The following is a 57,671-nucleotide window of genomic DNA, read 5'->3' on the forward strand; positions in this document are numbered from 1 at the left end:
CAGCTACATCTGCATAATCTTTGATTTCAACAAGAAGTTCTTTAGGACTCATTAATACCTTTCTAAATTATATTTTTCATCGCTTCTTACAAATTTACCATTGATAAAATAATGAAAAAATCCACCACCAACACCTTTGTGCCTTACACTTGTAAAGCTAAATCCTCTTCCTTCATCTCCAAATAAACCAAAGCTTCTTTCATTATACATAAATCTGGTAGAAAAAACAACAGGATATTTTTTACCCTTACATACATAATAAGTTGTCATACCTAAATAAGGCCTTAATTTTTTATAAGTTTCTTCACCCATATATGCCCTAAATTGATCTTCATAATAAGCAAATTCGGGTTTATCTTTGAAGTTAAATTCATAATCAGGATCATTTACATCATAATTAGAATCATTGCGATAATATTTGCAACCATTAGAAAGGACTTGGGGAAGTAATTTGTCGATAGCTTCAGAATCGATAGTGTAAATTAACTCCCCTGTTTTTAATTGCCCTGTTTTAGTTCTAAATTTATCATTATCTTCCAATTCTCTTCTCTTCCTTTCATTTTCCAATATCTCTTCTCTTATTTTTTTATCAAAGATATAAATTCCACCATAATTTCTTGCAAGATTTTCTAGCTCACTAGCTCCTTTTGCTTTAAAAGAACAAGCACTTAAAAAGATTAAAGTAAAAAAGACAAAAACAATTGCTATAGCAACTTTCATCAATCATCCTTCTTTATAAATAAATCATTCTATAATAATTAAAATAATTCTAAAATAAAATTTAAATTTTTATTTTTATCTATTCCTTTACTTTTAATTTAGAATAAATAGGAATTTGCAAATTTACTCCTAATTAATATAGATCAATTATTTTATTATAAACTAATTTATTTAATTTCTTTAATTCATTTAATTCTTGTTTTTAAGATATTTTTGTTTTAATTCTTCATCTAATTTATCAAGTTTATCAGGACTTTTATCTTTAGTAAGTCCTAAAAAGGCGTGGGGAATGTTCATAATCATAGGGTGGATATAAATTGTTACATAATACTTCATAAAATTTCCTTTCTTTTGTCATTAAAAGCAAAATAACAAAGCTAAAAGATTATCATGCAAAACCGCGTTTTGTTCATAATAAAAAATAAGAAAATCATTACAAGCAAATATAAAGTGTTTATGTGACATTCTTAAAAATACCTAAGACACTTGATTGTTATTTTTGGATTGCCTCACAATGACATGATAAGAACAACAAAATATTACTACAAGACTTACACTAATAAGTTGTGGCAGTCTAATGGGTTTGCTTAAAACTATTGGCGTTTCTTTTTGGCTTACCATGATTTACTTATGCAAATCTCACATTGACATAGAGAAAACAGATTGCCACAACGGATAAATCTGCTTTGTAATGGCTTAGATTACTTCATCGCATCTTTTCTCACAATCAAAAGGGATAGACACCAGCAAACCTCACAAACTCTTCATACTAAAGAGTTTCTCAAAGTTGCACTTGATTAGCTTACAAAATTTCTCATTTCTTCGCATCACCAAGCACAAAAGCACAAACCACTTCCCCTCCACATTTTTGCACCATCTCTCTTGCCTCTTTTAGTGTAGTTCCTGTAGTAATAATGTCATCAACTAAGACTATCCTTTTATTTGCAAATCTAGAATTGGGTTTAAAATTTCTAGGATTTTTTAATCTAAACTCTAAATCTTTTCCTGCATAGGTTACTTTATTTCTAGCTTTTAGAGATCCATATAAGGGTTTAATCCCTATCTTTTTAAGCTCCTTTAAAAAAATAGAATTTTGTGCATAGCCTCTTTTTACATCCTCATCTATCCCAACCCCATAACATTCTAAAGAGAATTCTAAATTTTTCACAAGATATAAAACAGCTTTCTTGCTTAAAATTGTATAAATCTTACTGCCTATTGTTTGGTATTTACTTGCAAAAAGCATAGCATTTGAAGAATATTCATAAAAGCTATACACCCTAAAACCTTCCTCTAATTCTCGCATTCTAGGATAGAGTGCAATATCTTCTTTGCAATTTTGACAAACACTTCTAAAAGAAATTTTTCCACATATTAAACACCGCATTTTAAATAAGATACAATCTCTTGAGTAATACTTGTTTCTTCCTTATCTGCTACAATAATTTTATAATCTACTCCTAAAATCTCCAAAACTTCCTTCATACGCTCTTGTAAAGCCAACAAATATTCTATGCCTCTTCTTTCAATTTTATCATGGACTTTAGTATCTAAACGCCTCTTTAGCTCCTCTTTACTAAGTTCCAAAAGCACAACTTTATTAGGCAATATCCCATTTAATGCAAATAAATTTAAATCTTTTAAAAGCTTATAATCAAAATCTTTAGCATAAGCCATACCCGAAATCAAGCTTCTATCACTAATCACTAATAAATTTTTAGAATTCAACAAAACCTCATCAGCTAATTGTGCTCTATCTGCTAAAAAAAGTAAAACCTCTGCTCTTTTACCTATTTTTATATCTCTATTTAATAAAATCTCTCTTAGCTCACTTCCAAGCTCACTACCTCCTGGTTCATTGACAAAAATAGCTTCTTTAAAAATCTTCTTTAATGCCTTAATTTGCGTGCTTTTACCACAAGTATCAATTCCTTCAATCACTGCATACATCTTCTCTCCTTAATAAACTGATACACTAAAGGCGATACAAGATGAGAAATATCTCCCCCATGCAACAAAATAGATCGCACCACAGTGGAACTAATAAAAGCATTTTGCAAAGATGGCATAAGATAAATTGTTTCTAGCTCTTTATTGAGCGAAGCATTAGCATAGCCCATTTGCAATTCATATTCAAAATCACTCACCGCTCTAAGCCCACGGATTAACACTCTAGCTTCTTGATCTTTAGCAAAATCTGCAACAAGATTATCAAAGCTATGCACGCATACACTTTTTTTAATCTCCTTTTCATCACAAATTGCAAGATTTACCATCTTTACCCTATCTTCTACACTAAAAAGTGGCTTTTTAAGCTCAGATTTTGCTACTGCTATAATCAACCCATCAAACAAAAACGAGGCTCGTTTAATCACATCTAAATGTCCATTAGTAATAGGATCAAAAGTTCCTGGATAAATTGCTATTTTTGGTTTCAAGCTAAACTCCAAGAGATGCACTCTCCTGCCCTAAGCGGAACAATCCCACTATATTCTTCCTCTACTTTCATAGGTTTTTTAATAAGTTTTACTAATTTTTGAGGTAAATTTAAATTATAAATCCTATGTGCGTTTTTGCAAACAAATGTTTCTAAATTTTCTAATGCTTGATGTTTCTCAAAAAGCTCTGCTAAAGCAGGCAATAAAATAGGAGCACTAAAAATTCCTGCCGCTCCTTTCCCGCTTTCTTTTGTTGCTTTTAAATGAGGCGCACAATCGCTTCCAAAAGAGAATTTAGGATGTGCTTTTAATGCTATTTCTAAAAGTGCTTCTTGATCTTTTTTGGTTTTTAAAATAGGCTTACAAAATAAATGCGGATTTAAAGCTCCACCTATCACATCATCTAAACTTAAAGTGATATGGTGTAAAGTAAGGGTGGCAAATAAATTAGGATATTTTTCCACAAAAGCAATAGAGCGTCTATCGCTTAAATGTTCAAAAAAAATCTTTAATTTTGGAAAAGTCTTGGCTAATTCTTCAAAAATGGTATGAAACTCCACCTCTCTATCTAACACAAAACCCTTACTTTCTCCATGTATGCTTAAAAAAAGTCCTAGTTCTTGTGCTATTTCTAAAATCTCTAAAACCTTACTATTTAAAATCTCACTCACTCCACTCTCGCTTCCTGTAGTAGAGCCTTTTGGATAAAGCTTCAAGAACATTACTCCGCTTTCTTTGGCCGCTTTTAGTTCATCTTTACTTAAGCTTTCACTTAAAAAAAGACTCATCAAAGGAGTAAAATTTGCATTTTTGTTTTTCTCTAAAATCCTTTTTTTGTAATCTAGTGCCATTTGTAATGAGGTAATAGGAGGATTTAAATTTGGCATTACAAGTGCAGTGCTAAAGCATTGCGTTGTGTAGTTTAAAACATTTTCTAAAACTTCTCCATCGCGCAAATGCAAGTGCATATCACAAGGTGTATCTAGTATAATCTCCATTCTAAACTCCTTTAAATTTTAGCGTATCTTAATTACAATCTTCTTCAATCTCTCTTAAAATCTTATGCAATTTCTCTAATAATTTTGCCGTAACAATAAGTTGTTCGCTAGATTGAATTGCAATATCTTCTCCTAAATTAATTGCCTCTTGGATACTTTTTTGCTTTTCTTTAGATAAATTTGCAACTTTTAAGCGTTCCTTAATCTCTTCACTTAATCTAAAAATCTCATCAGACAAACGCACACTCAATTCTCTAGCATAATCAGAGGTTTCTTTGGTTAAGCTTAATCTATTAATAAAATCAGAAAGATTTAAAGAAGCGATGGAAAGCTCACTTTCTCCCTCTAGTTTTATCTTTTGTGCAAGATCTTGAGTAATATTGCCTCTAGCTAAAAGCTGTGTTTTATCTACAAACTGCTTAAGATGTGCCCTAATATCTAAAATAATCTTTAACGCATAAGAAGCTAAAACCAACATAATCAAAAATGCAACAAACTGAAATTTTTCAAGATAAGAACGCTTGATTACAGAAATATTAGAATAATAATTTGTCGCCCCATCAATCTTTTCTAAAAGCTCTAAATTGGTTTTTGTAATACCTTTTAATACAATACTCAATTCCCTTTGCACCTTTGAAACTTTCTGCAAATGCAAAGATAAGAGCTCCCATACTCTCTTGCTTTCTATAAAATCTTTTTCAAGTTCTTTAGTTTTCTTGCTTTTTTGCCAAGATTGCATAAAATTTTCCATCTCTGCATATTCTTGCAAAAAAGCCTCATAATATTTCTCATCCCACTTTATCATAAAATGGGCTAAAGAAGAACACATATTTTCTACCAATATTCTTAAAGTATCTATTTTAACCTTTTGAAATAATTCAATTTTGTTTTTATCCAAAAACTCCTTACTTTCATAAACTTGCTGGTTAAGCTTTGTAAAATCTTCTACTTGCTGTTTATAAACCTCCCAAATCTTTCTGATCTCTTCTAGTTTTTGATTCATTTTCTCTCTGCTAGAAGATTTGATTGCGTTTTTATAATCACCATTTTCTAAAAAATCTAAATTTGTTTCAAACTCTGCCATTGCATTTTTTAAGTTTTTATAGTTTTCATTGTCTTGAAAATAATTTATAAAAACTTCTTTAGCAATCATTTGACTAAGCATTCTTTGTTTTCCCACGATATTAATCACAATCCCATCTTTAATACTTCTTTGATTAATTAGCAAAATAGAAGCCATCATCACACCCACACAAAAGGCTATCAAAATGCCAACAACCACCAAACGCGTAATAATTTTTTTCATATCTCTTCTTTCTTGTAAATTTGTTTTAAGCTTTGTAAATCTTGTATCTGCACCCTACCTTCTTTACCTTGCAAAATCATTCCATCTCTGCTTAATTTTTTTAAAATCCTTGAAAGAGTTTCTGGCTGGATATTCAAAAAAGCTGCAATATCCTGTTTTTTACTATGATTAAAATCCTCTAAATCATGCACTAAAAAATAAGCAATTTTTGCTGTGCTATCAAAAACCAATTCCCTTTTTATCACATCTTCAAAAAATTGTAACTTCTCTTGAAGCTGGATAAAGAAAAACTGCATAAGCTTTGGGGAAACCTCAAACATAGAAAACAATAAATCTTTAGCAAAAAATGCTACTTTAGAATCTTTTTTGCATTCCAAATTTGCAAAAATGAATTGCTCCTTTTCTCTTGGTGCATTTAAAAGCCCCTCTCTTAATTGGCATAAAAAAATCTCTCCACCAAATCTATTAACTTTATAAAGCTTCACTTCCCCAACAAGTAACAAAAGAATTTCACTAGAAAAATCTCCCTCATAAGCAATAATTTCTTTTTGATTAAACTGCTTTATTTTTACAATTTCTTGCAATTTATCTATTTCTTGTTGTGGCAAATTTTTAAAAATATCAAAATCTTTTAATTGTTCCAAAAAATAACCCCATCAATTCCATCTGTAGCAATTTCCTCTATTTCTTTTTCATCATGAATGATAGAAATAATTTTCATATCCAATAAATAGTTTTCGGCAATTTTTTGCATTTGTTTTGCAAAAACAAGCTTTTTACACAGCAAATATTTTGCCCCCAAACTTGAAGCCATCAAAGCTTTAGTAACTCCATCACCTAAAAAAGCATAATCAATACCTTGAAGTTTTGCAAATTTTGCAAGCTCTAAACTTCCAATCACCAAAAAATCACTAGGAAGTGTATTTTCTAATTCTTCCTTAGTATTTATTAACTTAATTTCTAAAGTTTCTAACAAAGAATGGTTTAAAATAATCATTTTTTAGCCTCAATGCGTAATCTTAGCACACTCACGCGAGCAATAATATTTACCATCTTGAATAATTGCTTCCTTACTAGAAACATAAACACCACATTTTACACATTCAACCATCACTTCTTCAGGTTTTTTGGGGGTATTTTTATAGTTTTCCCTTGTTTTAGGTTTTCTAATAAACAAATAATACACTGCTACAATCAATAAAATAACAACTAACCATTGCATAAACTTTCTCCTTGTATAAAAAGATAATTTCTATAATGATGATTATAAATTTTATATTTTTTTAATCCCTCTAGCTCCTCTTTTACTTTAGAGCCCTTAAAGAACAAAAAGGAAGTTGTTGCCTCTTTCACCCCTTTGCAAAGAGAAATCAAATCTAAAGTTCCCAAAAGTGCTCGTGAAGTGATTAAACTTGGCTTACAAGCAAGATTTAAGTCTTGAACTTTAGAGCGAACAACCTCCACATTATTTAATTCTAATTCTATTTTCAAATGGTGTAAAAATGCTGCTTTTTTAGCATTAGGCTCACACAAAATAAAAGGCACTTCAAGTGCTATAGCTAAAGGAATAGCAGGAAATCCATTTCCACTACCCACATCTAAAATTAATCTTTGTTCTTTCCACTTTAACTCTTCAAATTCTAAAGGCTTTAGAGAATCCTCAATGTTTTCTTGAATACTTTTTTTATTCTTTGCACCGCTTAAACTATGGATTTTATTCCATTTTTCTAAAATCTCTATATATTTTTCTAACTTTTTCATAAAATTAGCATTCCATCACCATAAGAATAAAAGCGATATTCTTTTAAAATCGCTTCTTGATAAATGCGTTGCATCTCCTCTAAACCCACAAAAGAGGCTACTAACATCAAAAGTGTGCTTTTTGGGAGATGAAAATTTGTAAGAAGTGCATGAGTTTTTAAAGGAGGGTTCTTAGGATGCAAAAACAAATCGCACTCTCCACTTTCCTGCTTGGTTCTTGCATAAAACTCTATAGTTCTTGTAGCAGTTGTGCCAATAGCTGTAATATGCTCTGCTTTTTCCAACATTTCTTGAGTGTTTTTGTTAATCTCATAGCTTTCTTTATGCATTTTATGTTCTAAAATATTTTCTACACTCACAGGCAAAAAAGTTCCAGCACCTACATGCAAAGTTACAAAGGTTGTTTGAAAATTTTCCTTTAAATACTTATACGATTCTTCACTAAAATGCAATGAAGCAGTAGGAGCAGCAATCGCACCGATATTTTTAGCAAAAACACTTTGATAATCTTCCCTATCTTCTTTAGTATCCTCCCTTTTTAAATAAGGAGGCAAAGGAATATGCCCAAATTCTTCTAAAAATTTTAAAAACTCTTCTAGGTTTAAAGCTTTATTATTTTTAAAAAATCCCACTTCTTTAAAGCCCATTTCAAGATCTTTTAAAATCTTACAAGTAATTCCATAAAAATCTACTCTATTGCCCTCTTTTAATCTTCCTCTAAACTGGAAAAGATAAAGATTTTCACCCAAAATCTTATGAAAAAGTCCTTCAATTTTAGCACCCTCTTGTAAATTTTCATGAATCTTACTGCCATAAATTCTAGCAGGTATCACTTTAGTATCATTAAATACAATCAAAGTGTTTTTAGGTAAAAATTTTGCAAATTCCAAAAAGGTGCTATGTATAATGCTTCTATCTTGCCTATTATAAACCAAAAGCTTAGAATCCTCTTTGTTTTTTAGAGGTTTTGAAGCAATTAAATGGCTTGGCAAATGATAATCATATGCACTTAAAGTTAGCTCATTCATCAAGCTTTTCTTCCTTGTAAGGATTAACCATCTTAGCAACCAAAATAGACAAACCATACAATAAAGTAAGAGGTAATGCCATTAAAAATTGCGAGAGAATATCAGGAGGAGTTAAAATGGCTGCTAGAATAAAAATAAATACAATCGCATATTTAAAATAATCTTTTAAAGTCTTATCACTCACTAATCCAAGCTTTGCTAAAAAGAATGTAATGACAGGAAGCTCAAAAGAAATTCCAAATCCCACCATAAGTTTAGAAAAAAAGCTCACATAAGCTCCAATAGTAGGCAAAGCTGTAAAAGATTGACTTCCAAATCCAATCAAATAAGAAAAACCTACAGGAAAGGCTACATAATATGCAAAAGCACAACCACACAAAAAGAAAAATGTCCCAAAAATCACAAAGGGCAAAACAAATTTTTTTTCATTTTCATAAAGTCCAGGTGCAACAAAAGACCAAATTTGCCAAAAAATTATAGGCAATGCAAAAATAAAACCACTAAAAAATGATACTTTCATTGCGGTAAAAAATGGTTCTCCAATTTGTGTAAAAATAATACTCTCTTTCCCTTTAGGCAAAGCACTTTCTAAAGGAGCACTCATCCAGCCTAAAATTTCTTCCCAAAAATAAAAAGAACACAAAAAACTAATAATTAGAGCAATAGTTATAATTATCAAACATTTTCTTAACTCAATAATATGGGGCTTTAAATCTTCAAACATTTTTATCCTTTATTGTAGTAACCTCATTATTTTGCACAACTTCTTTTTGCTCTTTTGTATCTATTTTCTCTTGCTCTAGCGTGTAGTTTTTAAAGCTTAATTGCTCTTTTTTATTTTCTTTAGGCAGCATTTCATCTTTTTCTTGTTTTACCTTAGGTTCTTCTTCATCTAAAGAAATCATTTCTTTAAAGTCCAAATCTTTTGTGAGATTATCTACGCCTTGAGTAAGACTATTTTTATATGCTAATGCTTCTTCTTTTATCTTGCTTAAATTTACTTCCCTATCCAAACTTTCCTTAGCATCATCAATAGTTCTTTTTAAAGTTTTTAAAAATTTTGCAATATCCACTAATGCCTTAGGTAGTTTTTCAGGACCTAAAAAAATAATTGCCACAACTGCAACTACTAAGATTTCAAAAAAACCCATTCCGAACATCTATTACCTTTGAAATTTATTTTAATTTTTAGGATTTTATCCCATTTTGGAATAAAGTGTGCTTAGAGTTTATAAAATAATCAACAAAGGAATGTTATGAGAGCTTTAAAATTCATAAAAATAGGGTTAATTTTAACTAGCACAGCTTTATTCTTTAGCGGTTGTATTTCCAATAAAACAGACGCTTTTTTATTGGGTGCAGGTATTGGAGCAGGAGCAACTTATTATTTTATGAATGATGGAAAAATTTTTGGTTACAGTAAAAGCGGAATACAATCGCAAATACAAGGAAAAAGACCTAAAGATGTTTCAATTCCGGCTGATTTAGAATGGTATTATTTTGAAGAAGATTTAAGAAGAGAACAAAATGCAAGCTTTTAATTCTCTTTCTTGAAAATTTAAGATAAAAATTTTGTTAAACTCTCATTGCTTAAGACAGGATTAAACTCCATAACCTCATAAGATGCTGCTTGATTTTGATAAAAAGGATCTTGTTTTGTGAAGTTTAATGCTTCTTCTTTATTTTTGAACTTACCTAGAATAATCCCACCTACACGCGGTTCTCTAGGACCACTCACAAGCAATCTACCCTCTTTGTAATTCTCGCTTAAAAATGCTCTATGTGCAGGTAAAATCTCATCAATCACCTCTAAAGGTTTGGTATAATTTACAAGAATCAAAAATAAATTTGCCATTCCTAACTCCTTAATAATTTTTCTCCATAATATCTTTTTAGCACTAAAAATAAACTAAAAAGTAAAATCCAACCCACAACATAACCTACTACAAAAGAATTTAACAATCCTGCAACTCCATAGCTAATAAATGCTACAAAAGCAATCATACTCGCATAAGGCAATTGTGTGATAAAATGGCTTTGCACCGAACAACCTGCACCCGTTGCAGAAAGAATTGTTGTATCTGAAATGGGTGATACATGATCTCCATACACAGCACCTCCCAAAACCGCTGCAATTGCAAGCATAACATCTGCCTCATTTGCACTAGCAATACTTACGCCAATAGGAAGCATAATCGCAAAAGTCCCCCAACTTGTCCCCATACATAAAGCAATAAAACCCGCACTTAAAAACAAAGCTAATGGAACAATTAAATTAGGAGACAAATTAGCTTCTACTATAAAATCTGCACTAATTTTTGAAAGATATGTTCCTGTTTGCAAGTCATCTTTAATCACTGGTCCTATCGCCCAAGCTAACACTAAAATTAAAATTGCAGGAAGCATTGATAAAAATCCATCTTTACAAATTAAATAAAAATCTCTTCCATTAATATGTTTAAAAGAGATTAAAAGGGCAATTAAAAGAGCAAAAAATCCACCCCAAAAGAGTGAAAATCCTGTTTGTGCTTCTCCAAGCATTGCAATAAAATCAAAAGTCTGCACTTCCCTATAACCGCTATAAAAAATAAAAAATGCTACCAAAAATATCAAAGACACAATAGGAGCAATAAGTAACCACATATTTCCACTTGTATGCACTTTAATCTCTTCAAAAGTTTCAGCACCTATATTTTGATTATTTTTCATAACTGGCAAATTAATCTGCCAATAAATTACAAAAAATACTCCAATTAAAGCAAACCAAGCATAATAATTTCTTATAATACTTTCCACTAAAACACTAAAAGCAGACTGCCCCTCAACCAAGCCACTCATCAATCCTAAAACATAAGCTCCCCAGCTAGAAATAGGCATTAAAATACATACAGGCGCAGAAGTTGAATCAATAATATAGGCCAATCTTTCTCTAGTAGAATGGTTTGCATCATTAAGCGGTCTTGCAATTTGTCCCACACTTAAGGCATTAAAATAATCATCAATAAATATTACAATTCCTGCAATAAATGCTAAAAACTCTGAACCTTTTGGACTGTTTATTCTCTTTCTAGCCCATTGCACAAATGCATTAATTCCTCCAGAACATTGCATAAGTTGTGTTAAAATCCCTAGCAACACCAAAAAGCCAAAGATATAAAAAGTGTTTATTTTAATTCCACTTGCCTCATCATAAAACACTCCTGATATTGCCATATAGACATATTCCATCTTAGAATACAAATCATCCTCTAGCATAATCCCAGCTAAAACAATCCCTAAAAATAGGGATAACACTACGCGTTTAGTTATTAAAACCATTGCAATTACCACAATGGGAACTAGCAAACTTAAAGCAGAATCGCTATACATCTTTACCTTTCTTTTTTAATATTCATAAAATAGCGAGGATTTTAACAAAATTACACAAAATTTTGCTTTAATGCTTCTATATTTTGCGTGATATTTCCTTCCCAAATCCCTTTAATACAAGCTACCATTTGTGCATTTTTAATTAAAGAAACATTAGTTGCTTTAATTCCGCCAATAGCACATTTTGGTAAAGCATTAAATTGTGAAAAAATCTCTAAATCCAGTCTTTTGGCATTTGGTTTAGTCAAGCTCGGAAAACAAGCTCCAAATGCTACATAATCTGCTTGCACTTCATAGGCTCTATTTGCTAACTCCAAGCTACCATAACAAGAAATTCCAAGTATTCCTTTAAAATCTTGTCTAATTTTTTTTAGCTCCTCTTTACTATATAACTCTTTTGTTTCTTTTTTGCCAATATGTAGGCCACTTACTCCTAAATTGATTGCCAAATCCACTCTATCATTTAAAACAAATTGCACATTCTTTTCTTTACAAAAGTCATCTAGTTCTAAAACTAAACTTTTAATCTCTATATCTTTGCTTGTCTTATCGCGTAATTGGAAAATGTTAATTCCTGCTTTTATTGCTTCTTTTAAAGGAATAAATATCTTAGAGTTTGGCATTAGCGATGGATCACTAATCGCATAAATCCCTTTTAACATTTAAGCTTCTTCTTTGTATTGAGAAATATCGGGCTGGAGTTTATAAATCTTATTTTTTAAACGCACCAAAAGTCCTGTATCAATTAACTGCCTAAAAGTCTTTACAACTGTGGGCTTACTAACACCAACTTCTACCACAATATCTTCATAAGAACCATAGAAAATATTTTCTTTATCTGTATGTTCTATTAAATATTTAATAATTTCAATTTTCTTTCCACCTACAAAAACCGAAATTGCATTTAAAAGCACATTTTTAGAGTGCAATTCCACTGCTTGAAATTTTGGCAAAACTGCTTTTAAAAGCGTATTTAAAAGTTCATTAACATCAATAGGTTTTAGCACATAACCATCTACTTTTAACTCTATACAATCCAATAAATACTGCGTTTCTGTATGTGCTGTCGCTATAATAACAGCCACATTTAAAAGGGAATTTTTTCTAATTTCTCTAACAAGCTCAATCCCATTTATTTTTGGCATTAAAATATCACTAATCACTACATCAATATTATATTCTTTTAAAATTTCTAGGGCTTCCTTGCCATTACTAGCTGTGTATAATTCTCCCACATAATCTTCTAGCACCATTTTGGCAAATTTTAAAATATCTTCCTCATCTTCTACATACAAAACTCTCAACTTTTTAAGCATTTTCTCGTCATTTTTACTTAACATTAATACTCCTAAATAGCTAAATTTCTCCATCTTTAGGAATTGTGATGGTAAATTGCGCCCCACAAACTCCTGCTTCACTTTGACATTCTTTTAAGCAAGCACCTTCTTCACAAAATTTACAATCTACACCTTTCCATTGCATATTTTGCACTTCTATGCTACCTTGCATTTGCTTTTCAATAATTTGTTTAGACATATAAAGCCCTATCCCAGTGCCAATTGATTTGTGTTTTGTTGTAAAGTAGGGTTCAAAAATTTTGTGAATATCACTTAATTTTATACCACCTGCATTATCTAAACATTCAATTTTAACGAGATTTTCTTTAAATTCATAAGCTACAATGTAAATTTCTGCTGGTTTTATTTCTCTACTCTTTAAAGCATCTTGAGAATTTTTTACAAGATTTAAAATTACTTGAGATAAAGAACTTTTAAGCCCATAAATCTGTATATCTTTTGGGCAATCAATTTGGATGTGTATCTCATTTTGCTTTAATATTGGGCTAATTAAAGCTATAGTTTCATCAATCAACTCTTTTAAATTAAATTGTTCTTTTTGGCTAGATTGGTGAAAAAAACTTCTAAAGTCTTCTATAGTTCTTGACATTTGCTTGGCAATTTTCATACCATCTTCTACCTGCGTTTCTACAAACTCTTGAGTAAGCTTGCCATTTTGGGATTTTACCCTAAAGGCTTGTATAAGCAAAATGAGTGCATTTAATGGTTGTCGCCATTGGTGTGCAATATTTTGTATCATTTCTCCCATACTTGCAAGTCTTGCTTGCTGATACATAATTTGATCTTTTTTTCTGCTTTCTAACACTTCTTTTGCAATAGTGTCTTGCAAAGAATCATTTAGCATTTGAAGTTCTTTTGTTTTTTCTTTAATTCTGATTTCTAAAACTGCATGCAAATTCTTAATATGCTTTAAAATCACAAAGCTAAGCAAAAGAGTAATTAGCATAATAAGACACATAATCACAAACACAACAACCAGCAAAATATTATGCAATAAATCACTTCTCTTTTTCTGATAAATTGCCACTTCAAGAGAGCTTGAAATCACATTAGAAATCTCTAAATTTAACTCTTTAGCAATATTTTTAAGACGCAGATTAAAATCTGTATCTTTTAGAGAATAAGTTTTTAAAAAATCCACATAAGCTAAAATTTTTTGGTGTAACTTTTGGTAATAATACTTTTCCTTATCCAACACTTTATAGTAATAACCGCTTTCTTCTTGGCTTAAAAAAAACAAATAAGCTTTTCTTGTTTGTTCTAAAATAAAATTTTCTTGATATTTTAAATGTATCCCCTCTGCATTATGCCAAAGCATTTGGATTTGTTCCATATTTTTATCCAAAACCTCTTGGCTTGGCATTTCTTTAGAATCAGAAATAATAAATTTACGCATTTGCTCCAAATAAATAGTATTTTGGCTATAACTTGAAAATAAAACATCAAAATCATTTTTCAAGCTAAAATAAAATACATAGGAAACCACCGCCAAAGAAAGCAATCCACAAGCAATATTAAAAACTAAAATTCTTGCTTTATCTTCTAGGGAAGCCCCAAAAAATCTTAATGCCATATTAAACCTTTCTATAAATATATAAAGTTTTTCATACTATTTTTATACTTACAACCTATATCTTAATTTTACTCATTTTTTCTTTTAAGTGATTAAAATATTCTCATTTAAAGCATATTTTAATGAATTTGGGTGTATATTTTTAAGGAAATACTATTAGTATTACTTTTTAATTAGGAGTTAAAATGTTAAAAAAAGTTCTTTTAAGTTTAGTAGTTGCAAGTGGCTGTTTAATGGCAGCTGATGGTGCTGCAATTTTCAAAAAATGTATTGCTTGCCATGGTGCAAATGGTGAAAGAGTAGCACCAGGAAGCGTAGGCGGTATCACTATTGGTGGTATGGCAAAAGATGAAATCATCACACAACTTAAAGGTTATGCAGCAGGAACTGCTGATAATGGTGGTGCTAAAGCTATCATGTATGCAAATATGAAAAACTGGAAATTAACAGACGCTGATATTGAAGCAGTAGCTGATTATATTTCAAAATTACCAAAAAAATAATTTAAATCTAAAAGCCTTTAAGGCTTTTGGTTTTTTCTGCAAATGCCTTGTTTAAAAATTAATCAAAATCATTTTTTTCACAATTATCAAATTCTTAAAAATCTTGTAAAAAATGAAGATAAAATTGCTATTGTCCTAAAAGACAATGCTTATGGACATGGAATTTTAGAAATTGCAACTCTAGCACACCAAAAATCCATTAAAAATGCGTTTGTTAAAAATATGCAAGAAGCCCTTTGTATCCAACATTTATTTGAAAACATTTCCATTTTATATCCACAAAGCTGTTTTTTGCAAACTCATTTTGAAACTTGTCTAAAAGCCCCTAATATCTTTTTTTGTGTAGCAAGTTTGGATTTTTTAAAAACACTGCCTAACAATACACAAATTGAACTCAAAGTAAATAGCGGTATGAATCGCAATGGCATTAGCAAACAAGAACTACAAGAAGCTTTTAATATTATTACACAAAAAAACCTAAAATTAAAAGGTGTCTTCACACACAATGGCTATGGAGATGATTTAGGAGCAGAGTTTTTTAGCCAAAACCTCCAATTCTTGCTCATAAAACAAGAGATATTACAACTTACAAAAAGCTTCAATATTCCTCTTCCCCGCTTTCATTCTCTTAGCTCTTCAGGTGCTTTTAAAGACAACATCACCCACAATCCAGATGATTTACTAAGTGACTGCTTTTATCGCTTTGGGATAGCTTTTTATGGTTATTTATGTATCGATTCTGTTTTCAATCTAAAACCCAATCTAAAACCTATTGCTTCCCTTTGGGCTTACAAAATTTCTACCTGCTCTCTCCTAAAAGGACAAACTATAGGCTATAGCGGAACTTCTAAAGTGCTAGAGGATACACAAATTTCTACCTATGATATAGGCTATGGAGATGGATTTTTTAGAATAAAAGAAGGAATGGAATTAAAAACAAAAGAAGGCTACAAAATCTATCCGCGTGCCTCTATGGACTGCATTAGCATACAAAGCATACAAGAAGAAGTTTGCATTTTTGAAGATGTTAGTGCCTTTGCAAAAGCCTTTAACACCATTCCTTATGAAATTTTAGTCCATCTGCATTCTTATATTCCTAAAAAAATTATCTAAATTTTCCTAACTTTTATTAAAGAGTTTTATAAAGTTTTGGTATCATTCTAAACTCTCTTTATAAATCACTCTTAAAGGATAGATTTTGAATTTTTGTATTTTATTTGGTGGCAATTCTTACGAACATGAAATTAGTATTGTAAGTGCAATTTCTTTAAAAAAACTACTTCCAAACCTTGAGCATTTTATTTTTTTAGATGGACAGGGAGATTTTTATCTCATACCAAAAGACAAAATGCAATCTACTTTTTTTTCTCAAAAAAATTATTTAAAATGCACCAAACTTTACTTACAGTCTGGAGGATTTTACCAAAAAAGTTTTTTAGGTTTCAAACCCTTATTGCTCCCTACAATTCTTTGTTTAGTCCATGGAGGAGATGGAGAGGATGGCAAAATTGCCTCTCTTTTAGATTTTTTCAAAATTCCTTTTATTGGACCACGCAATTCTGCTTGCGTATTAAGCTTTGATAAAGAACTTACAAAACTTCTTTGCTACAATAGAGATGTAAAATCTCTTCCCTTTACCATTCTTTACAAACACGAAGAAATACCTTCTAATCTTACCTTTCCTCTAATTATTAAACCTGCAAGACTTGGAAGCTCTATTGGTATCTCACTTGCCAAAAATCAAGAAGAACTAGAATATGCTCTTGAAGTTGCTTTTGAATTTGATGAAAAAGTCCTCATAGAGCCTTTTATCAATGGGATTAAAGAATATAATTTAGCAGGCTTCAAAGGAAAAGATGGCTTGGTATTTTCCATTATTGAAGAACCACAAAAAAAAGAGTTTTTAGATTTTGATAAAAAATATCTTGATTTTTCACGCACCAAAGAAATACAAAAAGCCAATTTAACACCTCAATTAGAAGAAAAACTAAAAGATAACTTTGCCAAAATTTACAACCATTTATTTGAGGGTGCATTAATAAGATGTGATTTTTTCATTAAAGATGAAGAATGCTATCTTAATGAAATCAATCCTATTCCTGGCAGTCTAGCAAACTATCTCTTTAGTGATTTTAAAACTGCTTTAGAGGACTTAAGCAAAGCACTCCCAAAACCAAAAGACATAAGAATTGCTTATGAATTTTTACACAAAATTCAATTTGCTAAAGGAAAATAGTGGCTCTAAAATCTCTTGTTTATGATAACAATCCTTTTGAAATCTCTTATGAGATTTTATATCCCACTAACAAAAAAGATCTCATTATTTTACACGGCTGGGGTTCTAATAAAAACCTTATGAAACAAGCTTTTGGTAATTATTTTTTAGATTTTAGACATATTTATATAGATTTACCTGGTTTTGGAGCTTCTTCACAACCTAATATTGCACTAAGAACACAAGATTATGCTAATATTATAGAAATCTTTTTAAATAAACTTAAAGCTTCTAAGCATCTACTAATAGGACATAGTTTTGGAGGAAAAATAGGGGTTTTACTTCTCCCACAAGAACTCATTTTATTAAGTAGTGCTGGAATTGTGCTAGAAAAAAGCTTAAAAGTAAAATCCAAGATTTTTCTTACTAAAATGCTTAACCAATTTGCACCTTTCTTATCACAAAAATTCCGCACCTTATTGCGTTCTAAAGATGTGCAAAATATGCCTGAAACAATGTATAAAACCTTTAAAAATGTTGTGGATGAAGATTTTTCTACTCTTTTTGCAAATTTTCCCAATAAAACACATATTTTTTGGGGCAAAGAAGATATTACCACCCCTTTAATTTGTGGAGAAACCATTGCTTCTTTGGTCCAAACTTCCTACTTTCATATTCTAAAAGGAGATCATTTCTTTTTTTCAAATCAAGGAGAAGAAATTTTTAAACTCTATTACAAAAATTCTACTTTAAAGGAAATTAATGCAAACATTTGATTATTTTTTAATGCTTACCCACTGGGTGTTTCTCATAGCATTAGGCTACTATGTGATTACAAATTTCCAATGGTACCATTATAAATTTTTAAGAGTAGTTTTTAAACACCATAAATTTAAATGGCACATTCTTTATTTTGTTTTACCAGTAGTTTATTTTATTTTTATTCCCGATAATATTTATTCTTATTTGGTTCTTTATTTCTATATCATTGCACTTGCAATTTGGGCTTTTAATCTAAGTAAAAAGTTAGTTTTTACTGGTAGAGTTTTACGCTTTTTCTTCATCTATATTTCTTTTATTCTTTTTAATGATTTGTTGTTTTTGAATGTGGAATTAGACAACCACCATACTCCTTTAATTGAATGTGTTTATCTCTTGCCTTTACCTATTTCTTTAATTCTTTCCAATCTTTTAGAAAAGATTTTGCTAAACCGCTATAAAAAATTAGCTAAAGAAAAATTAGATCTTATGCCAAATCTAAAAGTTATTGCAGTTACAGGAAGCTATGGAAAAACAAGTCTTAAAAATTTCCTTTTTCAAATGTTGCATGAAAATTTTAAAGTCTATGCCACACCAAGAAGCGTAAATACGCTAACAGGCATTATTGCTGATATTAATCAAAATCTTTCACCTCTTACAGATATTTACATTGTAGAAGCAGGTGCAAGAACTGTTGGCAATATTAAAGAAATTATAGATTTAATCTCCCCACAAATTGCAGTGGTGGGAAAAATTGGTGAAGCCCATATTGAATATTTTAAAGATATTCAAACCATCTATGCTGCAAAATATGAAATATTAGAGAGCTATTGCTTACAAAAAGCCTATATTTATGAAAAAAATACTCCTCCAAACACATGCCTTGCACCTATTTGCTACTTTCCTAATAATGCTAAAAATATCCACGCTACACTTGAGGGAACAACTTTTAGTTTAGAGCTAGATTCCAAACAAGTAGAATTTAGCACAAAAATTTTAGGTGCTTTTAATGTGATTAATATAGGTGCTGCAATTGCTGTAGCAAAAGATTTAGGAATTGAAACCAAAGAAATCATAAAACTTGTTAGCAAACTAGAACCTACAGGCCATCGCCTTAGCAAAATCAATGTAAATGGAAAACTTATCTTAGATGATAGCTACAATGGCAATCTTGATGGAATGCTAGAAGCTATTCGTCTTTCTTCTTTGCATGAGGGCAAAAAAATCATTGTAACTCCAGGATTAGTAGAGAGCAATGAAGAATCTAATATAAAACTTGCAAAAGCTATTGATAAAGTTTTTGATATTGCTATTATTACAGGAGAACTAAACTCTAAAATTCTCCAAAACAATATCCACTCTCCCCAAAAAATTATCCTAAAAGACAAAAATCACATAGAAAATCTTTTAAAATCTTTAACACACGATGGAGATTTGATTCTTTTTGCAAACGATGCTCCAAGCTATATTTAAAGGAGGAATTATGGAATATCTTTATGCACCTTGGAGAGCAGATTATTTTGGAGATTGTAAAGAAGCTGATTGCATTTTTTGCCATCTTTCAAGCAACCAAGATAAAGATGAGCAAAATAGAGTTTTCTATCGCGATGATAAGGTTTTTTGTGTAATGAATAAATACCCTTACACTCCTGGACATTTTCTAATCATTCCCCATATCCACACCAATTCTCCTGCTACTTTAGAAAGTGAAATTTGGTTGCATCTACAAACCTTAGGACAAAAAGGGGTGGCACTCCTAGAAGAATTTGGCGCACAAGGAGTAAATTATGGCATTAATATCAAAAAGGCAGGAGGAGCAGGTATTCCAGAACATCTACATTTACACCTTATCCCACGCTTTATAGGAGATACAAATTTTTTTACTACCATTGGGGAAGGCAGAGTTTATGGGGTAGATTTTGATACAATCTTCCATAAAATTAAAACACTTGCTAAAAATCACTTTAAAAGCACCTCTTAAATTAAGCAAAGCCATAAGGAAAACTTGCTAAGATTAATATAAGTTTTATACTAAAATAAGGAAAACAAAATGAAAAGTGGTATTTTCACACTTATGGAAAATTGGAACAACAATGAAGAAAACGCACTCCATAGCACATTTGAACTCATTAGGTATTGCGATGAATTAGGACTTGATGAAGCTTGGATTGGGGAACATCATTTTAACAATTTCACTACTTGCTCTTCTATTATACCCCTTTTAAGTTATGCACTAGCCACCACCCAAAAAATCAAAATCGGTAGTGCTGCTATCTTACTCCCTCATTACCACCCCATTAAGTTAAGCGAAGAAATTGCTACTCTAGATATTTTAGGCAAAGGAAGATTTCTTTTTGGTTTTGCTAGAGGAGCTTTCCCCATTTTTGACATTGCTATGGGAGCAAATGCTGAAACAAACCGAGAAATTATGCTTGAAAATGCAGAGATTATCCATGAACTTTTATACAAAAGCCAAGTTAGCTATGATGGAAAATATTTTGAAATCAATAACATAAGTATTTGTCCGCATCCCACTCATCTCATTCCTTTTTTTGTAGCAAGCGATCATGAAGAAACACTGATAAAATCTGCTAAAGCAGGTTATAATTTTCTAGGCTCTTTAACTTTAGAGAAAAAAAGAGCCCAAGAAATCCACACATTTTTTAAAACACACAGCAAACAACCCTATGAATTCACTCTAGCAAGAGCATTTTATGTAGATAAAGACAGGAAAAGTGCAGAAGAAAAAGCAAGAATAGGAGTAGATATTTTCGCCCAAAGAATGCTAAAAGCCAACAAAGAAAACCCAACTTTTGAATCCATTATTAAAACAAGTGATTATGAGGAATTTAGGGCTGATTTTTTTAATAAAGATAAAATTTTAGAAAATCTAATTGTAGGAACACCAAAAGATTGCATTGAGCAAATCAAAAATCTACAAAAAGAGATCCCCTTTAGCACTTTAGCCCTAAAATTACTCACACCTAACTTAGAAGAAGCCAAAGAACAATTAAGAATCTACAAACAAGAAATCTTACCCTTTATTTAATGGATACTAAAGAATTCTCTAAACTACACGCCTCTTTACTCTCTTGGTATAAAAAAGAAGGGAGGGCTTCTCTTCCTTGGAGAGACACCACACATAAAGAGAGAGCCTATCGCGTATTAATTAGTGAATTTATGCTCCAACAAACACAAGTTAAACCCGTATTAGAAAGATTCTATTTTCCTTTTTTGGAGAAATTTCCTACTCTTTTTCATTTAAGCCTTGCAAAAGAAGAAGAAGTGCTTCTTGCTTGGAGGGGCTTAGGATATTATTCGCGCGCTAGGAACCTTTTAAAATGTGCCAAAATCACACAAGGCAAACTCCCAAAAGATATAAAAGAACTCCAAAAATTACCAGGAATTGGTGCTTATACAGCAGGTGCAATTGCTTGCTTTGGCTTTGATGAGCCTGTTAGCTTTATAGATTCCAACATTAAAAGAATTTTACTGCGTTTTTTTGCACTTTCTCCCACAAAAGAAAAAATTACACAAAAACTTCTAGATAAAAAAGCAAAGCTTTTACTAAACCACAAACAACCCTTTTTACACAATCAAGCTTTGCTAGATATTGGCGCACTCCTCTGCACTCCCAAAAATCCAAAATGCAAAATTTGCCCCCTAAATCCCTACTGTAAAGGCAAAACAGATCCCTATACTTTTACTATTACAAAAAAACAAGCAAGCATTAAGCAACAATTACATTTAGCACTTTTTACAAAAGGAGATAAAATTGCCCTTCTTAAAAGCAAGGAAAAACTTTATTTTAATCTTTACAATTTTCCTTCTTTGCTTGATATTCCCGATTTTAATCCCCTCTTTAGTATCAATCACACTTACACAAAATACCGCTTGCAAGTTTTTGTTTATCCGCTAAATGCCAAAACTCTCCTTACTCATCTTTATCAAGATTTAGAATTCTTTTCTAAAGAGGAGTTAAACTCCTTACCTCTTTCTTCTATGGCATTAAAAATTCTAAAAGAATTAGAAAATTACTCTTTTTAATCTCTTTATAGGTTATTTTTTTATAGCATTGCATAAAAATTTATCGGACAAAGGAATATTATGCCTCTTTTAGATAGTTTCAAAGTAGATCATACCAAAATGCCAGCTCCCGCAGTAAGACTTGGCAAGGTAATGCATACAAAAAGTGGAGATGAAATTTGCGTTTTTGATTTGCGTTTTTGCAAACCTAATGCAGAAATCCTTTCACAAGAAGGTATTCATACACTAGAGCATTTATTTGCAGGTTTTATGAGAGATCATCTCAACAATAATGAAGTAGAAATTATTGATATTTCTCCTATGGGTTGTCGCACAGGTTTTTACATGAGTCTTATTGGAAAACCCAGCGAAGAAGCCGTAAAAAATGCTTGGAAAGCAAGTATGGAAGATATTTTAAAAGTAGATAATATCCCAGAAGCCAATGAACTCCAATGTGGCACTTACAAAATGCATTCTCTTGAAGCTGCCAAACAAATTGCTAAAGATACACTAAATAAGGGCATTAGCATTATGGACAACAAGGCTTTAGAGTTAAAACTATAATGCAACATTTAGAATACTTAAAAGCCATAGAAACCCTAAATCTTTGGGCTAAACATTATTATGTTCTTGATGATCCATTAGCAAGTGATGAAGAATATGACTTGCTCTACCACAAAGTTAAGGATTTTGAAGAAAAAAATCCACAACTTTGTGCCAAAGATTCTCCAACACAAAGGGTCGGGGATAAAATTTTAGATTCCTTTAGCAAATCTAGCCATATTGAACGCATGTGGAGCTTAGATGATATTTTTGATAGCACAGAGCTAAAAGCTTGGATGGATAGAATGGAAAAGTATGGCTCTAATCTTACTTATAGTCTAGATCCAAAATTTGATGGAGCAAGCCTCAATCTTCTTTATGAAAATGGAATTCTTATAAAAGCAGCCACTAGAGGAGATGCTTTCATAGGTGAAGAGGTTACTCAAAATGCTAAAACTATCCAAAGTATTCCCTTATCCATCCCTTATAAAGAACGCATTGAAATAAGAGGAGAATGTGTAATTTTTAAAGATGATTTTGAAATTTTAAATAAAGAAAGGGAAGCAAATGGTGATAATCTTTTTGCAAATCCACGCAATGCAGCTGCAGGAAGCCTAAGGCAACTAGATAGCAACATCACCGCAAAGAGAAAATTACAATTTATCCCATGGGGTGTAGGATATTGCACCTTACAAGAAGATAGCTTTTTTGCTCTTATGGAAAAAATCCGAAGTTTTGGCTTTATTAGTTCTCCTTTTTCACAAATTTGTAAAAGTTTAGAAGAGATTGAAGCACTTTATAGTAAGCTAATAAAACAAAGAGATACCTACCCTATTATGCTTGATGGAATGGTAATTAGACTAGATAGCATTACTTTACAAAAAAATTTAGGCTTCACAATAAAATCTCCAAGATTTGCTTGTGCTTATAAATTCCCTGCTATTGAAAAAAAGGCTAAAATACTGGATATTACCTTACAAGTTGGAAGAAGTGGAGTGGTTACCCCTGTAGCAATTTTAGAACCTGTATTCATTGAAGGTGCAAGGGTTAGCAGGGCTACTTTACATAATTTTGATGAAATCAGCAAAAAAGATATCAAAATCAACGATAGTGTAATTTTAATCCGTAGTGGAGATGTGATACCAAAAATTATAAAATCTCTCCCTGCATTGCGTGATGGCACACAAAAACCTTGCAAAGTTCCAACCCACTGCCCTATTTGTGGCAAAGAATTGTTAATAGAAGAAAAGCTCATTAAATGCCAAAATTTAAATTGTGAAGCAAGAGTTAAAAATTCTATTATCCACTTTGCAAGTAAAAAAGCTCTTAATATTGATGGTTTAGGAGATAAAATCGTAGAACTTCTTTATGATATGGGAAAAATTAAAAGCATTGAGGATTTATTCTCTCTAAAATTTAGCGATTTAGAAAATCTTGAAGGCTTTAAAGAGAAAAAAATCAATAATCTTTTAAAAGCCATCAAAGATACAAAAGGGGTGGATTTATGGCGTTTTATCAATGCTTTAGGCATTGAACATATTGGCGAGGGTGCTAGTAAAAAAATCGCAAATACTTTTGGGCTAGATTTTTATTTAAAAAAGCATGAAGATTTTATGGCTTTAGATGGTTTTGGAATAGAGATGGCAAATTCTTTAGTAGAATTTTTACAAGTCAACAAAGAACGGATTCTTAATCTTTTAGCCATCTTAACCCCCAATGTGCAAGCCCAAACTTCTAATTTGCCCCTCTCTCCTTTTAATGAAAAAACTTTAGTTATCACAGGAACACTCTCACAAAAAAGAGAATTTTATGAAGAACTTTTAGAAAAAGTAGGTGCGAAAGTCAGTTCTAGCGTTTCTAAAAAAACAGACTTTTTATTGTGCGGAGAAGATGCGGGATCCAAGCTTAAAAAAGCACAAGAATTGGGTATTAAAATTTTAAATGAAGAAGAATTTAAGGAAATGTATGGATTATGATGTAATTGTAATAGGTGGCGGTCACGCAGGAATTGAAGCTTCTATTGTATGTGCAAAAATGGGAGCTAAAACTCTCCTTGCAACCCTTTTAGTAGAGCAAATTGGTGCTGCTAGTTGCAACCCAGCAGTAGGAGGACTTGGCAAAGGACATTTGGTAAAAGAAATTGACGCATTAGGTGGTGTAATGGGCTATATTACAGACAAATGCGGAATCCAATTTAGAACACTAAATGCTTCTAAAGGTCCTGCTGTGCAAGGCACTCGAGCACAAATTGATATGGATAGATATAAAATTATTGCTAGAGATTTATGTTACCACACTAAAAATTTAGAAATTACCCAACAAAGCATAAACTCATTAATTGTAGAAAATAATGAAGTTAAAGGCGTAATAAGCTCCATTGGTAAAAAATATTATGCTAAAAAGGTTATTTTAACCACAGGAACTTTTTTGCGTGGCAAAATCCATATAGGAGAACACACTTCAAGTAATGGGCGCGCAGGAGAACCACCCTCACTTGAGCTTGGAGCAAGTTTGCAAGATTTAGGCTTAGATGTAGGTAGGCTAAAAACAGGAACTTGTGCGAGAATTAAAGCAAGCAGTATTGATTTTAGCAATCTAGAACAACACCATGGTGATAATCCTGCACCCTTTTTCAGCCACAAAACAGAAAAAGAACTCAACAATGCAGAATTTAACCCCACACAACTCCCCTGCTATGTAACCTATACTAATGCAAAAACACATGAAATTATCCGCTCCAACTTCCATAGAGCCCCAATGTTTACTGGACAAATTGAAGGCATAGGCCCACGCTACTGCCCCAGTATTGAAGATAAAGTCAATCGCTTTAGCGATAAAGAACGCCACCAACTCTTTTTAGAACCGCAAACCAAAGAAGCTAATGAATACTATATCAACGGTCTTACAAGTTCGCTCCCTTTTGATGTGCAAGAAGAGATGATTAGAAGTATTGAGGGCTTAGAAAATGCAGAAATTGTTCGCTATGGCTATGCTATTGAATATGATTATATCAATCCCACAGATTTAAAACATACTTTTGAAACCAAAAAAATCAAAAATCTCTATTGTGCAGGTCAAATCAATGGAACAACAGGCTATGAAGAAGCAGCTGCACAAGGAATCTATGCTGGTATTAATGCTGTGCTTGCCTTACAAAACAAGCCCCCTTTTATTTTAAAACGCAATGAAGCCTATATTGGAGTTTTGGTAGATGATTTAGTTACCAAAGGCACAAAAGAACCTTATAGAATGTTTAGCTCTCGTGCTGAGTATAGACTACTTTTGCGTGAAGGAAATGCGATTTTTAGACTTGGGGAATATGCCTACAATCTAGGACTTATGGACAAAGAAGACTATCAAATACTTCTAAAAGATAAGCAAAATATCAAAGAGGGGCTAGAATGGCTATCTTCTACCCCTATCACGCCTACTTTGGAAGTTTTAAATTTTTTAAACTCCATCAATGAAGATAAAATCAGTGATAAAACCACTTGGATTACTCTAGTAAGTCGCAGAAGTTTTGATTTAGAAAAGCTTTTAAAAATTGATACCCTTATAAAAACGCCTTTTGCAAACTATTCTAAACGCGCTTTAGAAGAACTTTTAATAGAAGCAAAATATAAAAACTATATCAAAAAGCAACAAGCCTTGATTGACAATATGGATAAAATGCTAAGCATAGAAATCCCACAAGATTTTAGCTATGATTCTATCCCTGGGCTTAGCCTAGAAGTCATTGAAAAGCTAAAAAAATTCACTCCAAAAAGCCTTTTTGAAGCTAGTGAAATTAGCGGTATTACTCCTGCAAGTCTTGAAGTTTTACAACTCTATATTCATCTACACCATAAAAAAGCCAAAATTTAACCTTCTTTTAGCCATTTTTGGCTATAAATGTTACTTAAATTTTGAAAAGGAATTCCAATGAAAAATATTAAAGTCGCAATTATTGGCGGTTCAATTGCAGGTTTAAGCTCCGCTCTTGTTTTAGCAAGTGCTATTAAAAATGAATTGAATTTTGAAATCAGTATCTTTGATGAGGGTGGAGCTAAAGCAGATTTATATAAAGCTGAAATTTATAATGTCCCCTTATTTCCTAGAGGTATTGGAGGTAAAGAAATCATAGAAAATACCAAAGCACAAATTAACTCTTTAGCTAAAGTTAGTTATCTAGAAAAGAAAGTGGAAGAGATTTTAGGTTCCAAGGGAGATTTTAGTTTAGTAGCAGGTGGAGAAACTTTTGGCAAATTTGATTATATAATCGTCGCAACAGGAGCTAGCGAGTGTGCTATTAAAGGCCTAGAAGATAAAGTAAAACCCCATCCTTTAATGCCAAAACCTGGCAAAATTATGCTAGAAAATAGCGGAAGAAATCTTATTAAAGAGGGAATGTATGCAGCAGGTTTAGCAAGTGGAGTTACAACAATGGTAGCTTGTGCTATGGGAAGTGCTAATGAGAGTGCATGTGCTATCCTTAGTGATATTGCAGGGACTACTGCTGTAATCCATGATTTAAAAGGCTCAAGAGCCTAAATTGCAAAGCTTAGCTTTGCAAACCCTTTCCACTCTTTATTTATAAGCTAAGAATCAAATAGAAACTTAACACATCATCATCTTTCTTTAATTCCTGTTACAAAAAATAAATTTATCCACTCACTCTAGCAACTTACTTTTTATTGATTTACATTCTTGCCCTACACAAAAGTCTTAACTAGATTTTATTCTTTTAATAGATTAAACAATTTTAATAATTTACTCAAAAAATAAATCTTAAAATATTTAAAAATATAAATTCTTCTAAATTGCTAGCTTTTAAAAAAATTGGTAGCATCAAGAAAAAACTACAATGCACTTTTTACATCACCACCAAGAGTAGCAAGATCAAAACTTTATCACAAACAAGGACAACACCTTACACAATAATCCATAAAAACACTTTACAACTCTCTTAGTAACTCTTTATGGATTACCATATTCTTGCACCAATCTCACCATGAAAATTTCTATTACCAATGCTCCACTTTTAGAATATTAGCCTCCTTTCTTTATTCTATTAAGTGAAGTAAAATCTCTTTTGCTGGAGAGCTTTTTAAGAGTCTCTTTAGTTAAAGCCTCAAAATAACAAAAAAAGCCAACACCTAATATAAAAATCTCTTTTTGTTGCTGTAAGTGTAATTTATAATACTAAAAGAACTATCTTTTTATCACAAACAAAATGCGGTTTTGCGTGCTATTCTAAATCACCTAGATTGCTTCATTGCTTCACCTAGCTTGCAATAATAAGGTGGGTAGTCATTGCAAAGTGATTTCATCATCAAAGCAATCTACTCACTCCCCATCATTACAAGGAGTAAAACAACAAAGCAAATCCAATATCATTGCAAAGCCCTTTAGCACTGAAGTAATCTAAAAATAACTAAATTAGCATTCTCTATAGACTGCCACGACTTACTTGCCCAAGTCTTGCAATGACAAGGTGGAATTTCATTGCATATCTATACATTGTCATTACAAGAAATGAAATGGCAAGGTAATCTAACAAGAGCAACAACAAACCTAAATATTCTTAATAAATTTACACTACAAAGTAATTTTGCAGACTGCTATAACACTGCTTAAAATCAAAGTGCAATTTTTTCTGTCGGCAGAAAAATAAAATGATACTTTTTGGTTGCATTTTATCTTTATCATTACCTCTATTATTTAAAACAATGTGAGTATTTTTAAGTGTATTTTCTTAAAAGATTGCTTCTTGCTTTAAGGGCTTTGAAGATATAAATAGTTTTCTTTCTCTAAATCTTGTATTTATTACTCACAAACTCATATTTTTAGCTTTCTGTTGCATAGACTAGTTTAGATAATTCCTCTTTAATCACTTTAATATCTAATAATTTTTTGATTGTTTTTATTAAAATTACCCATCACAAAGCTTGAGCCTATTATTTATTTAGCTCTTCATTGCTAAGAATGAAAAATAATTTGACATCTCTCTGCTTTATATAAAAGGTTTTAAGAATATCTAATATTACAGTATTCTTAGAATACTCGCTGCTACTACCACAACCTACTAAAAAATTAATGCCAATACAACTAGAATTTTATATTAATTACATAAAATTCTACTTCTCTATTTGCCTTGCAAAGTTTAGGAAGATTTTCTACAAGATACAACAACAGCAATAGCAAAACCTCCATCATGCGTAATAGAAAGAGATAAAGAAGAGATTTGAAAATATTCTTGTTTTTCCTTACTTAAGATTAAAAAGGGTGCATTTGCATTATCTTTGCTAATTTGCATATCTTTAAAACTTAATTCTTTGCCTATACCACATCTTAAAGCTTTAGCACAAGCTTCCTTTGCAGCCCAAAAACCTGCGATAGTTTCTATTTTATTAGCAATACCAATCTCACTGGGCAAAAGAAATTTTAAAAGCCCTTTTTCTCCAAATTTCTCTACATAAGAAGCAATCCTAGAGATTGCTACAATATCTACCCCAATATCTATCAAGCTTTATTGAACCACAAAGTCTGTAAAGAAAATATTTGCCACTCTACCATCTACCAAAAATTCATTAATACGCTCTAAAAGCTCTTCTTTTAGCTTCTGCTTACCTTTTGTAGTTTGAATCTCTTCTAAAGTTTTAGAGCTTAAAACTGTAATTACAGTATCGCGAACAATATCTCTTTTGGTATCCAATTCTGTTTGTAAAGTTGGAGCACTAAGCTCTAATGCTAAAGAGGCTTTCAAATAACGCTTGCCACCTCCTGAAGTCATAAGATTTACAATGAATTGATCCATAGGATACATTTGCCCTACACTCAAAAGATTTCCACCTCCCCCTTGAGCACCTGCTTGCTGTGTTGTTTGAGGTTGTTGTTGTGCTTGGGGTTGCTCATCGCCTCCACTAAAAATCAAGATAGCCACAACAATTAAAATAATTAAAAGTAATGCAACAACTCCGATAATGATAAAAAGTATCATTTTATTTTGTTTCAAACTTGCTAATTTAGATTCTTTTTTCTCTTCAACTTCTTCAGCCATAACATTCCCTTTATAAAAATTTCTATATTATAGCAAAATTTTAATGATATTAAACAAACTTTTTTATGTCTTAATTAGTTTCTTAAATAACTTCCCAACCATTTTAATTTATCTTGATAGCGTTTAAAAAGCTCTTTAATATTGTCATCATCAATATGTCCATCAATATCCATAAAAAAGCAATAACCAAAATCCCCATCACTTTGTATATTGGGTCGTGATTGTATAGAAGTCATATTAATATTTAAGTCTTTTAAATCATAAAGCAAATTATAAAGTGCCCCTGGTTTATTTGTGTGGGATAAATTTGCAAAAATAGATGTTTTATCTTGTGTGCTTTTTTGGTTTTTAAAATTACTTACAATAATAAAACGCGTTTTATTAGTAGAATTATTTTCAATATTATTAAATAAAATGGGTGTATTGTATAATTTTGCGGCAATATGAGAACAAATAGCAGCACATTTTTCATCGCTTGATGCAAGTTGTGCAGCACGCGCAGTAGAATCTACTGGAATTTTTTCAATATGATCTAGGCTATGTTCGCTTAAAAACTGCGAACATTGTCCAAAAGCAATATCTTTAGAATAAAGCACTTTAATATCTTTTAGATTAGATGAAAGACTAGCAAAACAATGATGTATAGGCATATAAATTTCAGCTACGATTTTTAGTTCAGTTTTTTTAAGTAAATCTAGTGTTTCCCCTACTGCTCCATTTTGATTATTTTCTATAGGAATTACCGCATAATTTGCGCGTTTGTCTTCCACACTTTTTAAAGTGGATGCAATAGTATTGCAAGGAAAATACTCACACATCGCACCAAAACGGCTTTCAGCTGCTTGATGTGTATAGCTCCCAAGAGGACCAAGATAAGAAACACGCTCAGGCAATTCTAAATTTCTACTGACTGCAAAAATTTCTAAAAAAATGGATTCAATTGCGTTTTTATTAAGAAGACTAAGAGATTTTGCCCCCAATCTATCAAGAATTTCCTTTTCCCTATCAGGACGATAAATAGGTGCTTTACTTTTTAGTTTTGCTTTTCCTATCTTTTTTACAATCCCCATACGCTTTTCTAAAAGCTCTACAATCTCATTATCAATCCCATCAATTTCTTCTCTAAAAGCTCTTAAATCCATCTTTACCCCCTTATTTTTGCATTAATTCTTTTTCGTTTTGGATAAGCTCTTCAAAATTTTCTCTTTTTTTAACAAGCTTTTCCTTGCCTTTCTCAAAAGCCACTTCAGCACATTTTAAACGCGTATTATAATTACTTCCCATACTCGCACAATATGCACCTGCACTCATCACACACAAAAGATCATTGTGTTCTAAAGAAGGTAAAGATATATCCTTGCCTAAAAAATCCCCGCTCTCACACACAGGCCCTACTATATCTGCCTTTGTTTGTTCTCCACTTTTTAAAGCCACAATCTTATGATAAGCATTGTATAAACTAGGACGGATTAAATCATTCATCGCACCATCAACAATCACAAAGCGTTTTTTATCGGTTTGTTTTTCATACAAAACACTGCTTAAAAACACGCCACAATTCCCCACCAAAAATCTTCCTGGCTCGCAAATAATCGTTAAATCAAGCCCTCTTAAAGCTTCTAAAATACTTTGTGCATAATCATAGGGCTGGATAATCTTCTCATCTTTATAAGTAATTCCTAAACCCCCACCTATATCAAAAAACTTTAAATCAATTTTTAAAGCAATAAGACTATGTGCTAAAGAAGCTATTTTTTTAGCAGATTCTTTAATGGGATCTAACTGTGTTAGCTGCGATCCTATATGAAAATGGATAGCAATAGGCTCTAGGTGGGGAGAATTTTTTGCATACACATACATTTCTTTTGCTACTTCAACACTAACACCAAATTTATTTTCTTGTAAACCCGTGGAAATATAAGGATGTGTTTTAGGATCAATATTAGGATTTACACGCACAGAAATTCTAGCACTTTTGCCCAATTCTTTAGCAATTTTTTCCACTCTAAACAACTCTTCTTTGCTTTCTAGATTTAAAAACAAAATATCAAGTTCTAAAGCTTCTTTAATCTCACTATCTTTTTTACCCACACCACTAAAAATAATTTTATATTTTGGAATACCTGCTAAAAGAGCCCGTTTAACCTCTCCTATAGAAACACAATCTGCCCCACTTTCTAAAGAGGCTAATTTTTGCACTAAACTAAGATTAGAATTTGCTTTTAATGCATAGCATATCAATGCTTTCCTGCCTGAAAATGCTGCTTTTAACTGTTTATAATGCTCCTCTATTCTATCAAAATCATAAACATAAAGGGGAGTGCCATACATTTTGGCAACTTTTTTTAAATTTTCTTGTGTTAAATTGCCACTCAATGTGGGCTCATTGCTTAAAATGACTTGTTCCATAATCTTCCTAAAAATATAATTTCACAAAAAGTTTATATTGTATAGCAAAAAGCCTTAAAGTTATTTGGTTTTTTTGCTAATAGATAAAACCATACCAATCATAATACAACTTGCAAGAAGCGAACTTCCCCCATAACTTAAAAAAGGCACAGCAATTCCTTTAATAGGAATAAGCCCTGTAATCCCAAAAGCATTAATCAAAAAAGAAAAACCCAAAATTAACCCAATCCCCGAACAGAAAAGATAATAAATAGTATTTTGAGAGCGGATAGCGATTCTAAAAATTCTAAACAACATAAAAATAAAAAGACACACCACAAAAAATAATCCCAAAAAACCAATCTCTTCAGTAATTCCCGCCAAAATAATATCCGTATGCACTTCACTTAAAAACCCGAGCTTTACAAGCCCATTTCCAAGCCCTTTACCTAAAAAATCTCCATTTTCAATTGCACTTAGTGAATATTGGATTTGATAAGGCTCTGGAAGATTTTCCACCCTAAGAGAATTTTGCACAGAAGCAGGCAATAAAGAGAGAATAAAATCTTGTGTTCCTGCCCACCAAGCTTTAATACGCATAATTCTATGTGTGCTTGTAATAATCACCACAAAAAAGAGACTAAAAGCTCCCACTAAAAGCATAAGAAAAAAGCGAAAACTACTCCCAGCAAAAATCATCATTAAAGCCAAAGTCATACCTAAAAGCACGATTTGTCCAAGATCATTTTGCAAAATTGCTATTAAATAAACAGCAATCAAAAAAATTCCAACATAAGGCAAGAAAGTTAAAAACTCTTCTTTAAGACTTTTTTGCTCCAAAAGAGAAAATTTTCTTGAAAAGCTCCAAGCCAAAAATAGCACAAAACCTATTTTAAAAAATTCCACAGGCGCTAAGGAAAAAAAAGGAAGTCTAATCCAACGCTTTGCACCCCCTGCACTTGTTGCAAGACTTTCTGGCAAAAAATGCATAATAAACATTAAAAAAATTCCACCAAAAAATAAAAAAAAGCCAAATTTCACCACATAAGCATCAGGATTTCTTCTTGAAATCCACCACATAAGAATAATTCCCAAAACTCCTGCTATAAGCTGTCTTAAAAAAAAATGAAAAGAACTATAACCATAATACAGCACAGCAAAGCTTGAGAGCGAATAAGAAAAAATAATGCTAATAGTTATTAGGCAAGCAGTTGCCAAAAATAAAGGACGATCAACCATTTGCTAATTGTAGCATAATTCACCCAATATTTTTTCAATTATTTCTAGTTTATTTGCACTCATAATATGAATTTTTGGATGAAGCTTCATTAAATCTTTAAAAAGTTTTTTGCTTTTTTGTATGCCAATTTTTTCTTCATTGTATGTATTTTGCGCTTCTTTTAACTCTATAAGCCAATCTTGTGGCACAAAAACTCCTGGAAGCTTATTGTGTAAAAAAAGTGCTGTCTTGTAAGTTGTAATAGGGAAAAAACCAAATACTAACATACAATTTTTATTCAGTTCCTTATTAATAGAATTAATAAACTCTAATAACTCTTTTGCATTTTGCAAATCATAAACGGGTTGTGTGAAAATCGCATTTGCTCCATTTTTAATCTTTTCATACATTTTTTTATAAAGATTATCTTTATTATTTGCATAAGCATTCAAGACACTAAAAGCATAAATAGGTTTATTCTCGCCAAAAATTTCCTTTCCATTAATATCCTTTTTGGAGTTTAGCTGTGAAATAATCTTTAAAAGCAACTGGCTATTTCCTTCAAAAACTGGTCTTGCTTGGATTTGATTCCCATGCCTTAAAGGATCTCCTGTTAGTGCTAAAACAAGCCTTAAATCAAGACTATTCATACCAATTAACTCACTTTGCAAAGCAAGAGTATTCTTATCTCTCATTGCCATTGTAGTGATAGAAGGGATATTAAAATGATTTTGCAATTTCAAACTTGCAAGAAGTGAATTATGCTTTAGTTTTGCCAAAGGAGAATCAGTGCAAACAAACGCATCTATCACATCTAAAATTTTGCTTTTTTTTAAAAGCGTAAAATGTTCCTCTAAATCAAAGCTAATCGGCACAGAAAATTCATAAGTATAACACTTTTCTTTACTTTTTAAAATTTCAATAAAATTTTCTATTTTATTCATCATATTTCCTTAAATTTGCAAGTTTTTTATCTTGCAAAATCCATAATTTACCCTAATATTTTACTTCCATTAGTAAAATATTTAAAAAATATCTTAAAATATTTTAGAATAATATCAATATTTTTATAAATACAAGTTGAATTTTAAATTTTTAACATATTTTGTTACATAATTTTTTATATAAAATCACTTTTTAATCTTTAAGTTTTAAGTTTTGTTAGTAAAAAAATAGTATAATTAGTAGTTTTATTTTATACAAAAGTTAGAAATATGCTTAGATTGTGCTCTACTTCCAAAATAAGAAGTCATCTTTTAAAGATGAATAATATACCTTTTATCCAAAGTGATAATTTTTTTGATGAAGAGAGCTTACAAATAGATAATCCTAAGGATTTTGTTTATCATGCAACCTTAGGAAAGCACAAGAGTGCAATTGATACTTATGGGCTTTCCTTGCCTCTTTTAATAGCCGATAGCGTGGTTATGGTGGAGAACAAATTGCAAAGAAAAGCAAAAAATCTAAGCCAGGCAAGAGAATTTTTGCAAACCCAAAGTGGTAATTGCCTTAGCATTCTAACTTGTATGATTTATCACTCACAAAGTAAATTTTTTATTGACATTAGTGCAACTTACTATGAATTTGAAAAATTTCAAGACAATGATTTAGAAGATTATCTTTCAAGTAATCTTTGGAAAAATAAAGCAGGTTGCATTATGTGTGAGGGCTTTCATTCTCGCTATATTAAAAGGCAAATAGGCTCTAGCACTAATGCTCTAGGTTTGAACATTGAAGTTCTAAAAACTTTTCTTTAAGGAGTTAATTTGAATACCGCTATGGTAGCTATTATGCTTGCTACCTCAATCATTATTGGACTTTTAGGACTTATTGCATTTGTATGGGGACTAAAAAACGGACAATTTGATGATGAAAAAAAGATGATGCAAGGCGTTTTATTTGATTCTCCTGAGGATTTACAACATGCTGCAAATGCAAAACCTAATAAAAAGGATACAAAATGAGTAAAATTTATAATATTGCAATCATTGGAGGAGGGCCTGGAGGCATTGCTTCTGCTGTAGAATCTGTTATCTTAGGCATTAAAGATGTGATTTTATTTGAAAAAGGCGAAGGACATTCCACAACAATTAGAAAATTTTATAAGGATAACAAACGCGTAGATAAAGATTACAAAGGACAAAAAATAGAGCTCAATGGAAATATCTATTTTTGTGATGGAACAAAAGAAAGCACGCTAGATCTTTTTGATGAAATTATTCAAAAAAATTATTTTGAAGCAAAATTCCAAACAGAAGTGGAATCCATTAAAAAAGATGGGGATTTTTTTATTATCCATACAACCAACAATACAGAAATTAAAGCAAAATTTATTATTATATCCATTGGTAAAATGGGGCAACCTAACAAGCCTTCTTACCCTATTCCTTCTTCTATTCGCTCTTTAGTAAATTTTAACCCCAATAGTGTTTTACCCAATGAACATATTTTAGTTGTAGGGGGTGGAAACTCTGCTGTAGAGTATGCTTGTGTTTTAAGTGAGAGCAATCCTCTTACGCTAAACTACCGCCGTAATGAGTTTTCAAGAATCAATCAAATCAATAAAGACAATCTACAAAATTGTATAGATTCTAGAAAAATTACCCCAAAGTTAGGCGTAGATATTGAAAGCCTAGAAGATAAAAATGGAAAACCTAAAGTAAATTTTACTGATGGTAGTTCTAGTGTATTTGATAGAATTATCTATGCTATTGGTGGTATGGCACCCGTAGATTTTCTTAAAAAATGTGGTCTAGAACTTGATGAACACGGTGTGCCAAAGATTGATGAAAACCATCAAAGCTCTGTGGAAAAAATATATATTGCTGGTGATATTCTCTATAAAAATGGAGGTTCTATTGCAGCAGCCTTAAACCATGGTTTTCACATTGTTCAAGAGATTAATTCTAAACTTTCTTAAGGCTTTAAGCCTTAAATTTAACTTTCTTTCAAGCTAAATCTTCCTATAAATACACACTTATTTACCACAAATATTCTTTAAAGCATTAATTATTTGCATTATAACTTCTACACTCCAATTAAAACCTAACCCCTATTATCTTTAGCTTTTTTGTAATCCTATAAATTGCTAATATCTACAATGTAAAAATATTTATACATTCTCTTATTCTCCTCCATAATCATAAAATAATCCTAATAATAAATTTGATACCAAGTTGCAGTCTTATATAAGCTATCTTTCCTAAATAGTCCATATTTATAAATTCATAATTTTTACAAGCTTGCTAAAAACTAAAAACAATTTAACTATCTATTAAAATGAAATTTTAAAATTAAAAGTGGTATTTTGTTTTTAAATATCAAAACAGCTTTAATCTTAAAAGTATTTTTATAGAAGCTTTAAAAAACAATCAAAATATTCAAGTTTTTGTATAATTATCTCCAAAAGTTACAAAATCATAGACTACATACTTTAATATACAAGATAGTTAAAATACGATTAAGAGATATCTAAAAAGAAAGTTATATTAAAAGTTAAAATTATTAAGCAAAAATGTAATCGCTAAAAACACTTTTAGATTTTAGGATAGAATATATTGGTTATAGTATCATATTAACTAATCTCTACACAGCTTTTAAAGATTTATTTAGGATAAAAACACTAAACATTTTACTTTGCATCAAGTTTTTAGAAATTAAAATTGGAACTTTTTATGTGATTAATATCGCTTTTGAGATTTTATTAGATATTTCTAAGAAAGCTATTCTATTTAAATACCTCCTCTATCTCTAAAACTAAGAAGAATACAGCCTAATGTCTAGGAGAATTACTCTCCATAGCCGTATTTTTCAACAATAAAATCAAGATCCTTATCGCCTCTGCCACTTAAATTTACTAAGATTTTTCTCCCTTTTAAGTGAGGAGCGATTTTTAGTGCATAAGCTAGTGCATGGCTTGATTCAATGGCAGGTATAATTCCTTCTTGACGACTTAACTTGAAAAAAGCTTCTATAGCTTCTTCATCAGAGATTGTAGCTACTTTTGTCCTTCCTATGCTATGCAAATAAGCATGTTCTGGTCCTACACTAGGATAATCAAGCCCACTTGCCACACTATAAACAGGTGCTGGATTTCCTCCATCATCTTTCAACATAATAGAATTAAATCCATGCATAATCCCCTCTTCCCCATAACTTAAACTAGCTGCATGCTCTCCAAATCCATTTCCCTTACCTAATGGTTCAACTCCCACAAGCTCCACAGGATCATCTACAAATGCACTAAAAATCCCCATTGCATTGCTACCACCCCCCACACAAGCCACAACAACATCTGGCAATTCTCCGCTCATTTTCAAAAACTGCTCTTTACTCTCAATTCCAACAATAGCCTGAAAATCTCTTACCATTTTAGGAAAAGGATGAGGACCCACCACAGAACCTATTGCATAAATTGAATTTTCCATATCTTTTAAATAAGCTTCAAATGCACTATCTACTGCTTCTTTAAGAGTTTTAGCTCCATGAGTTACTGGAATAACTTTAGCTCCTAAAATTTTCATACGCACAACATTAGGATGCTCTTTTAAAATATCCACTTCGCCCATATAAATTTCACATTCTAGCCCAAAATAAGCTGCCGCAGTAGCCAAAGCAACTCCATGCTGTCCTGCACCCGTTTCTGCTATTAGCTTCTTTTTGCCCATAAATTTTGCCAAAAGTGCCTCTCCCATACAATGATTTAGCTTATGTGCTCCTGTATGGTTTAAATCCTCGCGTTTTAGATAAATCCCTGCTCCTCCACAAGCTTTTGTGAGATTGTGTGCAAAATAAATGGGAGTAGGACGCCCTTGAAAATGTTCCCTAATCTTTCTCAATTCCGCAATAAAATCACTATTTTGTGCAATCAAATTATAAGAATCACTAATCTCTTGCATTGCCTTTTTAATTTTTTCATCTACAAAGCTACCACCAAATCTCCCAAAAAATCCTTCCTCATTAGGAAACTCTTTCAAATAAGGTTTATTTTGCATTTTAATTCCTTTTTAAATCTTTGTTGTTAATTTCATCATCCAAGAATTACACCAGCCAAATAATATAAGCGCATAAAAGGCTTTTCTTATTTCAAAATAAGCCTCTCCATCAACATTTGTATAAGTGGCTCCAAGCATAATCATACTTAAAATTATTAACAAGAAAAAATTAAAAAACTCATAAGAATTAAAAAAATTTCTTCTTTTAAACACAAAATAGCTTAAAATTAAAAATCCTAAAACAAAAAGGGTAAAATCTACATACCCTAAAACTCCGCCTTTAAAAAAAGGAGAAATACCAAAAGCAAACATTGCACCTATCATAATATTAAAGCTTGGTTGTGTTAAATGCAAGATTCTACCAAGTTGCGTATTTTTATCAAAAGTGAGATTAAAATAATAAATAATACTTGGAAAAATAACTAACAATAAAAAACTTCCATAATCTAGCACCATTTGATACTTACTTTTATAAAACACACTTTCTTGCATCAATTTCAACGAATCTTCTAAAGAAAATCCATTAAAGTATGTCCTAGAAAATACAAAAATTTCATAATATAAAAAAAATACGAAAAAAATTAGAGCCACTCCAATCACAAAGCTATAAATCTTTGGCAAATGCGATACAAAAATCCTCACAAGATGAAATGCACTAACTACAATACCTCCCGCTATTAACACCACCTCAATACTAAAATATACTCCATTAGGCTGTGTAACAAGCCTAAACATTTGCTTAAAATCCCCCACAAATCCTGCTAAAAGCAACATTAAAATAGTAAAAAGAGAAAAAACAAAAAATAAAGAAGAAAAAATAAGTTGTGGAAATGTAATTTTTTTCATAAAACCGCCTCAAAATTATGGATTTTTAGCAAAATACCCATCAATACCATCTGCAATGCCTTGTGCAATATCTTTTTGAAAAGTATTTTGGTTTAATCTCTTGCCCTCATTAGGATGTGTAAGATAACCAACTTCAAGCAAAATAGAAGGCATCAAAGCTCCTACTAACACCCAAAAAGGTCCTTCTCTAACTCCCCCATCTGTAATTTTATATTTAGGCTTCAAATTTTGTAACATTCCATATTGCACATCAATAGCAAGACGATTAGAAGCGATAATTTTTTGTGTATTAAGAGTGTTTAAAAAAGACTGTCTAGAAAAATAAGTCATCACTTCAGTATCATCTTTATTTTCCAATGCTGCCACTTTTTTAGCACGCTCACTTCTAGCCGTGGAGAGAAAATAACTCTCTATGCCTTGCAATTTTTCTTTATTTTCTGCAACCGCATTTGCATGGATAGACACAAACAAATCTGCTTCTTTTTGGTTAGCAAATTTCGTCCTATCTCGTAAGCTTATAAATTTATCCTTATCTCTTGTCATATAGACCAAATATCCGCGTCTTTTAAGCTCATCTCTTAAATGCTTTCCGATATTTAGCACAATCTTTTTTTCGCATACCTTACTAACACCCACAGCACCACAATCTTTACCCCCATGCCCAGGATCAATCACAACCACTTTTCTTTTAATACTTGTTTGCGTATTTTGAAGATTTGTAGTTCTCTTAGGAGTTTCAAACAAAGAAGCAATGGAAGGAGTATTTTTAACACTTTTAGCATTTAAAATAGCAAAACTTGCTTGTTTTTTAGAAGCTTCTAGAGTAATCTTTAGTTTCTTATTGCTAGAAATTACAATCCTTACTTTATCTTTAGAATTTTGCGCAATTTTAATTTGAATATTTTCTTGAAATTTAAAGTTTTTTGCACTTCCTAAAAGCTCTGCATTCACATCATAAACATAACGAAATTCTTTATCACCACCCAAAACAAAACTTTTAAAATTCTCTTCTGCAATGTTTTGGTTAAAATTTAAAAGAACTCCATTTTGTATTTGTTTAGTAGAAACTATTTTTACATCTGCAAATGATAAGAGACTAAAAAGACACAAAAAAACTAAAAATTTCATTTTCTGGTTAGCTCATCAATAATTTCTTGCACACTTACAATTTTATCAATTCTATATCCATTTGCTCCTGTAAAATACAAACCATTCTCTTTATCTCCCAAATAACCATCTCCTAATCCATCAGCAATACAATACCCAACTTTCTTCGCCTCTTGTCCTCTATGGCAAGGTGCCACACAATTACTCACACATGCAATTTTTGGTGCCCTACCCTCTCTTAAAGCTTTAATCACACCTGTAACAATTGCTCTTGCTGGATAACCCACAGGAGATTTGATAAGCTCAATATCTTCTTTTTTGATTTTAGGCATAAGTTCATTATAGTAAGTTGCATCACACTCTCTAGCACCTAAAAAACGAGTTCCCATCTGCACTCCACTAGCACCCAAAGCCATAATTCTATCAATATCATCTCTATCCCAAATCCCACCAGCTGCAATAATTGGCATATCTCCCCATTTTTTAGCCTCTTCTACAACTTGTGGAACAATAGCTTCTAATTGATGCTCTTTTTTAAAACAATCTTCATAACTCACCCCTTGATGTCCTCCACTAAGAGGTCCTTCTACAATTACTGCATCAGGAATTCTTTTATATCTTCCTTCCCAACGCTTACATAAAATCTTCAAAGCCTTAGCAGAAGAAACAATAGGTATTAATGCAACATTGGGAAAATTATTTGTAAATTCTGGCATATTTGTAGGCAATCCTGCACCTGTAATAATCATATTTGCACCTGCCTCACAAGCATCTCTTACTACTCTTCCATATTCGTTAATTGCATAAAGAATATTTGCCCCCAGTGGATTTTGTCCGCAAATTTTTCTTGCATTTTTAAAGATTTCAAATAAGGATTCTTTGGAATAAAAATTAATAGTATCAAAAGGACGGTGCTTGATAGTCTTTTGGATAAAAGCACTATTTTTATAATAACCTGTCCCAACACAAGAGATAATCCCCATAGCACCCGTTTTAGATACACTTCCTGCAAGTCTATCCCAACTAATCCCAACACCCATTCCACCTTGAAAAATAGGTATAGGAAGCGTGTATTTTCCGATTTTTAATGGTTTTAATTCAAGTGCCATACATTTCCTTTAATCAATGATAATTTTTGCAAATTTTCTTTTGCCAACTTGCACGACATATTCGCCATTTTGGAGAGTGCTTTTTTCATCTTGCACCTTTTCTCCATTAAGTTTAACGCCACCTTGCTTAATCGCCCTTAAAGCTTCCGAAGTAGAAACACATAATGCACAATCTTTTAAAAGCTGTGCAATCCAAATTCCACTTTGAGCTTTGAAACTTGGCATATCACTTGGCAACTCATCTTTAGAAAACACCTTAATAAACTCTTCTTGAGCTGCTTTAGCTATTTCTTCATTATAATAACGCGTAATAATTTCTAATGCTAAATTTTCTTTAACTTTCTTAGGGTGTAAGCTACCCTTTTGCACTCCCTCTTTTAATTCTTCAATTTCTTGCAAACTTTTTGTGCTTAAAAGCTCATAATAACGCCACATAAGTGTATCTGAAATACTTAACAATCTTCCAAACATTTCTTTAGGCTCTTGAGTGATACCTACATAATTTCCCAAACTCTTACTCATCTTATGCACTCCATCTAAGCCTTCTAAGAGTGGAACCATTACAACTGACTGCTCTTTGCTAAGCCCATAAGCTCTTTGTAAATGCCTACCCATTAGCAGATTAAATTTTTGATCTGTTCCTCCAAATTCAATATCGCAATTTAATGCAACAGAATCATAGCCTTGCAACAATGGATAGAAGAATTCTACAATACTAATAGGACTTTGAGATTTAAAACGCTTTTCAAAATCATCGCGTTCTAGCATTCTAGCTACTGAAAACTTAGCAGAAAGCTCTATCATTCCACGAGTTCCTAATTCATTAAGCCATTTTGAATTAAAAACGATCTCCATTTTAGAAGAATCTAGCACTTTATAAACCTGCTCTTCATAAGTTTTAGCATTGATTAAAACTTGCTCACGGCTTAAAGGTTTTCTTGTCTCACTTTTGCCCGAAGGATCCCCTATCATTCCTGTAAAATCACCAATTAAAAAATAAACTTTTGCACCATATTTTTGAAAAGTTGCAAGTTTTTGCAAAAGAACCGTATGTCCTAGATGTAAATCTGGAGCTGTAGGATCAAAACCTGCTTTTATTGTATAGGTTTTACCCTCTTTAAAATAATCGCTCACTAATTTTTCAATATAATCTAAGCCAATAATTTCTTGTGTGCCTCTTTTAATCTCTTCTAATGCTTGTTTTATTTGTGTTTCTATACTCATTTTTACTCCTTAATTTGCATACGCATCTTTTAGCGCATAAATATCAACAATCTTATAATGGTTACCTAGTAATGTCCTAATTTCCTTAACATCATTAATATTCGTTTCAAACCGTAACTCACAATGTGTCATATAGGTATTTTTTTGCGATCCAAGTTCCACACCCAAAACATTAATATCACGCTTTGCTAAAAATTGCAAGAAATTTGCCAAAACACCCTTTTGATTTTCTAGTGCTACAATAAGCTTATAAATATGTAGCTTATCAGGAAGCCAATCCACATAAAGCATTTTTACGCCTTTTTGGATTTCCAAATATGCTCTATCACAAAGCTTATGATGCACAAAAGCTTTAGAACCACTTTTAAAAGCAATAATTTCATCACCAAATTTTGGATGACAACAATAATCAAATACTGCTTGATTGATCGTATGGTTAGTATGAATCACCAAATTATCAAAATGCAATTCTTTAAGCTTCAAAATTCTAATTTTAATCTGCTCCAAAAATCCTGCATTTTGGCGATAGTGGTTTTTAATACGGTTTTTAATATCTTTTAAAAAAGTGATATCTTTTGCAGCTTTATAAATGCTATCATCCATACCATTAGATTTTACAAAATTATCAATTTCTTCTGCACTCTTGCCAAAAATTGTTGCCATAATATTAATTGTGCTTAAGCGTTCAATCTCTTTAATTCTTGAAGCACAATTACTTTTAATTTGGCTTTTTGCTCTTGAAGTTTTAACAGCATCCATCCAAGAGCATCGCAAAATTGGATCTTTTGCCTTAATAATTTTAACAATATCTCCGCTTTTTAGAGTAGTCAATAAAGAAGTTTTTTGATTATTTACATAAGCTTCTTTAGCACGATTTCCTACATCAGTATGCACCGCATAAGCAAAATCTAGCACCACAGCTCCAATAGGAAGCGAATAATTATCCCCCTCTGGTGAAAAAACAACAATATCTTCGCGGTATAAGTCATTTTTTACAAGTTCATAAAACTCCTCTGCAGAATTATTTTTAAATTGCAATTTATTGAGCCAATCAAGGCTAGGACCGCTATTTCCACCCGTTTTATATTTCCAATGGGCTGCTATTCCATATTCTGCACTTTTATGCATATCTTCTGTTCTAATTTGGACTTCAAAAATAGCAGAATCATCAAAAAGCGTGCTATGGATTGTTTGGTATCCATTTTCTTTTGGTAATGCAATATAATCTTTAAAACGCGACATAATGGGTTTAAATTGTAAATGCAAAATCCCTAAAGCTTTATAACAATCTAAATCACTTTTTACAATTACTCTAACTGCTAACAAATCCAAGACTTCATCAATGGATATGCCTTTTCTTTGCATTTTAAGATAGATAGAATAATGCCTTTTTATTCTGCTTGCTAGTGTAAAATCTTTTTCAGGAATACCTCCTTGTATAAGACTTTTTTTAAGTTTTTGTATAAAAGCATTTAACTTTAATTGTATAGTTTGCTTATGGCTTGCAAAATAATCATTAATCTTTCTATATTCATTAGGAAAAATATAATAAAAACTTCTATCTTCAAGCTCATTTTTCAAAGAAGAAATACCAAGTCTATGTGCAATAGGTGCATAAACCACAAGTGTTTCTTCAGAAATTCTTCGCTGCTTATTAGGAGGAAGTGCGTCTAAAGTTAGCATATTATGCATTCTATCACACAACTTTACCACTAAAACACGCACATCCTTCACAGAAGTAATAAGCATTTTTCTAAAGCTAAGTGCTGCAACAACCAACTTTTCATTAGAATAAGAAGAAGGTAACTCTTCAGCCCTAATTGCAACAATTTTTGTAAGTCCATCTACCAAAGAAGCGACATCTTCCCCATAATCTCTCCGCACATCTTCTAAAGTATAATCAGTATCTTCCACTACATCATGCAAAAGTGCCGCACATACCATAACTTCATCACCACCAAAATAAGCAACTATGCAAGAAACGAGTAATGGATGCACAATATAAGGCTCTCCGCTTCTCCTTTTTTGATTTTGATGTGCTCTAGTGGCAAAATCAATAGCATTTTGTATATTTGGAGTGATTTCTATCATTCCACACAAAAGCTCTAAAGCTTTTTGTGAATTATTAATTTGTGCAACTTTTAAAAAAAACTCCAAACAACTACCCTCTTTATTTTTTACACAAAAATTATTTTTGTTCTTCTATTCTTTCTAAACCAATCTTTCCTTCTGCAACTTCCAAAAGTGCAATATCAGAAAGTTTATGAATTTTTACATCTTTATTCACTAGTGGTTTAGCTCCACGACTTAGCTCATCAATTCTTGCAAAAAGAATATTAGACAATAAATATCTATCAAAATTAACCTTTTCTAATGCCTTAGATGCAATTTCTTCTGTTCTCATTTTTACTCCTTAATTTAATTAATTAGATACCATTGAATAAATAGCATCTTTTTCTTCTTGAATGATTTTTAAAAGATTTCCTGCTTTAAACATATTGCAAACCACAATAGGAAGTGCATTATCTTTTGCTAATGCAATGGCTGTATCATCCATCACTTTAATATTATCTTTTAAGGCTTGATCATAGCTAATCTTGCCTAACATCTTTGCATCTTCAAATTTGCAAGGATCTTTATCATAAACCCCATCTACCTTTGTAGCTTTAATAATCATTTGCGCTTCAATTTCCACAGCACGCAAAGTAGCAGCAGTATCAGTTGTAAAGAAAGGATTCCCTGTTCCTGCAACAAAAATCACCACACGCCCTTTTTCAAAATGCCTCACTGCTCTTCTATAGATATAAGTTTCACATACCTCTTTAATCTCTAAGGCACTTTGCACTCTAACATCAAGTCCATGATGCTCTAATGCCTCTTGCATAGCCACTCCATTAATCACAGTAGCAAGCATCCCCATATAATCTCCACTTGTCCTACGGATAAGCCCTCCTTCTGATGCAGAAACTCCACGGATAAAATTTCCGCCACCTATTACAATTCCTACTTCAATTCCATTATCCACTAAAGACTTAAGCTCTAAAGCAATGTAATTTAGTATCTCACTCTCTATCCCAAAGCCAGTCTTCCCTGCAAGCGCTTCACCAGAAAATTTTACTAAAACTCGTTTTGACATTATTGATATTAACCTTATTTAATTAATTTTTATAAAAAACTGCTTATTATATTTAAAAATTACTTACGAATAAGTAAAAGCAATTAATTAACCCGATCTTGTTCTTTTCTTAAACGCTCAATCTGTGTTTTTTGATGTTCATAGGCTTTATCTAGGAAATTTTGCGGATTATTTTTTGTAGCATTTTTGGGTAAATCCTTACGGTGATAGAAATTTTCAAAAAATTCTGTATGTTTTTTTAACCCCTCGCCATAAGGACTACTTTTAATATTCTCTATTTTTTGTTTATTATGCAATTCTTGGCTTAATTCTTCCAATCTTATCTTTTGTTCTTCTTTAAGCTTATTTTTTAAAAGATTTTGTTCTAAATCTTCTTGTGTAATATTATCTTCTTTTTTAGGTATTTGTTTTTGTTTTTCTTCAATTTTGGACTTTGTGTCTCCATCAAAACAAGCACTAAAAAATAAGCCAAAAACACACAAAAAAATTCTAAAATACATAAATCTTTACACCCATTCTTGATTTTAAACACCATTTTACTTTAAAGTTTGCAAAAATGCAATTTAAAATTTCAAAAATTAAGATATTTTTTAAGTTTAGATAAGTATAATTCCATCTTTCTGCTTCACAGAATGGACAGATGGGTGAGTTGGCTGAAACCACATCCCTGCTAAGGATGCGTAGTCGCAAGATTACCGAGAGTTCGAATCTCTCTCTGTCCGCCACTTCATTTTATACTTTATTTTAAAAAATCTAAAATTTTCAATAAAATTTTTATTCCCCCTCAATAAACAAGATATTTTTAAAAGTTTTTTTGCTAGATTTAGCTTTTCAAATTTTAAATATTTAATTTCCTAAGGTAAAATAATGAATAACTTTCTTCATAATTTCTTATTACTTTCCTCTTGGCAAACATGGCTAAGCCTAGCAATGCTTGGAATAATTTTTTATGCGATTTATAAAATGAAAAAAGCGGGTGTTAATTTTTCTATGCGTATGCTTTTTTCGCTACTTATAGGCTTGGTGCTTGGTTTTTTAATCCAATATTTTTGCCACTACCCCACAAAAGAAGAGATTAAAAGTATCTCTTGGCTTGTAGAATTCCAAACTTGGCTTGCATTTATAAATTCTGCTTTTATTGGACTTATTAAAATGCTTGTGATACCACTTATTAGCATTTCTATTATTAAAGTCATTATGGATATAGGAAAAGATATTAAAATCTCTTCACTTCTTAGCTACTCTATCTTTTGGCTATTATTAAGCACAGCAATTGCTGCAAGTATAGGAGTGTTTTTAGGCTGGTATTTTGAAGTAGGTGCTTTCTTTAACTCTTCTATTCAAGGGAGAGAAATTAGAGAAGTAGCAAATATTACACAAATCTTTCTAGGTTTAATTCCTAGCAATATTATTGATTCTATGAGTAAGGATAATATTATTGCTGTGGTGATTTTTGCTTTCTTTATTGGATTTGGTGCTAGAGCTTTACACAAACAAGAAAATCTACAAGAATCCCACCAAATATTTAGCAAAATGATAAATGCACTCTATCAAATTATTATGAATATTGCAGATTTTATTATGAGTTTAATGCCTTATGCTGTCGTATGTATGATAGCAAATGTTCTTATTTCTAATGGATTTTCTGCAATTAAAACTGCTGGACTTTTTATAGGGCTTATTTATCTTTGTATGTTAATTATGTTTTTAGTGCATTTTTTAATGCTTTTAAGTGCAGGATTAAATCCTATTACTTATGCTAAAAAAGCCTTTCCTGTCTGGCTATTTGCCTTTAGCTCAAGATCTTCTGTTGGCACACTTCCGCTTAATATCACAACTTTGCAAAATAAATTTGGTGTAAGTTCTAGTGTTGCAAACTTTGTTCCCTCTATTGGCACCACTATGGGATTAAATGGCTGTGCTGGATATTTCCCTGCACTTGCTGCTGTATTTATTGCTTATAGTATTGGAGCTCCGATTGATTTTAATTTTATTGTAATGGTAGTTTTAATTGCAGTTTTAGGCTCTATTGGGATTGCAGGAGTTCCTGGAAGTGCTACGATGGCGGCTTCTATTATGCTTACTGGTATTGGTTTTGGAGAATATTTTGGGCTTTTAACGCTTATTTTAGCCATTGATCCCATCATTGATATGGCACGCACTGCTAGCAATGTTTCTGGTGCGATGAGTGCTGCTCTTTGCACAGATAAAAATCTAAAACTTCTTAATAAAGAAATATATAATTCATAAATTTTAAAAGGGAAAAATATGCAAAATAATGCACTCATCTTAGAAGATTTAAAATATATTTGGCATCCTTGCACGCAAATGCACGATCATTTAGAAAAAATCCCTCTTATCCCCATAGAACGAGCTAATGGAATGTATTTGTATGATTTTGATGGGAATAAATATTTAGATTGTATTTCTTCATGGTGGGTAAATATTTTTGGGCATTCCCACCCTTATATCAATCAAAAACTAAAAGAACAAATTGACAAACTAGAGCATATAATCTTTGCAGGTTTTACTCATAAACCTATTATTGAGCTTTCATCACGCCTTATAAATTTGCTAGATTCTAAGCTTAGCAAATGCTTTTATGCAGACAATGGCTCAAGTGCGATTGAAGTGGCTTTAAAAATGGCTTATGCTTCTTGTGTATATCAAGGCAAAAAAGGAAATAAATTTCTCTCTTTGGAAAATGCCTACCATGGAGAAACAATAGGAGCATTGAGCGTAGGCGATGTAGGCATTTATAAAGAAGTTTATGAACCCATTTTACTCCAAACCCTAAAAGTTAAAGAACCAAAAGGGGAAGATTTTGAAGAATCTTTAAGTTCCCTAAGAGAAATTATTAAATCCCATAAAGATGAAATTGTGGCATTTATACTAGAGCCGCTAATCCAATGTGCTGGAAATATGAATATGTATAGTGCAAATTTTGTTTATGAAGCCACAAAACTTTGTCAAGAAAATGGAATTTATGTGATTTTTGATGAAATTGCTGTGGGATTTGGACGCACAGGAAGTATGTTTGCATACGAGCAGTGTGGAGTTGTGCCTGACTTTCTTTGCTTAAGCAAGGGAATTAGTGGAGGATATTTGCCTTTATCTGTTGTGGTTGTAGGGGAGGAGATTTATAACCTTTTTTACGCACCTTATGAAGAGCATAGAGCCTTTTTGCATTCTCACTCTTATACTGGAAATGCCCTTGCTTGTGCTTGTGCAAATGCGGTTTTGGATTTGTTTAGTAAAGAAGATGTCATCACTAATAACAAAAAAACAAGCGAATATATTTGGGAAAGTATGCAGGAACTTAGGCGTTTTAGCTTTGTTAAAAATATGAGAATTTGCGGAATGGTTTTTGCCTTTGATTTAGAAGGATTTGATAATGTGCGAAAAGGACTAGAAGTCTTTAATGCAGGACTTAAAAGAGGATTATTACTCCGCCCTTTAGGCAATACCATCTATCTAATGCCTCCTTATATTATCACAAAAGAACAAATTAGCCATATTGCTAATACGCTCAAAGAGATTTTAAGCACTTTTGCTTAAAACTCCCACTCATATTTAGGCCTTAGCTTATCTTCTTCTTTAAAATGTAATTTTTCTAAATTATCTAAATTCCTAATTTTATAAAGATTATTTACGGTGATTGTAGAACCATCATATTTATTTAAAATAAAGGCACTTTTGCCATTACTAAAGATTTCTTTTTGGATAAATTTCACTCCTAAATCTGCTAAAGAGATGATAGAGCCATTTTGTTCTATTCCTATTTCTTTAAAGTCTAGCTTATTTAAATCTTCTTCTTCCATACTAACTGCTTCACTCATCATAGAAGCTCTTTGGTTTTTATTGGTTAGATTAAATTCTCCATTACTAGAATAAAGCTCACTAATATGTTGTGTCTTTCCTGAGATAAAGTGTAAAGTGATAGAGCCATCTTTATTAAGTTGTAATCCATTTACAGAATCTAATCCCCCATCTAGTGCTTCTATGTATTTTTGCATAGTTTGTGGATTGTTAATCCCCTCATAGATTTCTTTAAATTTATTCTCACTAAATGCCATACCACTAATTACTTGGAATTCGCGTTCAATGGCGAGTTTGCCTTTATTAGAATAATATTCCTCATACATTAGATTAAAACGATTTTGGATATTTCCTGCTGTGGCATATGCTGGGTGCTTTCCTAATAAGCTTTCTTTTGCTTCTTTATTAGTAGTGCCTACCATAGAAAATCGCTCTAATCTTTCTACTCCACTTAATGCCTTATCCATAAATGCAAAGTTAAAATTATTCATAAGCTCTGCATTTACATATTGTTCATTTCCATATTTGTCTTTATAGGTTTTTGTTAAATCAATATAACCTTTTTCATCACCATATGTTTTAAAGAGTTTTTTAATATCTTCTTCTTTTACTTTCTGATAGCTTTCTTCTGCTCTAAAAAGGCTAGTGCCTGATTGTATTTTCCATTTATCTTCTTTGTTAATATCTTTTTGTGTAATGACAAACTCTGATAAATCAAGAGAACTATAAACATCACTAAGCTTATAGATAAATTCTTCTCCATCTTTATTGACACCTTTTATTTTTAGCTTATCAAAGTATTTATCACTAGAATCTAAAAATCCATCTTGATTAATATCTAAATTAATAAGCTCTCCCATATAGCTTACACCACCTACTCCATATTTATCATTATCATCTTCTAAATCTAAAAAGACTTCTACTTTACCAATAGAGGTTTCAAGGTATTTGTCTTTGCCTTTTTGGCTTAAATAACCCCCTAAGGGATTATCAACACTAACAATGCCTTCTTTAGGTGTATTATTGTAGCGACTAAAATAATTGCGTTTTTCATTATCTAAATAACCATTGCTTAAAATTCCTTGAACCTTTTGATACAACTTAGCTTTATGACTAAACTCATTTAAATCTTCTGGGATACTCAAAGAAGAAATATTAGAAACTTTATTATTAATATTCTCTATCGTATTTAAGCCAAGAGCAGAAAGTTTTAGATTCCCAATTTCCATTACCAAGCTCCCCTTCTGTGATTTCTAAAATCTATAACAATGATGTTAAGTGTATTTTCATCATAATAAATATCAAAGTCTTCATAGCTAACAATATCTGATTTGCCAGTAGCCAATAAATTGTAAGCCTCGACTGCCAAAACTTCAATAGAATAAAATATTGGCTGATTCTCCTTATCTGCATGTCTATAATAAGCAAAAGAAAGTAATTTTTCTTTTGCATTATAATTATTCATAAGCTCAAACATTTTAACTTCTGGATTATAAAAAGCTTCTTGCAAAGCAACATTATTTGGATTGTTTTGGCAATAAAGCCTAATACTGTCTAAATCAAATAATCTATTTCTTTGGATACTATACTTTGAATTTGGTAAATTTTGATCTTCATCTTTCATCTCTAAAGTATCTTTTACAAATGTATCACTTACTAGCTCTTCATCGCTACCATCTTGAGCTTTCCAACCTATTTGATAATTTAGCATTTCTTGAGTAGCTTGGATATATACCCATTTATTAAGTGGAATAGGCTTTTTGGTAGTTATCACATCTACAGAATAATCTGTAATTTTTGAAGAGATTGAAAGCAATCCACTAGATAAAAGTCTAAAGTGAAAATAATCGGTTCTATAACCCTTTACACTTTCTATATTCTCATCTCTTGAAAAAATTGTAACGGGTTCTTTAGGATAATTTGTAAATTTAACCCACATTCCAAAACTATTGCTATGAGGCCTACCCCATTGCGTATAAGCTGCATTAAAATTATGCCCTCCATTATAATATTCATAAGCATTTACATTTCTACCTTCTAGCTTTTGAGTTTGGCTATTCCATTCTTGGATATAGAAGTTTTTTGCTTCTGTTTGCAATGCGTCTATAATGGCTATTTTATCTCCTGTATTGACAATTTCATTATTTGTATATGCAATATAAACAATAGGATTTCCACTTGCATCTTTTAAAGCCAACAAAGATTCTTTAGTTGTATCAATTTCAAATGTGCTAAATGGATATTGTCCCCCTATGGCAGATTTTAATTCCTTAGCTTTTGAAACTTTAAGAGTAGGCTTTAAATCTTTTGAGGTGTTTTTTATTTTTTCTACTGCTTCTTTACCTTTTATATTTTCACCCACTTTTACTTCACTACTAAATGCTAAAACACTCCCCACTAGCAAAAAAGTTGCTAATACCCTAAAAATTTTCACCCTTCCTCCTTTTGTATTAAATTTATTTTACATATTCATTATATCGGCAAAAATAATTATTTTTTTATAAAATCTACAAAATTTGCAAGAGGGGTTTTTACATTTAGTTACATTTAGTTATAATTTTATCATTATAAAACAGACTTGTCCGCTGTGGCTTTCTATAAAAGTTTGAAGTCTTAATTATTCTCTCTTTAGGCTACCATGCAAGTCGTTCCACTGCTTGCTATGATAATGTAGAACTGCCTTCTTAGCCATTGCTTATTCGCAGTGGGAGAGAATAGACTACCATACTCTTACACCTCTACAATAACACAAGGAAGTTCTTATCACATCATTGCAAGGAGAAGCAATGAAGCAACCCAAACAAAGCTATTTTTGGTTTAAAAGCCCACTGCTATCTATTTTAAAATCAAAATATTCAGAACTTACCACTCCATCGCCTATGGTTCTAAACTGTGTAGCTGCGGCTTTAAAGTTTTTCTCTTGTTGGTAGAGAATGCCTATAGCAATTCTTGTTTCATAATTTGTAGGGGCTTCTAGTTTTGAGAGTTGCAAAAGTGTAGAAGCATTTTGTATATGTCCTGCTCCTACTGCTGCAATCGCTGCTAGAAAGTAGGTTTGCGTATCCTCTTCTTTAAAATCATCTAAAAGGCTATTATAAAGAGTGAAAGCCTTTTCAAATTCTTGCAAATAGATGTATGTAAGTGCTAATGCTTGGATAACTCCTCGCACATCTTTTTGCTCGCTTATCATTTTCTTATCCAAATCCTCCTCCACATAATGAAGCGTTCCTGCAATATGGGCGATTTGTATATACATCTCTCTAACCACTGAAGCCCCATAGTAAATAGGATCTTTATTGATTTTAGAATCCCTATAAAAAGACTGCAATTTTAAAGAAAGCTCTTTTGGATTATCTTCAAAATTAATCGCTAAAAGCTCTAAAAGATTAGCAATAGGATCTCTTGGCAAATTTGCCCTCAAAGAAGAACTAGCTTTAATTAGGCGTTGTTTATCCTTTAAAGATACACTTAAAACATAGTCTAGTGCATGATAGATAGAAAGATTGCTCTTTTGTATATCTAGCCAATCTGTGATATTTGGAACTCCATCTCTTACAAAATTTAATAAAGTTAAAATAAATTGTTGCTCCTCTTTGCTTCCTCCCATTTCTGCAATCTCTTGGCTAACCTCTAAATCCAATCTTTGATAATCTCTAAAAGTAAGCTGTGCACTCATCAATGCAAAAATCCCAGCTTGTAAATCCTTAGGATTTAAATGAAAAGAACGCAAAAAATGCTCATAAGCTTTATTAAAATCTCCCATTTGTGCATAATTTAATCCCAAATCATAATGCAAGATAGAATGGTTTGGATAGCGTTTTAATGCTTCTGTTAAAAGTTTGTTTGCTTCTCTAATATTTCCATTTAAAGTTTGCAAAATCGCATCAGCAATATTTTTATTCACACGCGAAATCGTCTGTCCCCTAAGCAAAATATCTTTTGCTTCTTGTAAATTTTCAATATGGATATTAAGCCCACCCTCTTGTATCACATTAAAAGCTTCTTTAGCATCAAACACCTTATAGGGCGCAAAATAATAAAGCAATTTATAAGCATTAAGTTTTTGTCCTTTAAAACTATTCCAAAAACGATTTTGCGCGATATTAACATCAAAAAATTTATCTTGCAAAGTTAGCATAATTGGATAAGGATTTGCATCAATTTCTTCTTTGTTTTGTGCGTATTTATCTAATATTTTTCCCGCAGATTCAAATTGTGAATCTTTTAACATAACAAGCTCTAAAGCTAAATTTTTTTGAAAACTCTCCCCCTCTGCTTCAATAGCCTGTAAAAGATATTTTTGTGCTTGTTGATACTCACCAATGCGTGCATATAAAATACCCATATTAAACCAATTTTTCACTTCTTCTGGATATTTACTTAAACGCTCTAGTGCTAAAGTATCATTCTGTAAATAAGAAAAAATCATAGCCAAAAGCTCATCGCTCTCTTTTTGATAATATTCTGAATTTGGGTGCAAAAGTGGTGAAATAGCCTCTAAATAATTTCCTTTATAATAATGTGTAAGCGCATAAAGATAAGAATAAAGTGCTAAATCTCCTGAACTTGGCAAATAACTCTGTGCTAAATCCGTATAATAGCCAAACCGCCCTTCATATCCAAGCATCAAAGAACAGACTGCAGCATTTAAGGCACTAATCACCCTATCTTCTCCCAAATCAATAGCTTTTTGAAAAGAACCTAATGCTTCTTTATAGGATTTTTCATTCATTTGTGCAACGCCTAGATTATAATTTGAAAGCCCTTCTGAATAATTAGAAATTTTGCCATATAAATCTAATGCTTCTACCTTGTTTCCACTTGTATAAAGAAAATTTGCTTTTTTAATGAGTTCTTCCAAATCGCGTGCATTATTAATAATATCTGCACCTTTTTGAATTTTTAATGCAGGGGGCTCCACCATCTTTTCTTCTTGTGGTTTAACCTCTTCTTTAAAGACAAGTGCTAAAACAAATATTAAAGCCACAATCAAAACACCTAAAAGTAAGGCAAGAAAAATGGTTAATTTTTTATAAGTTTGAATAAAATCTAAAAGCTTATCTATAAAACTCTTAGGTTTTGGGGGCTTGGGATCTTTTTTTAAAACATCTTCTAGAATATCAAAGCTATCATCTAATCTAATAACTTGCTCTTGCCCCTCTTGCACTGCCATTTACTTATCTCAAATAAGGCTCTAAAACAAATGGAATTTCAATACTTCCATCTTCTTTTTGATAGTTTTCCATAATAGCTACCAAAGTCCTACCTACTGCTAAAGATGAGCCATTTAATGTATGGGCTAAAATATTTTTCTTTTGTGAATTTTTGTAGCGAATTTTAGCGCGCCTTGCTTGAAAATCTCGCGTGTTAGAAATAGAACTAATCTCGCGATAACAATTTTGTCCTGGTAACCACACTTCAATATCTACTGTATTACTAGCACTAAATCCTAAATCTCCACTACAAAGTTGCACAAGCCTATGAGGAAGATTCAGTGAGCTTAAAAGACTAGAAGCACAAGCTATCATTCTTTCTTGCATCATTTGGCTATCTTCTTGCGTAGTAATTGCTACAAGCTCTACTTTATCAAATTGGTGTTGGCGGATAATTCCCCTTGTATCGCGTCCTGCACTACCTGCCTCTTTTCTAAAACAAGGTGTATAAGCACACATCATCAAAGGCAATTCCTCTTCTTGCAAAATCTCATCTGCATAGAGATTAGTAAGTGTTACTTCTGCGGTTGGTATAAGATAAAGCTCATGTCCCTTGCCACTCTCTTCATCTACAAAATTTGAAATTTTAAACAAATCATTTTCAAATTTAGGAAGTTGTCCTGTGCCAAATAATGTTTGCGAATTTACAATTACAGGAGTTGCTACTTCGCTAAAACCATGCTTTGCATTAAAATCAAGCATATAATTAATAAGTGCTCTTTCTAGTTTAGCCCCCATACCACAAAATACGCTAAATCTACTTTTAGCAAGCTTTACACCTCTTTCAAAATCAATCCAACCGTTTTTTTCGGCAAGTTCCCAATGTTCTTTAGGCTTAAAACTAAATTCCTTAGGAGTAAGGATTTTTTTAATTTCCACATTTTCTTCTTCATCTTTACCAAAAGGAGTATTGGAATCTGGAATATTTGGAAGAGTTTTAAGGAGTTTTTCTAACTTTTCCTCCCAAGTTTTCACTTCTTCTTCATAAAGAGAAACTTTATTTTTTAGTGTATCACATTCTTCTTTTAGTGCATTAATATCTTTACCTTCTTGTTTATATTGTGCAAACAATTTTGCTTTAGAATTCCTTTGGGCTTGTATCTCTTCTAGTGCAATCTTCTTTTGTTTAAAATTAAGTGCAATTTCTTTTAGCTCTTCTAATAAAGTCTTTTGAATGTTTCTTTTAGATAATCCTTCATTAATACTTTCAAAATCATTTACTAAAAGTTTTAAATCAATCATTTAAATTCCTTATATTTTTAATTATTATACCCTAAAGAAGCAAAATTCTACAAATAAACTTTTAAAACTAAATAAACATCACCTAGCATGAGCTAGGCATAAAAATCCAATAAGAAAAAGGAGTATGGATTTTAAATTAATCCATTTGATTTCTTAGATAAGTTGGCACATCTAAAACTTCTTCACTAGCAAAGTCCGCACCACTCACCTTTTTTCTAATAGTTTCTGCTTGATTGATTTTTTGACTCATATCTTTTGGACTTACAAGCTTCAAAGGAGCTGTATCAATTTCTGCTGAAGCACTAGAAACTGCCTCTTTTTCAAAACCTGTAGCTACAATAGTAATTCTTACTTTATCTTTTTCAATATTATCATCTGTTGTCGTTCCAAAAATAACATCTGCATCTGCATCCACATTACTATAAACAAGCTCCATAGCACTTTGCACTTCCAAAAGCGGATAAGAAGGGCTCATGTAAAAATGTATCAGAAGTCCTTTAGCTCCACTAATTGACATATTATCAAACAAAGGAGATTCAATAGCAATTTTGGTAGCCTCTTTTGCCGCATCTGTGCCACTTGCCTCACCAATTCCCATAAGTGCTAATCCCCTATGACTCATAACAGTCCTTACATCTGCAAAGTCAGTATTAATACCTCCTTCACTGTGCGACAAAATGACACCACTCATACCATTTACTGCACGCACTAAAACATCATCCACAATTCTAAAACTATCTTTAATACCAAGTGCTCTATCTACAATAGATAAAAGTTTATCATTAGGTATAACTACAATAGAGTCGCTCTCTGCTTTTAGTTCCTGATAACCCGCTTCTGCAAGTCTAGCTCTTTTAGGTGCTTCAAATTTAAAAGGTTTTGTAGCGATTGATACAGTAAGTGCTCCAACTTCTTTAGCCGCTTTTGCAATAATAGGCGCTGATCCTGTCCCTGTTCCCCCACCAAGTCCAACAGCAATAAATACAATATCTGTCCCTTCTAAAAACGCTTTTAAATCTTCATAGCTTTCTAATGCAGCATCTTTACCAACTTCTGGTTTCATTCCAGCACCAAGCCCTTTAGTAAGCTTTGCACCAAGCTGTATCCTTGTAGGTGCTTTAGAAGTTGCTAAATGCTGTGCGTCTGTATTAGCTACTGCTAAATCAATCCCATCATAAGTACCTGTAGCTACTAAGTGATCTACCATATTGCTACCGCCACCACCTACTCCAATAACTTTAATGTTTGCCTTAAAATCATTAGGATTCACTTCTTTTACATCAATACTCATTTATTATTTCTCCTTTCTCTAGTTTAAAACATCCCTTTAAATTTATTCCAAATTTGCGATAATGGATTTGGATTTTTAGGCACTTTTTTAACTGCAATATCTGATAAATTTTGTCTAATATCAGCCGCACTATTAGGTATATTATTAGCTGCCACATTACGCTTTTCTTGTAGAGGGTTTAATGATGGAAGAGGATTTTTAGCAAAATTTACTTGTTCTTCTCCCATTTTTCCATTTTTAAAGCGTATTTTCTTTTCAGAATCAATTTCATAATTTGTATATTTTCCTGAAGCATACAATACCAAACCAATGGCTGTTGCATACTCAGGCCTTTTCAAATTATCAAATAAGCCATCAATCTCATAAGGCTTTGCAATACGCACTGGAATTCCAAAAATAGCAGAAGCTAAATCTCTCAAACCTTCCAAATGTGTCATTCCACCCGTT

At 31.7% G+C, this 57,671-nt stretch carries 58 protein-coding genes and 1 tRNA gene (1 of these 59 running past the window's edge); 19 read left to right on the top strand and 40 right to left on the bottom strand.

Translation table 11 applies throughout. From position 1 onward, the window contains the following. Positions 1-51: 51 nt before the first annotated feature. The 14 genes from B6S12_RS11425 to tatB form a co-directional block, all read right to left on the bottom strand. Positions 52-720: a tRNA 2-selenouridine synthase gene (locus tag B6S12_RS11425; RefSeq protein ID WP_245892485.1), complete on the bottom strand. Its 669-nt coding sequence runs from the start codon at positions 718-720 to the stop codon at positions 52-54. A gap of 189 nt (positions 721-909) precedes the next feature. Next, on the bottom strand, positions 910-1,056 hold the full coding sequence (locus tag B6S12_RS11020) for a hypothetical protein (protein WP_181450927.1): 147 nt from the start codon (positions 1,054-1,056) through the stop codon (positions 910-912). A 478-nt stretch (positions 1,057-1,534) separates the two neighbouring features. Further along, positions 1,535-2,107 carry a ComF family protein gene (locus B6S12_RS02150; RefSeq protein WP_111229181.1) on the bottom strand — a complete coding sequence of 191 codons (573 nt, stop codon included), beginning with the start codon at positions 2,105-2,107 and terminating at the stop codon, positions 1,535-1,537. Next, the gene (gene tmk, locus B6S12_RS02155; protein WP_111229182.1) at positions 2,095-2,670 is read right to left on the bottom strand and encodes a dTMP kinase; all 576 of its coding nucleotides are present in this window, start codon (positions 2,668-2,670) and stop codon (positions 2,095-2,097) included. Before tmk ends, B6S12_RS02150 begins: the two co-directional genes overlap by 13 nt. After that, positions 2,658-3,158 carry a pantetheine-phosphate adenylyltransferase gene (gene coaD, locus B6S12_RS02160; RefSeq protein WP_111229183.1) on the bottom strand — a complete coding sequence of 167 codons (501 nt, stop codon included), beginning with the start codon at positions 3,156-3,158 and terminating at the stop codon, positions 2,658-2,660. Before coaD ends, tmk begins: the two co-directional genes overlap by 13 nt. Next, the gene (pyrC, locus tag B6S12_RS02165; protein WP_111229184.1) at positions 3,155-4,156 is read right to left on the bottom strand and encodes a dihydroorotase; all 1,002 of its coding nucleotides are present in this window, start codon (positions 4,154-4,156) and stop codon (positions 3,155-3,157) included. The genes coaD and pyrC overlap by 4 nt, the downstream gene beginning before the upstream one ends. Before the next feature lie 28 nt (positions 4,157-4,184). Next, positions 4,185-5,462: a type IV pili methyl-accepting chemotaxis transducer N-terminal domain-containing protein gene (locus tag B6S12_RS02170; RefSeq protein WP_111229185.1), complete on the bottom strand. Its 1,278-nt coding sequence runs from the start codon at positions 5,460-5,462 to the stop codon at positions 4,185-4,187. Further along, positions 5,459-6,106 carry a Crp/Fnr family transcriptional regulator gene (locus B6S12_RS02175; RefSeq protein WP_111229186.1) on the bottom strand — a complete coding sequence of 216 codons (648 nt, stop codon included), beginning with the start codon at positions 6,104-6,106 and terminating at the stop codon, positions 5,459-5,461. Before B6S12_RS02175 ends, B6S12_RS02170 begins: the two co-directional genes overlap by 4 nt. Continuing rightward, the gene (locus B6S12_RS02180; RefSeq protein WP_111229187.1) at positions 6,094-6,459 is read right to left on the bottom strand and encodes a hypothetical protein; all 366 of its coding nucleotides are present in this window, start codon (positions 6,457-6,459) and stop codon (positions 6,094-6,096) included. The genes B6S12_RS02175 and B6S12_RS02180 overlap by 13 nt, the downstream gene beginning before the upstream one ends. A 9-nt stretch (positions 6,460-6,468) precedes the next feature. Then, complete coding sequence (locus tag B6S12_RS02185) at positions 6,469-6,684, bottom strand: PP0621 family protein (RefSeq protein WP_111229188.1); 216 nt, start codon at positions 6,682-6,684, stop codon at positions 6,469-6,471. Further along, positions 6,672-7,223: a 16S rRNA (guanine(527)-N(7))-methyltransferase RsmG gene (gene rsmG, locus B6S12_RS02190; RefSeq protein WP_111229189.1), complete on the bottom strand. Its 552-nt coding sequence runs from the start codon at positions 7,221-7,223 to the stop codon at positions 6,672-6,674. Before rsmG ends, B6S12_RS02185 begins: the two co-directional genes overlap by 13 nt. Continuing rightward, on the bottom strand, positions 7,220-8,251 hold the full coding sequence (gene queA, locus B6S12_RS02195; protein WP_111229190.1) for a tRNA preQ1(34) S-adenosylmethionine ribosyltransferase-isomerase QueA: 1,032 nt from the start codon (positions 8,249-8,251) through the stop codon (positions 7,220-7,222). Before queA ends, rsmG begins: the two co-directional genes overlap by 4 nt. Then, a complete protein-coding gene (gene tatC, locus B6S12_RS02200; RefSeq protein WP_111229191.1) occupies positions 8,244-8,975 on the bottom strand; it encodes a twin-arginine translocase subunit TatC in 732 nt (243 codons plus the stop codon). The genes queA and tatC overlap by 8 nt, the downstream gene beginning before the upstream one ends. Beyond that, complete coding sequence (tatB, locus tag B6S12_RS02205; RefSeq protein ID WP_111229192.1) at positions 8,968-9,411, bottom strand: Sec-independent protein translocase protein TatB; 444 nt, start codon at positions 9,409-9,411, stop codon at positions 8,968-8,970. The genes tatC and tatB overlap by 8 nt, the downstream gene beginning before the upstream one ends. 96 nt (positions 9,412-9,507) lie before the next feature. On the opposite strand from tatB, the gene B6S12_RS02210 reads away from it, so the two are divergent. After that, complete coding sequence (locus B6S12_RS02210) at positions 9,508-9,792, top strand: hypothetical protein (protein WP_111229193.1); 285 nt, start codon at positions 9,508-9,510, stop codon at positions 9,790-9,792. Positions 9,793-9,809: 17 nt separating this feature from the next. On the opposite strand, the gene B6S12_RS02215 is transcribed toward B6S12_RS02210, so the two are convergent. Genes B6S12_RS02215 through B6S12_RS02235 form a run of 5 tightly spaced genes read right to left on the bottom strand, consistent with a single transcriptional unit; the run spans position 9,810 to position 14,551 of the window. Then, positions 9,810-10,106: a YciI family protein gene (locus B6S12_RS02215; protein ID WP_111229194.1), complete on the bottom strand. Its 297-nt coding sequence runs from the start codon at positions 10,104-10,106 to the stop codon at positions 9,810-9,812. Positions 10,107-10,108: 2 nt separating this feature from the next. Then, the gene (locus B6S12_RS02220) at positions 10,109-11,620 is read right to left on the bottom strand and encodes a Na+/H+ antiporter NhaC family protein (RefSeq protein ID WP_111229195.1); all 1,512 of its coding nucleotides are present in this window, start codon (positions 11,618-11,620) and stop codon (positions 10,109-10,111) included. A 50-nt stretch (positions 11,621-11,670) separates the two neighbouring features. Further along, entirely contained in the window at positions 11,671-12,282 is a 612-nt protein-coding gene (locus B6S12_RS02225; RefSeq protein WP_111229196.1) for a thiamine phosphate synthase, read from the bottom strand. Then, positions 12,283-12,960, bottom strand: coding sequence for a response regulator (locus tag B6S12_RS02230; RefSeq protein ID WP_111229197.1), 678 nt, complete (start codon positions 12,958-12,960; stop codon positions 12,283-12,285). Positions 12,961-12,976: 16 nt separating this feature from the next. Then, positions 12,977-14,551, bottom strand: a complete 1,575-nt coding sequence (locus B6S12_RS02235; protein ID WP_111229198.1) for a sensor histidine kinase — start codon at positions 14,549-14,551, stop codon at positions 12,977-12,979. A 185-nt stretch (positions 14,552-14,736) separates the two neighbouring features. Between B6S12_RS02235 and B6S12_RS02240 the strand changes: the two genes are divergently transcribed. From B6S12_RS02240 to B6S12_RS02295, 12 genes are all read left to right on the top strand, one after another. Continuing rightward, the gene (locus B6S12_RS02240) at positions 14,737-15,054 is read left to right on the top strand and encodes a c-type cytochrome (RefSeq protein ID WP_111229199.1); all 318 of its coding nucleotides are present in this window, start codon (positions 14,737-14,739) and stop codon (positions 15,052-15,054) included. 42 nt (positions 15,055-15,096) lie between these two features. Further along, on the top strand, positions 15,097-16,167 hold the full coding sequence (locus B6S12_RS02245) for an alanine racemase (protein WP_111229200.1): 1,071 nt from the start codon (positions 15,097-15,099) through the stop codon (positions 16,165-16,167). 85 nt (positions 16,168-16,252) lie between these two features. Beyond that, entirely contained in the window at positions 16,253-17,290 is a 1,038-nt protein-coding gene (locus B6S12_RS02250) for a D-alanine--D-alanine ligase (protein WP_111229201.1), read from the top strand. Further along, entirely contained in the window at positions 17,290-18,045 is a 756-nt protein-coding gene (locus B6S12_RS02255; protein WP_111229202.1) for an alpha/beta fold hydrolase, read from the top strand. The genes B6S12_RS02250 and B6S12_RS02255 overlap by 1 nt, the downstream gene beginning before the upstream one ends. Continuing rightward, positions 18,032-19,501, top strand: coding sequence for a Mur ligase family protein (locus tag B6S12_RS02260; RefSeq protein WP_111229203.1), 1,470 nt, complete (start codon positions 18,032-18,034; stop codon positions 19,499-19,501). The genes B6S12_RS02255 and B6S12_RS02260 overlap by 14 nt, the downstream gene beginning before the upstream one ends. A gap of 10 nt (positions 19,502-19,511) precedes the next feature. Then, a complete protein-coding gene (locus B6S12_RS02265) occupies positions 19,512-20,009 on the top strand; it encodes an HIT family protein (protein WP_111229204.1) in 498 nt (165 codons plus the stop codon). A gap of 69 nt (positions 20,010-20,078) precedes the next feature. Next, positions 20,079-21,077 carry an LLM class flavin-dependent oxidoreductase gene (locus B6S12_RS02270; protein ID WP_111229205.1) on the top strand — a complete coding sequence of 333 codons (999 nt, stop codon included), beginning with the start codon at positions 20,079-20,081 and terminating at the stop codon, positions 21,075-21,077. Beyond that, positions 21,077-22,075, top strand: coding sequence for an A/G-specific adenine glycosylase (locus B6S12_RS02275; protein ID WP_111229206.1), 999 nt, complete (start codon positions 21,077-21,079; stop codon positions 22,073-22,075). The genes B6S12_RS02270 and B6S12_RS02275 overlap by 1 nt, the downstream gene beginning before the upstream one ends. Positions 22,076-22,135: 60 nt before the next feature. Continuing rightward, positions 22,136-22,618, top strand: coding sequence for an S-ribosylhomocysteine lyase (gene luxS / locus B6S12_RS02280; RefSeq protein WP_111229207.1), 483 nt, complete (start codon positions 22,136-22,138; stop codon positions 22,616-22,618). Continuing rightward, positions 22,618-24,573, top strand: coding sequence for an NAD-dependent DNA ligase LigA (gene ligA / locus B6S12_RS02285; RefSeq protein WP_111229208.1), 1,956 nt, complete (start codon positions 22,618-22,620; stop codon positions 24,571-24,573). Before luxS ends, ligA begins: the two co-directional genes overlap by 1 nt. Continuing rightward, complete coding sequence (gene mnmG, locus B6S12_RS02290) at positions 24,563-26,461, top strand: tRNA uridine-5-carboxymethylaminomethyl(34) synthesis enzyme MnmG (protein ID WP_111229209.1); 1,899 nt, start codon at positions 24,563-24,565, stop codon at positions 26,459-26,461. Before ligA ends, mnmG begins: the two co-directional genes overlap by 11 nt. Positions 26,462-26,518: 57 nt before the next feature. Beyond that, positions 26,519-27,127: an FAD-dependent oxidoreductase gene (locus B6S12_RS02295; RefSeq protein WP_111229210.1), complete on the top strand. Its 609-nt coding sequence runs from the start codon at positions 26,519-26,521 to the stop codon at positions 27,125-27,127. A gap of 1,612 nt (positions 27,128-28,739) precedes the next feature. Here the strand turns inward: B6S12_RS02295 and acpS are convergent. The 6 genes from acpS to B6S12_RS02325 form a co-directional block, all read right to left on the bottom strand. Further along, positions 28,740-29,102, bottom strand: a complete 363-nt coding sequence (acpS, locus tag B6S12_RS02300; RefSeq protein ID WP_111229211.1) for a holo-ACP synthase — start codon at positions 29,100-29,102, stop codon at positions 28,740-28,742. A gap of 3 nt (positions 29,103-29,105) precedes the next feature. Beyond that, the gene (gene fliL, locus B6S12_RS02305; RefSeq protein WP_111229212.1) at positions 29,106-29,636 is read right to left on the bottom strand and encodes a flagellar basal body-associated protein FliL; all 531 of its coding nucleotides are present in this window, start codon (positions 29,634-29,636) and stop codon (positions 29,106-29,108) included. Positions 29,637-29,710: 74 nt separating this feature from the next. Next, a complete protein-coding gene (pheA, locus tag B6S12_RS02310; protein ID WP_111229213.1) occupies positions 29,711-30,778 on the bottom strand; it encodes a prephenate dehydratase in 1,068 nt (355 codons plus the stop codon). Between the two features lie 10 nt (positions 30,779-30,788). Then, positions 30,789-32,045 carry a diaminopimelate decarboxylase gene (lysA, locus tag B6S12_RS02315; protein ID WP_111229214.1) on the bottom strand — a complete coding sequence of 419 codons (1,257 nt, stop codon included), beginning with the start codon at positions 32,043-32,045 and terminating at the stop codon, positions 30,789-30,791. Between the two features lie 60 nt (positions 32,046-32,105). Further along, on the bottom strand, positions 32,106-33,263 hold the full coding sequence (locus B6S12_RS02320) for an FtsW/RodA/SpoVE family cell cycle protein (RefSeq protein ID WP_111229215.1): 1,158 nt from the start codon (positions 33,261-33,263) through the stop codon (positions 32,106-32,108). 3 nt (positions 33,264-33,266) lie between these two features. Next, complete coding sequence (locus B6S12_RS02325) at positions 33,267-34,187, bottom strand: methylenetetrahydrofolate reductase (RefSeq protein ID WP_111229216.1); 921 nt, start codon at positions 34,185-34,187, stop codon at positions 33,267-33,269. Positions 34,188-34,457: 270 nt separating this feature from the next. Here B6S12_RS02325 and maf point away from each other — a divergent pair, with 270 nt between their 5' ends. The 3 genes from maf to B6S12_RS02340 are packed head-to-tail and all read left to right on the top strand — an operon-like array spanning position 34,458 to position 36,163. Next, positions 34,458-35,000, top strand: a complete 543-nt coding sequence (gene maf, locus B6S12_RS02330) for a septum formation inhibitor Maf (protein ID WP_111229217.1) — start codon at positions 34,458-34,460, stop codon at positions 34,998-35,000. Positions 35,001-35,009: 9 nt separating this feature from the next. Then, entirely contained in the window at positions 35,010-35,207 is a 198-nt protein-coding gene (gene ccoS, locus B6S12_RS02335) for a cbb3-type cytochrome oxidase assembly protein CcoS (RefSeq protein ID WP_111229218.1), read from the top strand. After that, complete coding sequence (locus tag B6S12_RS02340) at positions 35,204-36,163, top strand: NAD(P)-binding domain-containing protein (RefSeq protein ID WP_111229219.1); 960 nt, start codon at positions 35,204-35,206, stop codon at positions 36,161-36,163. The genes ccoS and B6S12_RS02340 overlap by 4 nt, the downstream gene beginning before the upstream one ends. Before the next feature lie 868 nt (positions 36,164-37,031). Here B6S12_RS02340 and trpB read toward each other — a convergent pair. The 9 genes from trpB to B6S12_RS02390 all read right to left on the bottom strand — a co-directional run bounded on the left by trpB (position 37,032) and on the right by B6S12_RS02390 (position 46,159). Then, complete coding sequence (trpB, locus tag B6S12_RS02350) at positions 37,032-38,237, bottom strand: tryptophan synthase subunit beta (RefSeq protein ID WP_111229220.1); 1,206 nt, start codon at positions 38,235-38,237, stop codon at positions 37,032-37,034. Between the two features lie 12 nt (positions 38,238-38,249). Then, positions 38,250-39,083 carry a hypothetical protein gene (locus tag B6S12_RS02355; RefSeq protein ID WP_111229221.1) on the bottom strand — a complete coding sequence of 278 codons (834 nt, stop codon included), beginning with the start codon at positions 39,081-39,083 and terminating at the stop codon, positions 38,250-38,252. Between the two features lie 15 nt (positions 39,084-39,098). Beyond that, positions 39,099-40,211, bottom strand: coding sequence for an N-acetylmuramoyl-L-alanine amidase family protein (locus tag B6S12_RS02360; RefSeq protein WP_111229222.1), 1,113 nt, complete (start codon positions 40,209-40,211; stop codon positions 39,099-39,101). Beyond that, the gene (locus tag B6S12_RS02365; RefSeq protein ID WP_111229223.1) at positions 40,208-41,299 is read right to left on the bottom strand and encodes a nitronate monooxygenase; all 1,092 of its coding nucleotides are present in this window, start codon (positions 41,297-41,299) and stop codon (positions 40,208-40,210) included. Before B6S12_RS02365 ends, B6S12_RS02360 begins: the two co-directional genes overlap by 4 nt. Positions 41,300-41,308: 9 nt before the next feature. Continuing rightward, complete coding sequence (gene tyrS, locus B6S12_RS02370) at positions 41,309-42,523, bottom strand: tyrosine--tRNA ligase (RefSeq protein WP_111229224.1); 1,215 nt, start codon at positions 42,521-42,523, stop codon at positions 41,309-41,311. Between the two features lie 9 nt (positions 42,524-42,532). Further along, the gene (locus B6S12_RS02375) at positions 42,533-44,680 is read right to left on the bottom strand and encodes a RelA/SpoT family protein (RefSeq protein ID WP_111229225.1); all 2,148 of its coding nucleotides are present in this window, start codon (positions 44,678-44,680) and stop codon (positions 42,533-42,535) included. A gap of 31 nt (positions 44,681-44,711) precedes the next feature. Then, on the bottom strand, positions 44,712-44,927 hold the full coding sequence (locus tag B6S12_RS02380; protein WP_111229226.1) for a DNA-directed RNA polymerase subunit omega: 216 nt from the start codon (positions 44,925-44,927) through the stop codon (positions 44,712-44,714). Positions 44,928-44,945: 18 nt separating this feature from the next. After that, the gene (gene pyrH, locus B6S12_RS02385) at positions 44,946-45,659 is read right to left on the bottom strand and encodes a UMP kinase (RefSeq protein WP_111229227.1); all 714 of its coding nucleotides are present in this window, start codon (positions 45,657-45,659) and stop codon (positions 44,946-44,948) included. Positions 45,660-45,742: 83 nt separating this feature from the next. Further along, complete coding sequence (locus B6S12_RS02390; protein WP_111229228.1) at positions 45,743-46,159, bottom strand: hypothetical protein; 417 nt, start codon at positions 46,157-46,159, stop codon at positions 45,743-45,745. Between the two features lie 134 nt (positions 46,160-46,293). On the opposite strand from B6S12_RS02390, the gene B6S12_RS02395 reads away from it, so the two are divergent. The 3 genes from B6S12_RS02395 (at position 46,294) to B6S12_RS02405 (ending at position 49,217) form a co-directional block, all read left to right on the top strand. After that, a tRNA-Ser gene (locus B6S12_RS02395) sits at positions 46,294-46,384 on the top strand. 139 nt (positions 46,385-46,523) lie between these two features. Continuing rightward, entirely contained in the window at positions 46,524-47,909 is a 1,386-nt protein-coding gene (locus tag B6S12_RS02400; protein ID WP_425454651.1) for a cation:dicarboxylate symporter family transporter, read from the top strand. Positions 47,910-47,927: 18 nt separating this feature from the next. Further along, on the top strand, positions 47,928-49,217 hold the full coding sequence (locus tag B6S12_RS02405; protein WP_111229230.1) for an adenosylmethionine--8-amino-7-oxononanoate transaminase: 1,290 nt from the start codon (positions 47,928-47,930) through the stop codon (positions 49,215-49,217). Here B6S12_RS02405 and B6S12_RS02410 read toward each other — a convergent pair. The 6 genes from B6S12_RS02410 to ftsA form a co-directional block, all read right to left on the bottom strand. Next, on the bottom strand, positions 49,214-50,707 hold the full coding sequence (locus B6S12_RS02410; protein ID WP_111229231.1) for a hypothetical protein: 1,494 nt from the start codon (positions 50,705-50,707) through the stop codon (positions 49,214-49,216). The genes B6S12_RS02405 and B6S12_RS02410 overlap by 4 nt on opposite strands. Continuing rightward, positions 50,707-51,912: a hypothetical protein gene (locus tag B6S12_RS02415; RefSeq protein ID WP_111229232.1), complete on the bottom strand. Its 1,206-nt coding sequence runs from the start codon at positions 51,910-51,912 to the stop codon at positions 50,707-50,709. The genes B6S12_RS02410 and B6S12_RS02415 overlap by 1 nt, the downstream gene beginning before the upstream one ends. Positions 51,913-52,284: 372 nt before the next feature. After that, positions 52,285-54,651 (bottom strand): tetratricopeptide repeat protein, encoded by a 2,367-nt coding sequence (locus B6S12_RS02420; RefSeq protein WP_111229233.1) that lies wholly within the window; start codon positions 54,649-54,651, stop codon positions 52,285-52,287. Between the two features lie 4 nt (positions 54,652-54,655). Beyond that, a complete protein-coding gene (serS, locus tag B6S12_RS02425) occupies positions 54,656-55,933 on the bottom strand; it encodes a serine--tRNA ligase (RefSeq protein ID WP_111229234.1) in 1,278 nt (425 codons plus the stop codon). 136 nt (positions 55,934-56,069) lie between these two features. Then, positions 56,070-57,224 (bottom strand): cell division protein FtsZ, encoded by a 1,155-nt coding sequence (gene ftsZ / locus B6S12_RS02430; protein WP_111229235.1) that lies wholly within the window; start codon positions 57,222-57,224, stop codon positions 56,070-56,072. 23 nt (positions 57,225-57,247) lie between these two features. Continuing rightward, a protein-coding gene (ftsA, locus tag B6S12_RS02435; RefSeq protein ID WP_111229236.1) for a cell division protein FtsA crosses the window boundary here: on the bottom strand, positions 57,248-57,671 show its 3' end. Its footprint extends 998 nt past the window's final position; 424 of the gene's 1,422 nt are visible here — the last part of the coding sequence; its start codon lies off the right edge, out of view; it ends in the stop codon at positions 57,248-57,250.

Source organism: Helicobacter valdiviensis (assembly GCF_003245365.1).
Taxonomy (GTDB): domain Bacteria; phylum Campylobacterota; class Campylobacteria; order Campylobacterales; family Helicobacteraceae; genus Helicobacter_D; species Helicobacter_D valdiviensis.

Bases quoted from the DNA above. Each gene is read 5' to 3' on its own strand.
- B6S12_RS11425 (WP_245892485.1), bottom strand. From the start codon at position 720: ATGAAAGTTGCTATAGCAATTGTTTTTGTCTTTTTTACTTTAATCTTT.
- B6S12_RS11020 (WP_181450927.1), bottom strand. From the start codon at position 1,056: ATGAAGTATTATGTAACAATTTATATCCACCCTATGATTATGAACATT.
- B6S12_RS02150 (WP_111229181.1), bottom strand. From the start codon at position 2,107: ATGCGGTGTTTAATATGTGGAAAAATTTCTTTTAGAAGTGTTTGTCAA.
- tmk (WP_111229182.1), bottom strand. From the start codon at position 2,670: ATGTATGCAGTGATTGAAGGAATTGATACTTGTGGTAAAAGCACGCAA.
- pyrC (WP_111229184.1), bottom strand. From the start codon at position 4,156: ATGGAGATTATACTAGATACACCTTGTGATATGCACTTGCATTTGCGC.
- B6S12_RS02170 (WP_111229185.1), bottom strand. From the start codon at position 5,462: ATGAAAAAAATTATTACGCGTTTGGTGGTTGTTGGCATTTTGATAGCC.
- B6S12_RS02180 (WP_111229187.1), bottom strand. From the start codon at position 6,459: ATGATTATTTTAAACCATTCTTTGTTAGAAACTTTAGAAATTAAGTTA.
- B6S12_RS02185 (WP_111229188.1), bottom strand. From the start codon at position 6,684: ATGCAATGGTTAGTTGTTATTTTATTGATTGTAGCAGTGTATTATTTG.
- rsmG (WP_111229189.1), bottom strand. From the start codon at position 7,223: ATGAAAAAGTTAGAAAAATATATAGAGATTTTAGAAAAATGGAATAAA.
- queA (WP_111229190.1), bottom strand. From the start codon at position 8,251: ATGAATGAGCTAACTTTAAGTGCATATGATTATCATTTGCCAAGCCAT.
- tatC (WP_111229191.1), bottom strand. From the start codon at position 8,975: ATGTTTGAAGATTTAAAGCCCCATATTATTGAGTTAAGAAAATGTTTG.
- tatB (WP_111229192.1), bottom strand. From the start codon at position 9,411: ATGTTCGGAATGGGTTTTTTTGAAATCTTAGTAGTTGCAGTTGTGGCA.
- B6S12_RS02210 (WP_111229193.1), top strand. From the start codon at position 9,508: ATGAGAGCTTTAAAATTCATAAAAATAGGGTTAATTTTAACTAGCACA.
- B6S12_RS02215 (WP_111229194.1), bottom strand. From the start codon at position 10,106: ATGGCAAATTTATTTTTGATTCTTGTAAATTATACCAAACCTTTAGAG.
- B6S12_RS02220 (WP_111229195.1), bottom strand. From the start codon at position 11,620: ATGTATAGCGATTCTGCTTTAAGTTTGCTAGTTCCCATTGTGGTAATT.
- B6S12_RS02225 (WP_111229196.1), bottom strand. From the start codon at position 12,282: ATGTTAAAAGGGATTTATGCGATTAGTGATCCATCGCTAATGCCAAAC.
- B6S12_RS02230 (WP_111229197.1), bottom strand. From the start codon at position 12,960: ATGTTAAGTAAAAATGACGAGAAAATGCTTAAAAAGTTGAGAGTTTTG.
- B6S12_RS02235 (WP_111229198.1), bottom strand. From the start codon at position 14,551: ATGGCATTAAGATTTTTTGGGGCTTCCCTAGAAGATAAAGCAAGAATT.
- B6S12_RS02240 (WP_111229199.1), top strand. From the start codon at position 14,737: ATGTTAAAAAAAGTTCTTTTAAGTTTAGTAGTTGCAAGTGGCTGTTTA.
- B6S12_RS02245 (WP_111229200.1), top strand. From the start codon at position 15,097: ATGCCTTGTTTAAAAATTAATCAAAATCATTTTTTTCACAATTATCAA.
- B6S12_RS02260 (WP_111229203.1), top strand. From the start codon at position 18,032: ATGCAAACATTTGATTATTTTTTAATGCTTACCCACTGGGTGTTTCTC.
- B6S12_RS02265 (WP_111229204.1), top strand. From the start codon at position 19,512: ATGGAATATCTTTATGCACCTTGGAGAGCAGATTATTTTGGAGATTGT.
- B6S12_RS02270 (WP_111229205.1), top strand. From the start codon at position 20,079: ATGAAAAGTGGTATTTTCACACTTATGGAAAATTGGAACAACAATGAA.
- B6S12_RS02275 (WP_111229206.1), top strand. From the start codon at position 21,077: ATGGATACTAAAGAATTCTCTAAACTACACGCCTCTTTACTCTCTTGG.
- luxS (WP_111229207.1), top strand. From the start codon at position 22,136: ATGCCTCTTTTAGATAGTTTCAAAGTAGATCATACCAAAATGCCAGCT.
- ligA (WP_111229208.1), top strand. From the start codon at position 22,618: ATGCAACATTTAGAATACTTAAAAGCCATAGAAACCCTAAATCTTTGG.
- mnmG (WP_111229209.1), top strand. From the start codon at position 24,563: ATGGATTATGATGTAATTGTAATAGGTGGCGGTCACGCAGGAATTGAA.
- B6S12_RS02295 (WP_111229210.1), top strand. From the start codon at position 26,519: ATGAAAAATATTAAAGTCGCAATTATTGGCGGTTCAATTGCAGGTTTA.
- fliL (WP_111229212.1), bottom strand. From the start codon at position 29,636: ATGGCTGAAGAAGTTGAAGAGAAAAAAGAATCTAAATTAGCAAGTTTG.
- pheA (WP_111229213.1), bottom strand. From the start codon at position 30,778: ATGGATTTAAGAGCTTTTAGAGAAGAAATTGATGGGATTGATAATGAG.
- lysA (WP_111229214.1), bottom strand. From the start codon at position 32,045: ATGGAACAAGTCATTTTAAGCAATGAGCCCACATTGAGTGGCAATTTA.
- B6S12_RS02320 (WP_111229215.1), bottom strand. From the start codon at position 33,263: ATGGTTGATCGTCCTTTATTTTTGGCAACTGCTTGCCTAATAACTATT.
- B6S12_RS02325 (WP_111229216.1), bottom strand. From the start codon at position 34,187: ATGAATAAAATAGAAAATTTTATTGAAATTTTAAAAAGTAAAGAAAAG.
- maf (WP_111229217.1), top strand. From the start codon at position 34,458: ATGCTTAGATTGTGCTCTACTTCCAAAATAAGAAGTCATCTTTTAAAG.
- B6S12_RS02340 (WP_111229219.1), top strand. From the start codon at position 35,204: ATGAGTAAAATTTATAATATTGCAATCATTGGAGGAGGGCCTGGAGGC.
- trpB (WP_111229220.1), bottom strand. From the start codon at position 38,237: ATGCAAAATAAACCTTATTTGAAAGAGTTTCCTAATGAGGAAGGATTT.
- B6S12_RS02355 (WP_111229221.1), bottom strand. From the start codon at position 39,083: ATGAAAAAAATTACATTTCCACAACTTATTTTTTCTTCTTTATTTTTT.
- B6S12_RS02360 (WP_111229222.1), bottom strand. From the start codon at position 40,211: ATGAAATTTTTAGTTTTTTTGTGTCTTTTTAGTCTCTTATCATTTGCA.
- B6S12_RS02365 (WP_111229223.1), bottom strand. From the start codon at position 41,299: ATGGCACTTGAATTAAAACCATTAAAAATCGGAAAATACACGCTTCCT.
- tyrS (WP_111229224.1), bottom strand. From the start codon at position 42,523: ATGAGTATAGAAACACAAATAAAACAAGCATTAGAAGAGATTAAAAGA.
- B6S12_RS02380 (WP_111229226.1), bottom strand. From the start codon at position 44,927: ATGAGAACAGAAGAAATTGCATCTAAGGCATTAGAAAAGGTTAATTTT.
- pyrH (WP_111229227.1), bottom strand. From the start codon at position 45,659: ATGTCAAAACGAGTTTTAGTAAAATTTTCTGGTGAAGCGCTTGCAGGG.
- B6S12_RS02390 (WP_111229228.1), bottom strand. From the start codon at position 46,159: ATGTATTTTAGAATTTTTTTGTGTGTTTTTGGCTTATTTTTTAGTGCT.
- B6S12_RS02405 (WP_111229230.1), top strand. From the start codon at position 47,928: ATGCAAAATAATGCACTCATCTTAGAAGATTTAAAATATATTTGGCAT.
- B6S12_RS02410 (WP_111229231.1), bottom strand. From the start codon at position 50,707: ATGGAAATTGGGAATCTAAAACTTTCTGCTCTTGGCTTAAATACGATA.
- B6S12_RS02420 (WP_111229233.1), bottom strand. From the start codon at position 54,651: ATGGCAGTGCAAGAGGGGCAAGAGCAAGTTATTAGATTAGATGATAGC.
- serS (WP_111229234.1), bottom strand. From the start codon at position 55,933: ATGATTGATTTAAAACTTTTAGTAAATGATTTTGAAAGTATTAATGAA.
- ftsZ (WP_111229235.1), bottom strand. From the start codon at position 57,224: ATGAGTATTGATGTAAAAGAAGTGAATCCTAATGATTTTAAGGCAAAC.